The organism is Pseudomonas sp. Pseusp49, assembly GCF_059491875.1.
Genome location: NZ_CP168514.1, coordinates 4,539,087 through 4,596,757, shown reverse-complemented (window position 1 = coordinate 4,596,757; position 57,671 = coordinate 4,539,087). Strand labels below are relative to the sequence as shown.

The 57,671-nt window shown below is 60.4% G+C and carries 46 protein-coding genes and 1 pseudogene (2 of these 47 cut by a window edge); 25 read left to right on the top strand and 22 right to left on the bottom strand.

Annotated features, from left to right (window positions below):
* Positions 1-299, bottom strand: partial view of a 2-aminoethylphosphonate--pyruvate transaminase gene (locus ACEN83_RS20535; RefSeq protein WP_495578248.1) — the 5' end (the start) only. 811 nt of this gene lie to the left of the window's left edge; only the first 299 of its 1,110 coding nucleotides appear in the window; its start codon is at positions 297-299; its stop codon lies off the left edge, out of view.
* Positions 300-408: 109 nt separating this feature from the next.
* Between ACEN83_RS20535 and ACEN83_RS20530 the strand changes: the two genes are divergently transcribed.
* Complete coding sequence (locus ACEN83_RS20530) at positions 409-1,275, top strand: LysR substrate-binding domain-containing protein (RefSeq protein WP_104447822.1); 867 nt, start codon at positions 409-411, stop codon at positions 1,273-1,275.
* Between the two features lie 104 nt (positions 1,276-1,379).
* Here the strand turns inward: ACEN83_RS20530 and ACEN83_RS20525 are convergent, their stop codons facing one another.
* Positions 1,380-2,252, bottom strand: a complete 873-nt coding sequence (locus tag ACEN83_RS20525; RefSeq protein ID WP_116581309.1) for a LysR family transcriptional regulator — start codon at positions 2,250-2,252, stop codon at positions 1,380-1,382.
* A 267-nt stretch (positions 2,253-2,519) separates the two neighbouring features.
* On the opposite strand from ACEN83_RS20525, the gene ACEN83_RS20520 reads away from it, so the two are divergent.
* A complete protein-coding gene (locus ACEN83_RS20520) occupies positions 2,520-3,845 on the top strand; it encodes an MFS transporter (protein WP_007976973.1) in 1,326 nt (441 codons plus the stop codon).
* A gap of 67 nt (positions 3,846-3,912) precedes the next feature.
* Here the strand turns inward: ACEN83_RS20520 and ACEN83_RS20515 are convergent, their stop codons facing one another.
* The gene (locus tag ACEN83_RS20515; RefSeq protein ID WP_495580896.1) at positions 3,913-5,307 is read right to left on the bottom strand and encodes a type VI secretion system Vgr family protein; all 1,395 of its coding nucleotides are present in this window, start codon (positions 5,305-5,307) and stop codon (positions 3,913-3,915) included.
* A gap of 225 nt (positions 5,308-5,532) precedes the next feature.
* On the opposite strand from ACEN83_RS20515, the gene ACEN83_RS20510 reads away from it, so the two are divergent.
* Positions 5,533-6,237 (top strand): YebC/PmpR family DNA-binding transcriptional regulator, encoded by a 705-nt coding sequence (locus tag ACEN83_RS20510; protein ID WP_495578247.1) that lies wholly within the window; start codon positions 5,533-5,535, stop codon positions 6,235-6,237.
* Positions 6,238-6,347: 110 nt separating this feature from the next.
* Here ACEN83_RS20510 and ACEN83_RS20505 read toward each other — a convergent pair whose 3' ends face one another.
* From ACEN83_RS20505 to ACEN83_RS20490, 4 genes are all read right to left on the bottom strand, one after another.
* Entirely contained in the window at positions 6,348-7,667 is a 1,320-nt protein-coding gene (locus ACEN83_RS20505) for a leucine-rich repeat-containing protein kinase family protein (RefSeq protein ID WP_495578246.1), read from the bottom strand.
* Between the two features lie 186 nt (positions 7,668-7,853).
* Positions 7,854-8,996 carry a cell division protein ZapE gene (gene zapE, locus ACEN83_RS20500; protein ID WP_495578245.1) on the bottom strand — a complete coding sequence of 381 codons (1,143 nt, stop codon included), beginning with the start codon at positions 8,994-8,996 and terminating at the stop codon, positions 7,854-7,856.
* Between the two features lie 171 nt (positions 8,997-9,167).
* On the bottom strand, positions 9,168-9,920 hold the full coding sequence (locus ACEN83_RS20495; RefSeq protein WP_495578244.1) for an anti-sigma factor family protein: 753 nt from the start codon (positions 9,918-9,920) through the stop codon (positions 9,168-9,170).
* Positions 9,917-10,423, bottom strand: coding sequence for an RNA polymerase sigma factor (locus tag ACEN83_RS20490; protein WP_095966533.1), 507 nt, complete (start codon positions 10,421-10,423; stop codon positions 9,917-9,919). Before ACEN83_RS20490 ends, ACEN83_RS20495 begins: the two co-directional genes overlap by 4 nt.
* A 163-nt stretch (positions 10,424-10,586) precedes the next feature.
* Here ACEN83_RS20490 and ACEN83_RS20485 point away from each other — a divergent pair, with 163 nt between their 5' ends.
* From ACEN83_RS20485 to ACEN83_RS20470, 4 genes and pseudogenes are all read left to right on the top strand, one after another.
* Complete coding sequence (locus ACEN83_RS20485; RefSeq protein ID WP_495578243.1) at positions 10,587-11,672, top strand: catalase family peroxidase; 1,086 nt, start codon at positions 10,587-10,589, stop codon at positions 11,670-11,672.
* Complete coding sequence (locus tag ACEN83_RS20480) at positions 11,669-12,214, top strand: cytochrome b (RefSeq protein ID WP_495578242.1); 546 nt, start codon at positions 11,669-11,671, stop codon at positions 12,212-12,214. The genes ACEN83_RS20485 and ACEN83_RS20480 overlap by 4 nt, the downstream gene beginning before the upstream one ends.
* Before the next feature lie 176 nt (positions 12,215-12,390).
* A pseudogene (locus ACEN83_RS20475) lies at positions 12,391-12,492 on the top strand (cytochrome b); the annotation flags it as partial.
* Between the two features lie 190 nt (positions 12,493-12,682).
* Positions 12,683-14,020, top strand: coding sequence for a hypothetical protein (locus ACEN83_RS20470; protein ID WP_495578241.1), 1,338 nt, complete (start codon positions 12,683-12,685; stop codon positions 14,018-14,020).
* Between the two features lie 54 nt (positions 14,021-14,074).
* Here the strand turns inward: ACEN83_RS20470 and ACEN83_RS20465 are convergent, their stop codons facing one another.
* Together ACEN83_RS20465 and ACEN83_RS20460 are read right to left on the bottom strand one after the other, a co-directional pair.
* A complete protein-coding gene (locus ACEN83_RS20465; protein WP_104447815.1) occupies positions 14,075-15,226 on the bottom strand; it encodes a M14 family metallopeptidase in 1,152 nt (383 codons plus the stop codon).
* A gap of 486 nt (positions 15,227-15,712) precedes the next feature.
* The gene (locus tag ACEN83_RS20460; RefSeq protein WP_007981011.1) at positions 15,713-16,054 is read right to left on the bottom strand and encodes a DUF6124 family protein; all 342 of its coding nucleotides are present in this window, start codon (positions 16,052-16,054) and stop codon (positions 15,713-15,715) included.
* Between the two features lie 129 nt (positions 16,055-16,183).
* Here ACEN83_RS20460 and ACEN83_RS20455 point away from each other — a divergent pair, with 129 nt between their 5' ends.
* Positions 16,184-16,831, top strand: a complete 648-nt coding sequence (locus ACEN83_RS20455; protein WP_495578240.1) for a LexA family protein — start codon at positions 16,184-16,186, stop codon at positions 16,829-16,831.
* 39 nt (positions 16,832-16,870) lie between these two features.
* On the opposite strand, the gene ACEN83_RS20450 is transcribed toward ACEN83_RS20455, so the two are convergent.
* The 4 genes from ACEN83_RS20450 to ACEN83_RS20435 form a co-directional block, all read right to left on the bottom strand.
* On the bottom strand, positions 16,871-18,826 hold the full coding sequence (locus ACEN83_RS20450) for an acetyl/propionyl/methylcrotonyl-CoA carboxylase subunit alpha (protein WP_495578239.1): 1,956 nt from the start codon (positions 18,824-18,826) through the stop codon (positions 16,871-16,873).
* A complete protein-coding gene (locus tag ACEN83_RS20445) occupies positions 18,826-19,638 on the bottom strand; it encodes a gamma-carboxygeranoyl-CoA hydratase (protein ID WP_495578238.1) in 813 nt (270 codons plus the stop codon). The genes ACEN83_RS20450 and ACEN83_RS20445 overlap by 1 nt, the downstream gene beginning before the upstream one ends.
* Before the next feature lie 114 nt (positions 19,639-19,752).
* Positions 19,753-21,357, bottom strand: a complete 1,605-nt coding sequence (locus ACEN83_RS20440) for a carboxyl transferase domain-containing protein (RefSeq protein ID WP_495578237.1) — start codon at positions 21,355-21,357, stop codon at positions 19,753-19,755.
* A 97-nt stretch (positions 21,358-21,454) separates the two neighbouring features.
* Positions 21,455-22,618 carry an isovaleryl-CoA dehydrogenase gene (locus ACEN83_RS20435; protein ID WP_495578236.1) on the bottom strand — a complete coding sequence of 388 codons (1,164 nt, stop codon included), beginning with the start codon at positions 22,616-22,618 and terminating at the stop codon, positions 21,455-21,457.
* Between the two features lie 342 nt (positions 22,619-22,960).
* Between ACEN83_RS20435 and ACEN83_RS20430 the strand changes: the two genes are divergently transcribed.
* Complete coding sequence (locus ACEN83_RS20430) at positions 22,961-24,655, top strand: AMP-binding protein (RefSeq protein WP_495578235.1); 1,695 nt, start codon at positions 22,961-22,963, stop codon at positions 24,653-24,655.
* A 647-nt stretch (positions 24,656-25,302) separates the two neighbouring features.
* On the opposite strand, the gene ACEN83_RS20425 is transcribed toward ACEN83_RS20430, so the two are convergent.
* The 3 genes from ACEN83_RS20425 to ACEN83_RS20415 all read right to left on the bottom strand — a co-directional run bounded on the left by ACEN83_RS20425 (position 25,303) and on the right by ACEN83_RS20415 (position 27,836).
* Positions 25,303-26,202 (bottom strand): hydroxymethylglutaryl-CoA lyase, encoded by a 900-nt coding sequence (locus ACEN83_RS20425; RefSeq protein WP_116581331.1) that lies wholly within the window; start codon positions 26,200-26,202, stop codon positions 25,303-25,305.
* Between the two features lie 147 nt (positions 26,203-26,349).
* Complete coding sequence (locus ACEN83_RS20420; RefSeq protein WP_007980992.1) at positions 26,350-26,751, bottom strand: MerR family transcriptional regulator; 402 nt, start codon at positions 26,749-26,751, stop codon at positions 26,350-26,352.
* Between the two features lie 149 nt (positions 26,752-26,900).
* Positions 26,901-27,836: a LysR family transcriptional regulator gene (locus tag ACEN83_RS20415; RefSeq protein ID WP_218483481.1), complete on the bottom strand. Its 936-nt coding sequence runs from the start codon at positions 27,834-27,836 to the stop codon at positions 26,901-26,903.
* Between the two features lie 165 nt (positions 27,837-28,001).
* Between ACEN83_RS20415 and ACEN83_RS20410 the strand changes: the two genes are divergently transcribed.
* Positions 28,002-29,231: an acyl-CoA dehydrogenase gene (locus ACEN83_RS20410; protein ID WP_095966522.1), complete on the top strand. Its 1,230-nt coding sequence runs from the start codon at positions 28,002-28,004 to the stop codon at positions 29,229-29,231.
* 113 nt (positions 29,232-29,344) lie between these two features.
* Here the strand turns inward: ACEN83_RS20410 and ACEN83_RS20405 are convergent, their stop codons facing one another.
* Together ACEN83_RS20405 and xthA are read right to left on the bottom strand one after the other, a co-directional pair.
* Positions 29,345-30,685: a substrate-binding domain-containing protein gene (locus ACEN83_RS20405; protein WP_495578234.1), complete on the bottom strand. Its 1,341-nt coding sequence runs from the start codon at positions 30,683-30,685 to the stop codon at positions 29,345-29,347.
* A gap of 141 nt (positions 30,686-30,826) precedes the next feature.
* On the bottom strand, positions 30,827-31,639 hold the full coding sequence (gene xthA, locus ACEN83_RS20400) for an exodeoxyribonuclease III (protein ID WP_007970500.1): 813 nt from the start codon (positions 31,637-31,639) through the stop codon (positions 30,827-30,829).
* A 305-nt stretch (positions 31,640-31,944) separates the two neighbouring features.
* Here xthA and ACEN83_RS20395 point away from each other — a divergent pair, with 305 nt between their 5' ends.
* From ACEN83_RS20395 to ACEN83_RS20365, 7 genes are all read left to right on the top strand, one after another.
* Complete coding sequence (locus tag ACEN83_RS20395; protein WP_095966520.1) at positions 31,945-32,595, top strand: GNAT family N-acetyltransferase; 651 nt, start codon at positions 31,945-31,947, stop codon at positions 32,593-32,595.
* Positions 32,596-32,673: 78 nt separating this feature from the next.
* Complete coding sequence (locus ACEN83_RS20390) at positions 32,674-34,401, top strand: autotransporter assembly complex protein TamA (protein WP_495578233.1); 1,728 nt, start codon at positions 32,674-32,676, stop codon at positions 34,399-34,401.
* The gene (locus ACEN83_RS20385) at positions 34,398-38,069 is read left to right on the top strand and encodes a translocation/assembly module TamB domain-containing protein (RefSeq protein WP_495578232.1); all 3,672 of its coding nucleotides are present in this window, start codon (positions 34,398-34,400) and stop codon (positions 38,067-38,069) included. Before ACEN83_RS20390 ends, ACEN83_RS20385 begins: the two co-directional genes overlap by 4 nt.
* A 212-nt stretch (positions 38,070-38,281) precedes the next feature.
* On the top strand, positions 38,282-38,755 hold the full coding sequence (locus ACEN83_RS20380; RefSeq protein WP_007970494.1) for a MarR family winged helix-turn-helix transcriptional regulator: 474 nt from the start codon (positions 38,282-38,284) through the stop codon (positions 38,753-38,755).
* Positions 38,752-40,221, top strand: a complete 1,470-nt coding sequence (locus ACEN83_RS20375; RefSeq protein WP_495578231.1) for an efflux transporter outer membrane subunit — start codon at positions 38,752-38,754, stop codon at positions 40,219-40,221. Before ACEN83_RS20380 ends, ACEN83_RS20375 begins: the two co-directional genes overlap by 4 nt.
* Positions 40,222-40,236: 15 nt before the next feature.
* Positions 40,237-41,439, top strand: coding sequence for an HlyD family secretion protein (locus ACEN83_RS20370; protein ID WP_258681747.1), 1,203 nt, complete (start codon positions 40,237-40,239; stop codon positions 41,437-41,439).
* Between the two features lie 164 nt (positions 41,440-41,603).
* Positions 41,604-43,136 carry a DHA2 family efflux MFS transporter permease subunit gene (locus tag ACEN83_RS20365; protein ID WP_495578230.1) on the top strand — a complete coding sequence of 511 codons (1,533 nt, stop codon included), beginning with the start codon at positions 41,604-41,606 and terminating at the stop codon, positions 43,134-43,136.
* 83 nt (positions 43,137-43,219) lie between these two features.
* Here ACEN83_RS20365 and lpxH read toward each other — a convergent pair whose 3' ends face one another.
* Entirely contained in the window at positions 43,220-43,948 is a 729-nt protein-coding gene (gene lpxH, locus ACEN83_RS20360) for a UDP-2,3-diacylglucosamine diphosphatase (RefSeq protein WP_495578229.1), read from the bottom strand.
* Positions 43,945-44,448, bottom strand: a complete 504-nt coding sequence (locus ACEN83_RS20355; protein ID WP_007970485.1) for a peptidylprolyl isomerase — start codon at positions 44,446-44,448, stop codon at positions 43,945-43,947. Before ACEN83_RS20355 ends, lpxH begins: the two co-directional genes overlap by 4 nt.
* Before the next feature lie 251 nt (positions 44,449-44,699).
* On the opposite strand from ACEN83_RS20355, the gene ACEN83_RS20350 reads away from it, so the two are divergent.
* Both ACEN83_RS20350 and cysS read left to right on the top strand, forming a co-directional pair.
* Positions 44,700-46,397 carry a glutamine--tRNA ligase/YqeY domain fusion protein gene (locus ACEN83_RS20350; RefSeq protein WP_007970483.1) on the top strand — a complete coding sequence of 566 codons (1,698 nt, stop codon included), beginning with the start codon at positions 44,700-44,702 and terminating at the stop codon, positions 46,395-46,397.
* A gap of 21 nt (positions 46,398-46,418) precedes the next feature.
* On the top strand, positions 46,419-47,801 hold the full coding sequence (gene cysS / locus ACEN83_RS20345) for a cysteine--tRNA ligase (RefSeq protein ID WP_007970481.1): 1,383 nt from the start codon (positions 46,419-46,421) through the stop codon (positions 47,799-47,801).
* Positions 47,802-48,098: 297 nt separating this feature from the next.
* On the opposite strand, the gene ACEN83_RS20340 is transcribed toward cysS, so the two are convergent.
* Complete coding sequence (locus ACEN83_RS20340) at positions 48,099-49,934, bottom strand: sigma-54-dependent Fis family transcriptional regulator (RefSeq protein WP_495578228.1); 1,836 nt, start codon at positions 49,932-49,934, stop codon at positions 48,099-48,101.
* 383 nt (positions 49,935-50,317) lie between these two features.
* Between ACEN83_RS20340 and ACEN83_RS20335 the strand changes: the two genes are divergently transcribed.
* From ACEN83_RS20335 to ACEN83_RS20310, 6 genes are read left to right on the top strand one after another with little or no spacing between them, the layout of a single operon-like run.
* Positions 50,318-51,412, top strand: a complete 1,095-nt coding sequence (locus ACEN83_RS20335) for an ABC transporter ATP-binding protein (RefSeq protein WP_015094365.1) — start codon at positions 50,318-50,320, stop codon at positions 51,410-51,412.
* Positions 51,412-52,527, top strand: a complete 1,116-nt coding sequence (locus tag ACEN83_RS20330) for an ABC transporter ATP-binding protein (RefSeq protein WP_495578227.1) — start codon at positions 51,412-51,414, stop codon at positions 52,525-52,527. Before ACEN83_RS20335 ends, ACEN83_RS20330 begins: the two co-directional genes overlap by 1 nt.
* Entirely contained in the window at positions 52,524-53,390 is an 867-nt protein-coding gene (locus tag ACEN83_RS20325) for a carbohydrate ABC transporter permease (protein ID WP_007970461.1), read from the top strand. The genes ACEN83_RS20330 and ACEN83_RS20325 overlap by 4 nt, the downstream gene beginning before the upstream one ends.
* Positions 53,391-53,400: 10 nt before the next feature.
* On the top strand, positions 53,401-54,201 hold the full coding sequence (locus tag ACEN83_RS20320) for a carbohydrate ABC transporter permease (protein ID WP_007970460.1): 801 nt from the start codon (positions 53,401-53,403) through the stop codon (positions 54,199-54,201).
* A gap of 10 nt (positions 54,202-54,211) precedes the next feature.
* On the top strand, positions 54,212-54,484 hold the full coding sequence (locus tag ACEN83_RS20315; RefSeq protein WP_015094367.1) for a DUF2160 domain-containing protein: 273 nt from the start codon (positions 54,212-54,214) through the stop codon (positions 54,482-54,484).
* Positions 54,485-54,531: 47 nt separating this feature from the next.
* Positions 54,532-56,274, top strand: coding sequence for an ABC transporter substrate-binding protein (locus tag ACEN83_RS20310; RefSeq protein WP_407801170.1), 1,743 nt, complete (start codon positions 54,532-54,534; stop codon positions 56,272-56,274).
* A gap of 147 nt (positions 56,275-56,421) precedes the next feature.
* Here the strand turns inward: ACEN83_RS20310 and ACEN83_RS20305 are convergent, their stop codons facing one another.
* Positions 56,422-57,671: the end of an RHS repeat domain-containing protein gene (locus ACEN83_RS20305; protein ID WP_495578226.1), read on the bottom strand. The gene runs 1,450 nt beyond the window's last position; 1,250 of the gene's 2,700 nt are visible here — the last part of the coding sequence; the start codon falls outside the window, past its right edge; the stop codon is at positions 56,422-56,424.

Here is a 57,671-nt window from a genome sequence, read left to right as displayed (position 1 = left end):
TCGCAGATTTTCGCCAGGCGTTTGCCGTAGGCGCCGTTGATCAGTACCAGGACCTTGCCATCGCGAGGCACCAGGGTGCCGATCGCGGCCTCGACGGCGAAGGTGCCACTGCCTTGCAAGGGTACACAGTGGTGGGTCGCGGCGCCGTTGACGATCGCCAGCAATTGCTCGCAGAGGCTGGCGGTCAGTTGATTGAAGCGGTCATCCCATGAACCCCAGTCGATCATCATCGCCTGACGGGTGCGGGCCGAAGTGGTCAACGGGCCGGGGGTGAGCAGGATGGGTTCGGCAGCACTCATGTTCGTGTCCTCGCATTCGATGGGATGAAGCTACGGGGCTTAAATTGCAATTTGCCGTGCTATCAATCAAATTGTTTGTTGTTATGCCAGCCATCAGTGAGGGTTATTCATGAACCTGTTTCAGCTCCGCGCCTTCGATGCCGTGGCCCGGGAAGGCAGCTTTACCCGGGCGGCGGCGCGGCTGTTCATCAGCCAGCCGGCGGTCACCGGGCACATCAAGGCGCTGGAAGAGCACTACCAGATCACCCTGCTGCGCCGCACCGCCCGACGTGTGGAACTGACGGAGGAGGGCACCAAGCTGGCGGCGATCACCCGGGCGATGTTCGGCCTGGCCGAGGAGGCGCAGGTGATGCTCGAAGCCAACCGGCAGTTGCTGACCGGGCGCCTGGAGGTGGCGGCGGACGGTCCGCACATGGTCATGCCGATGCTTGCCAGCCTGCGCGCGCGCTATCCGGGGATCACGGTGAACCTGCGCCTGGGCAACGCCCAGGAAACCCTGGCGGCGCTGCTGTCCGAACATGCCGACGTCGCGGTGCTGACCGAAGTCGAGCCGCGCAAGGGCTTGCATCTGCAGGCACTGAACGAATCACGGATTTGTGCACTGGTGCCTGACGGGCACCCTTGGGCGCAGAAGACCAATGGCGTGCAGCTCAAGGAACTGGATCAGGTGATCATGGTGCTGCGCGAACCGAGTTCGATTACCCGGCGCACCTTTGATGAGGCTTGCGCCCAGGCCAGGGTCAATCCGCGGGTGTTGCTGGAACTGGACAGCCGCGAAGCGGTGACCGAGGCGGTGGCCGCCGAACTGGGGGTGGGGGTGGTGTCGTCGGTGGAAGTCAGCCACGACCCGCGCGTGGCGGCGGTGCCGATCATTGGCGAGGGGTTGGTGAACCGGCACATGATCGGGTGCATGGAGCGGCGGCGGGATTTGCGGTTGATTCAGGCTTTTTTCGGGTTGGCGCCGAATCTGAATTGACCCATTCCCTTGTAGGAGCTGTCGAGTGAAACGAGGCTGCGATCCTTTGACTTTCAAGATCAAAAGATCGCAGCCTCGTTTCACTCGACAGCTCCTACAGAGGGTTAGTCGAGGCTTTCTCGCACCATCTCGAGAAACGTCGCCACGATTCGCCGCGAACTCTGCTCGCGCAAGCACACCAGGGTTTCCGTCAGGCGGCGTTTACAATCGGTAATCGGCAAGGCGCACACCCGTGAGTCGGCGCCGAACTCGGCCGCCGACACCACGCCGATGCCAATCCCGACCACCACCGCTTCACGAGCGGCTTCCCGACCTTCAACCTGGATCGCCGGACGAATGCGCAGCCCTGCACCGGCCATTTCCTCCTCCAGGGTCTGGCGCGTCACCGAACCGATTTCCCGCAGTACCAGCGGTGTGTCATCGAGGTCGGCGAGGGTGATGGATTCACGGTCGGCCCACGGATGATTGCGCGACACGAACGCCACCATCGGGTCATTGCGCAGGGGCAGGGAAATCAGGCGTTCGTCACTGACATCACGGCCCAGCAACGCCAGGTCGGCCTGATAGTTGAACAGTCGAAACAGCGACTCATCGGTGTTGCCGGTTTCGATCTTCACGCTGATGCCGGGGTAGCGTTCGCAGAATCGGGCAATCTGCGGCAGCACGTGCACCGGCGCATCCACCGCCAGAATCAGGCTGCCGGTCTGCAGGGCCTGGGAATCCTGCAGCAGTTCCTGGGCTTCGGCCTCAATCACAAAAAGCCGCTGGGTAACGCTCAGCAGGCGTTCGCCCAGATCGGTCAGGCGCACCGAACGTTTGTTGCGGTGAAACAGCAAAACACCGTAGCGCTCTTCAAGTTTGCGCACTTGGTCGGAAATCGCCGGCTGCGTCAGAAATAGCCGCTCGGCGGCTTTGGTAAAGCTTCCATGTACCGCAACGGCATGGAACGCTTTGAGTTGGGCGTGGGAAACCGACATCGATATCTCCAGTAACAAGCAAAGCTTATTTTGGAAATACGATAAATCGATTTCACTTATTAAACAGTAATTGTTTTTATCACTCTCAGCCCCGCTGACCGGTCAGTCGAACCGCAGCGGGTGCCATGAGCCTGGGCGTGCAAAACAGGACTCATCTGACCGGTATCCGCCGTAGGGACAGGGCGATATCGCAGTGCTCAACAATAAAAAAACAGGCGTTTGCTTCCAATTCTGCCGGCACACTCACACCCTGAGGTCAGAACCACAATGAACAAGCACATCGGCACCATCAAGCGTTGGCGCGTGCAGATCTTCGCGATCACCTGGCTCGCCTACGCCGCTTTCTACTTCACCCGCAAAGCCTTCTCGGTGGCCAAACTCGGCATCGCCGAAGACCCGACCTTCATGCTCGACAAAATGGCCATGGCCAACCTCGATGCCATCTACCTGACGGCTTACGCCGTGGGGCAGTTCACCTGGGGCATACTGGCCGACCGCTTCGGGCCGCGGGTGGTGGTGCTCGGCGGGTTGCTGATTTCCGCTGGCGCGGCGCTGGTGATGGGCAACTTTGCGACGTTACCGATTTTTGCTACCTGCATGCTGATACAAGGCCTGGCGCAGTCCACCGGCTGGTCGGGATTGTGCAAGAACCTGGGCAGTTTCTTTCCCTCCGAACAGCGCGGGCGGGTTTTGGGCCTGTGGAGTTCCTGCTACGCCTTTGGCGGGCTCGTGGCCTCGCCGTTTGCCGGCTGGTGGGCGTATACGCTCATCGGCACCTGGCATGCGGCGTTTGTTTCCAGTGCGGCGGTGGTTGGGCTGGTCGCCGTGCTGTTTTTTATTTTCCAGCGCAACAAACCTGAAGACGTCGGCTTGCCGGCTGTGGAGCCGGAACCCGAACTGACCGCTGAAGAAGCCCTTGCCCAAAGCAAAATCAGTATCTGGGTGCCACTCAAGGAAATCCTGCGCAACCGCACGGTACTGGTACTGGGGCTGGCGTACTTCATGCTGAAACCGGCGCGCTACGCGATTCTGCTGTGGGGGCCGGTGATTGTCTTCGAACAGATGCCTTCGGTGGGCAAGGTCGGTGCGGCGATCATTCCGACTTCGTTCGAGCTGGCCGGGTTGCTCGGGCCGATCATGATCGGCCTGGCCTCGGACAAACTGTTCGGCGCCCGACGCATGCCGGCTTGCGTACTCAGTCTGTTGGCACTCACCGTGACTCTGGCATTGTTCATGGGCGCCCTGCATACCGGCAGTGTGGTCCTGGTGGTGGCGCTCTTGTTCGTCATGGGGCTGACCCTCTACGGGCCGGACTCGATGATCAGCGGCGCGGCAGCGATCGATTTCGGCACGGCCAAGGCCGGTGCGACGGCGGCCGGGTTCGTCAACGGTTGCGGTTCCGTCGGGGCGGTGCTCGGCGGATTGTTGCCGGGTTACTTCGACTCGGTCACCGTATTCATTGTCTTCGCCGGCTGCGCGATGTTCTCGGCGCTGGTGCTGATCCCGCACTGGAACAGCCGCCCCGGCGGCCTGAAAACCAAGCATCCCTGCGCGCCCGATCGGGCGATGAACATCAAACCCCTGCGAACCTGAGTCCTGTTCCTCGTCGCCGATGTGTACATCGGCGGCGTTTATACCGGGCTGTGGACCGCGATCATGCTCAAGGACGGTGGAGCAGCCAGTCGAACAGCAGGCGGGTATCGCCCCGGGGCTCACGGGGCGGTGGATTCAGAGGTTGTGGCCGAGGGCCCAACGCCGTACAGAGCACCGGGCGATCCGGGTCACTGTCGAGGAAAATCACCTGTACTTCACTGCCGGCCACGGGCAAGCGGGACGGATCGATCCAGTCCTCGGCCGTGGTCAGCGCCAAGGGCAGCCAAAGACCACTGGACAACGACTCTGTGGCTGAATCTGTGGCAGGCCAGAGGATCACTCGAATCCGGCCATCCTCGTCCACAGTCGGCGGCTGTCCGACAGGGCCGCCCACCCGGCCGGGCTGATACCCGGGAATGCTCGGCCGGGGTTGTTTCAGCGCGGGCCTGAACACCGTGGACCAGGGGATGGCGCTGAATTGATTGCGATAACCCAGGGCCATGCCCGCTGAGTCGTCGAGCAGAATCGATGGCTGGCCCCCCTGATGGCTTGTTTCGGTCACCAGCCATTGATCGTTGAAGTTCGCCAGGGGATGGCCGGCCACCTGCACGATCCGGCCGCTGCGTAATGCTCCCAGGTTGCTTTGACCGTGTATTTGCAGGTGCCGGCACCGCAGGCGTTCCAGCTGTCGCCGGCTGAGCTGGTCGCGATGCTGCTGTTCGTGAGTGGTGAACGAGTGATTGGCTGCGCCGTCGCTGATGTCCGCTGCACCGGGATTCCTCGCACCTGGGCGCACAGGGGGGAGCGAGGCATCATGGCGCTGGAACAATTCGCTGATCGCAGGTTGGTGATGATCGTCGAGTGCGTCGCTGCGCAGCGGCATGAGCAGCGGCTCCTGGGGGAAACTCAGGCTGTCATCGGCCAACACCAGTACATGGCCGTCGCGTTGATGCTCGAAGTGGTAGTGGATGCCTTCTTCCTCGCACAGTCGTTGCAACAACGCCAGGTCGGTTTCTTCGTACTGAATGCAAAACGGGCGCAGGGGATAGTGCCCGGTTGCCAGTTCAAAGCGATAACTGCTGGCGGGCAGCCCATGTTCCTCGAGCAACTGGCGCAGGATCATGGGCACGCTGGCGCGCTGGAAAACCCGTCGGCGGCGTTGCTGCTCCAGCGCCTGGAGACGGGACACCAGCACCAGTTTGTAAGCGACCCGGTGTGCGCTTCGATGTTCACACCCGGCGCTGTGCAGCACGCCATGCAGGCCCTGGTCGTGGCCGAATTCGAGGAACGCCGGCTGGTGCAGCAATCGTTCAAGGTTCAAGGCCGGTGCCAGGCCGATAACCTCGATGTCGAATCGATAGGGCTGGTTGAGTGCTTCGTGACCGCTGAACCGGACCACCTGGAAACTCAGGTCGTCATCGAGAAGCGTCAGGGTGGTGGGACTTTCCTTGTCGTTGTGCATCGAACACGCTGCCGCCGTTGAATAGGGTGCAAAGCGTACGAAACCCCGGCGCATTGCGGACAGGCCAAAGCGGCATTTCAGAATCCCCCTACAACCGCTGGTGAAGATGTCGATGCCAGTCGGGATTTTTTGGTCGATTGCCAACTTTAGGCCGTATAAACTTGCGCAAAGCGTCGGCCAATGGTTGTCTCGACGCCACAGATGTCACAGATAAGAGAGTGAGAAATGGGCGCACAGTGGAAGGTTAAACACAAAGAAGCGGCAGCCAATGCCAAGGGCAAGATCTTCGGCAAACTGGTGAAGGAAATCACCATTGCTGCGCGCAACGGCGCTGATGTTGCGACCAACGCGCACTTGCGCCTGGTCGTTGAACAGGCCAAGAAAGCTTCGATGCCCAAGGAAACACTGGATCGCGCCATCAAGAAGGGCGCGGGCCTGTTGGGCGAGACCGTGCAATACCATCGCGTGACCTATGAAGGGTTCGCCCCGCATCAGGTGCCGTTGATCGTCGAGTGCGTGACCGACAACATCAACCGCACCGTGGCCGAAATCCGTGTGGCGTTCCGCAAGGGCCAACTGGGCGCTTCCGGTTCGGTGGCCTGGGACTTCAACCATGTCGGGATGATCGAAGCGTCGCCGGACTCCCCGGACGCCGATCCGGAAATGGCCGCCATCGAAGCCGGTGCACAGGATTTCGAACCGGGTGAAGAGGGTGCAACCCTGTTCCTGACCGAACCGACCGACCTCGACGCAGTACAGAAAGCCCTGCCGGAACAAGGCTTCACCGTGCTGTCGGCCAAACTGGGCTACCAGCCGAAAAACCCGGTCAGCGGCCTGAGCGACGAGCAGATGGCCGAAGTCGAGGCGTTCCTCGAAGGCCTCGATAACCATGACGACGTGCAGGATATGTTTGTCGGCTTGGCGGGTTGATCTGACTTGTGGCGAGGGGGCTTGCCCCCGTTGGACGGCGAAGCCGTCCCAAAAGCGACGGCTGCTTCGCAGCCGAACGGGGGCAAGCCCCCTCGCCACAGGTCCTGTATTTATTTCTTGAGCCCAGCCAATTCCTGAACGATCGCTTCAAACCCCGGCCGCGCCAGCACCTGCGGCTGACAGCAACGCCGCTCCAGATCTTCCAGCCCCCCACGCCGTTCATCGCTCAACCCCGAGTCGATCCGTGCCAGCAACTCCCCCAGCAACACCCCGAACGCCCGCACCTCAATCCGCTGCAAGGCACGGCTTTCCAAAGTGTCGGAAGTCGCATGGAAGGATGCCGCGCCAAAGTCCCCCAGCAAGCAATCTCCCTGTTCATTCCACAGGATATTGTGCCCGTAGAGGTCGCCGTGGGTGATGCCATGGCTGTGCAGGTGTTCGGCCACCGAGGCAATGCCCGAGGCAATGCGCAGCGCCACGGCCGCACTGAAACGCAAGTCGTCGGGGTAGATGTCGCGGCTGCACGACGCCAGGCTCGGCAGTCCGGCGAGGTTGCGGTAACTCGGTGCGATCAGTTGCATCACCAGCCCGGCGGTTTGCTGCGGGTGATCGACAATCCGCCCTTCGACGCGGATCAGGTTCGGGTGCAGGCCGGCGGTGATGCAGGCGTTCATCTCGTGCAGCGGTGAACCATCGCTGGTCATTTCGCCCTTGTAGAGCTTCACCGCAACGGCCATGGGCGGCTGCTCAGCCGGTTGCCAGACCGCCTGATGGATCACCCCGGACGCACCTTCGCCGAGCTTTTTCTCCAGGCGCAATGCCGACCAGTCAATGCGCGGTGTCGCGTCGAGGGCCGCGGCGTCGGCTTCGGTTTCCAGCGGGTTACCGGCGTACGCCAGCCAGGTCAGGCTTGGCAATTCCAGCAACCATTGCGGCAACTCGGTCATCTGGTTGGCGGCGATGCGGATCAGTTCCAGCCGATGGCACTGACGCAAGGATTTCGGCAGCGCGTGCAAACGGTTGCCGGCGAGCATGAGCTTTTGCAGGAATGGCCGCTCTCCCAACTCGCTCGGCAGCGTCTCGATGCAGTTGTCGGTCAGGATCAGCCAGCGCAGCAGCGGTGGCAGTGCCGCAGCGGGTACGTGGGCGATGCGGTTGGCCTTGAAGCCGATCATCGTCAGTGCGGCGCATTGGCCCAGGCAGGCCGGCAACTCGGTGAAACGGTTATCGGAACAGAACAGCACGCGCAAGCGGGTCAGGCGATGCAAGTCCTCGGGCAGGGCGCTCAAGGCATTGCCGCTGAGGTTGAGTACTTCCAGCGAGTCCGCCAGATCGAAAATCTCCCGAGGGAATTCGGTGAGGTCGTCGACCAGATCCAGCCGTGTGATGCCTGACAACTCGCCGGCACGCAATTGAGCAAGGGTATGCATGAACAGATTCGCCATTAGCCAAAGAGAGGACGCGTGGCCCTGGAAATGGGCGACATGATAGCGGGAAAGATGTGGCGACTGTCAGGCCGCCTTCGCGAGCAAGCCCGCTCCCACAGTTGACCGCGTTCCAATGTGGGAGCGGGCTTGCTCGCGAAGAGGCCCTTCAATACAACAAAATAATATCGCTCAGGCCGGCTCGCTGACTTCAACCAGTTGCCCCAGTCGACTGCGGGTGCGTGCCAGATCAATGGCATCACCGTCCAGGCTTTCGCGCAGGGCGTGCTGTGCGAGCAGTGTCAGGTGCTTGTCCTGGTCGTACAGTACGTCGATCAGGTTGATGAAGCGCTGTTGGGCGGCCATCGAACACTCACCGAGCCGCGGCAGGTCATCGATGATCCAGCGATCGAAGCGGCGGCACAGCTCCAGGTAATCCATCACGGCCACAGGCTGCTCGCACAGGTCGGCGAAAGTGAAACCGATGCGGCGCTCATCGCACAAACGTGCCTGGAAATGCCGGGTGCCTACGGGGAGCGAAAGGGGCGGGGCGCTGCGATCCGGCAGATTCAACGAGCGCCGCTGCACCGCGCTGGCCGGCCACACATAATGGCCTTGGGTGAACAGCTGTTGTGCGTGGCTGCGGACCTGGCTGCGATAGTCGTGCGGACCGCCGACTTCCATGACTTGCATGCGCGCATTGATCAAGTCGATCACCGGTTTGAAGCGGGCGTGGTACAGCGGATTGGGCAACAGGCCTGCGGGCGGGTAGTTGGAGGTGACCAGCAACAGGATGCCGCGCTGAAACAGTGCCTTGAACAACCGGGTGATGAGCATCGCATCGCCGATGTCGTGCACATGGAACTCATCGAAACACAGCACCCTGCAATCGCTGAGCAGGGCATCCAGGGTGATCGCCAGGGCGTCGGGCTGTGCGCGATGCTCGAACATGCCCTGGTGCAGTTGGGCAAAAAACTGATGGAAGTGCAGGCGTTGTTTTTGCGCGAGGGGAACGGCCCGGAAAAAACCGTCGAGCAGCCAGCTCTTGCCGCGCCCCACGGCGCCATGCAGGTAAAGGCCGGGAAGGGTTTGTGTCGAAGCGTCCATCAACAGGCAGGCATGCCGGGCCATGCAGTCGATCACGCGTAGCTGGCTGTGACTGAGGGTGTAGCCCCGGGAGTGGGCCTGGTGACGAAAGTAGTCGTGGATAGCCTCGCCTGCCTCGCCTGCCTCGCCTGCCTCGGCGTTGCCGGCAGCCGGTGCCTTGCCGAGAAAACGACGCAACGATTGCCAGCGCGATTTGATTCGCGAACGATTGGGTGGTCGAACGGCCACTGAGATGTCACCTCTGGTGTGCGGGCAGGCTCCCCCGAGCCGGGGCGGCACAGTTTAACCGGATGAGGGAATTTGCCTCCAGCTGTGTCGGCATATTCCAAGCCACCGTCACCGGGTTCTAAAGGAACACCGCGAACCCTGTGGGAGCTCGCTTGCTCCCACAGAGGGGGATCAGAACTGAGTGGTCTGACTCAGCATCTGCGCCGCCGGCGTATCCGCCGGGCTGACCATCGCATAGTTGTAGCCACCACCGGACCAGTACTCGGCCTGCAGGCCTCCATCGCTACGGCTGCCACGGGGCAGCAGGAAGTTTTTCGGTCCTGGCGGGCGCACATAGAAACTGATTTTCTGCCCGCCCTGATTCTCGTAGACCACCATCGCTGCCGGGCCTTGCTCGGTACTCAGCAAGCGCCCGCTGGCCGGCTTGAACCCGGCACCCGAGAGGTCGGGCAGGCGATTGGCCCGGGTGAAGTAGCGGTCGAGCCAACCTTGCATGTCACCATCGTCGCCGGCCTTGTAATCCGCCGGCAGGATGCCTTGCTGGGCAATCAGGCGATACGCCTGCAGGGCATCGGTCATTGGAAGCGGGGGGCTCGCGAGTGTCATCTCCCGCGCTTGCCAACCGCTGAAACCGCCGACGCTGACGGCGATGAGCAGCACCGCGGCACTGGCCAGGTGTCGACGGGATTGGCGTTTGAGGCGTTGGCGTATCACCGCCGGATCCAGGTCCGGGTTCGACGGTTGTTGCAAGGCGCCACTCAAGGCCGCGCGCAGTGTCTGCGCATCCTGCTGCCAGGCGCGCACTTGCGCCGCCACCTGCGGGTTACTGGCCAGAAAAGTCTCCACCAGGCGCCGGTCGGCGTCGCTCAGTTGGTGGTCGACGTAGGCGTGCAGGTCTCGCTCGCTGGGGGGCATGCTGATCATTTGAGTCTCCGCAGGGAGGGGCGGTTGATTTCGCCATCGCTGAGTTGGCGCAGGGCCTGGCGAGCCCGGGACAGGCGGGACATCACGGTGCCGGTGGGGACGTCGAGAATCTCGGCGACCTCTTTGTAACTCAAGCCTTCTACCGAGACCCAGAGCAGCAGCGCACGTTGTTCGGTGGGCAGTTGATCGAAGGCATTGAGGGTCGATTGGGCAATGACGGTGCGCTCCACCGAGGGCTGGGCATCGTCGCGGCCGGTGAAAAAATCGAGCATGCGCGCGTAGCGCCGGGAGCGGCGGTGCGCATCGAGAAACTGTCGATACAGAATCGAGAACAGCCAGGCGCGCAAGTCGCCCTCGGCGCGTTTGCCAGCCCAACTCGACAGTGCCCGCTCCAGGCTCGCCTGCACCAGGTCGTCAGCGCTGCTCGGATTGCGCGTCAGCGACACGGCGAACCGTCGCAATCGGGGAATGATTTCTCTGAGTTGTTCGTCGATATCGTTCATGAAGTCCTGACTAGTCACTACGCTGGACAGTGGACCAGGAAGACGCTCGGTATTCGAGGTTATTCCACGCCTGAAAAAATAAATACCGTGCGTGGGAATAAACCTGTGTGCGGTTCGTCTGCTTGATTCTTCTCACTTGTGGCCGATGGCCCTGGAGTCTTTCATGGTAGATCGATCATCACCGCCCACCCGGCCACCCTTGAGTGCGGCGAGCCTGACGTTGCGTCTGGCGGGTATTGCCGTGGTCGTTGCCGCACTGGCCGGGGCGTTTGCCTACGTCAACGGCACCTTCGACCCACAGCGCCTGACCCCGAAGAAACTGATCAACGTGCTGGAAACCAACAACGGCGTGCATCCGGGTTTCCGCCGCAACCATTCCAAGGGCGTGTGCGTGATCGGGCATTTCGAAAGCAGTGGCGAGGCGCGCAGCTATTCCACCGCTCAGGTGTTCAATGAGGCGCAGACGCCGGTGGTCGGGCGTTTCGCCTTGCCGGCCGGTAACCCCTACGCGCCGGACAGTGCCGTGCCGATCCGCAGCATGGCCTTGCGCTTCACCCAGGCCAACGGCCAGCAGTGGCGCACCGGGATGAACAGCATGCCGGTGTTCCCGGTGGGCACGCCCGAGGCGTTCTATCAATTGCAAAAAGCCCAGTCGCCAGACCCGGCCACCGGCAAGCCGGACCCCAAGGCCGTGCCCGCATTCTTTGCTTCGCACCCGGAAGCGGCACCTTTCCTGGCCTGGATCAAAACCGCCAAGCCGTCGGCCAGTTATGTGACCGAAAACTACAACAGCGTCAATGCGTTCTACCTGGTCAACGCGGCCGGCCAACGCCAGGCTGTGCGCTGGAACATGGTGCCTCTGGCCCAGGACGCACCCGGGGCCACGGCACCGGAGGGCAGTGATTTCCTGGAGAAAGACCTGGTCCAGCGAATCGCCGCAGGCCCGTTGCGCTGGCAACTGAACATCACCCTGGCCAACCCCGGCGATCCGGTGAACGACGCCAGCAAGGCCTGGCCCGAAGGTCGCAAGGTGTTGAATGCTGGCACGCTGGTGCTTGAAAAGACTCAGCCGCAACTCAACGGCGAATGCCGTGATATCAACTACGACCCGCTGGTGTTGCCTGCCGGGATCGAAGGTACCGACGACCCGTTGCTCGCCGCTCGTTCAGCCGGGTACGCCAATTCCTACCTGCGTCGCACAAGCGAAGTCAGCCAGTTGCCCGCCGCCAAGCAGGAGGTCCAGCAATGAGCACTCAACCGAACCATTTCGCGCCGCTGGCGCGCCTGCTGCACTGGCTGATGGCGCTGATGATCATCGCCATGCTGTTTATCGGTGCCGGCATGGTCGCCTCGGTGTCCGAGCGGCATGAATGGCTGATCCATTTGCACAAACCCTTGGGGGTCGCGATTTTGCTGTTGGTGATCGTGCGTCTGGTGGTGCGTTTCTCCACCGCACAGCCTCCGCTGTCAGCGGACCTGCCGGGTTGGCAAGCGCTGGCGGCCAAGGCTTCGCACGTCTTGTTGTATGCACTGATGCTGGTCTTGCCGCTGCTGGGCTGGGCGATGATTTCTGCGTCGGGTGAACCGGTGATGCTCAGCAGCTCGCTACAGTTGCCGTCGATTGTGCCGGCGAACGCGCAGGTGTTTGCGTTTTTGCGCAAGGCGCATGGCTATCTGGCGTACCTGCTGTTTCTGACCGTGTTGCTGCATCTGGCGGCGGCGTTGTTTCACGGTTGGGTGCGGCGTGATGAGGTGCTGGACAGTATGTTGCGGGGTAAGGATCGCGGTTAATCGCCGCCTGAAAAAGATCGCAGCCTGCGGCAGCTCCTACAGAGGTACGCCGATTCCTGTAGGAGCACCGCAGGCTGCGATCTTTTGATTTTGAAGGAACGCCAGTTGCCCGCCGCCACAGAGGAGCCCCGGCAATGAGCACTCAACCGAACCACGTCGTCCCGCTGGCGGCCTAGGCTTCGCACGTCTTGTTGTATGCACTGATGCTGGTCTTGCCGCTGCTGGGCTGGGCGATGATTTCGGCATCGGGCGAACCGGTCATGCTCAGCAGTTCGCTATAGTTGCCGTCGATTGTGTCGGCGAATGCTGGGCTGTGATTTGGCTTTTGTCACAGTGTGATTGTCTGCTTACCTGTCAACTCTGACAGTTTCGCTGATCTGAAAAAGCACGTTCAATGCTCAAAGACTGCGTTGGTTCCGAATGGGGCCCGTCGGACAGCACTGATCGTGCGATTCAGGGAGACGAACCATGTTCAAGACTGCAGGGGTGCGTTTCATACGACGTGCTTTTTCCGGGCTGTCGTTAGTGTGTTTGGCGGTGATACTCGGTGCTTGTGCGCACCCGCCGACGACTGACTCCGGAGAGTCGAAAAGCTGGGTTGTCGAAAATGTTGCGAGTAAATCCACAGCTGAACTGTATGCGGACCTGATCAAACCGGGTGTGTTTGAGCGGTCGAGTTCGAAGGTCATTGATGGTTATACCCTCGAGAGTGGCAAGCTGCGAATGCCAGATAAGTCCGAGGGGTCGCTGGTGACGGTGCGTTCGGCAAATGGAAGTCTTGTCTCGTTAGTCAATATGCCAGGTAAAAGCGGGTTATTTTTAGTCAACAAACAAGGCTTGAGTACGTTTAGTCCAGAGCCAAAATTTGATCCGGCAGTCGAGGACGGCATTCCAAGTCCCGATGAAAAAGTTGCCACGGCGCTGGTAAATTCAGCCAACGAGGATCCCAAAATTGTTGATGTCTTGTTGGGCTATTCTCGTGCGGCGGTTAATCGAGTAGGCGGGGATGTGATGGCCCATGCGTTATCACAAATAGAGTCTGTTAATTTAGCCTTGAGAATCTCAGAGGTCTCCAATGTTTCACTTAGATTGGTCGGGATTCAGGTAGTGGAGCAGAATTACCCAATAACGTCAGAGACCCGGAAGCAATTAACAACGATTTTTTCTGCAGGCATGGCCGAATACGTACCTGACATAATTTTTGGTTTTTTTGATTCGACTCCAGAGGATACGGCCATAGGTTGGGGGAGTATAGGAGGGCGTACGGGTATTGGATTGGCACGTAGCATCAATACGTATAGGCATGAGGTAGGTCACAATGCTGGAAGTATTCATTGCAATCCCAATGGCGGGGCTAATTACCATTATGGGTATAACAATGGGAGGACTTCTACGATTTTGTGTGGACAGTCAACAGGGTACTATTCAACACCTGCTCTGAGCGATGAGTTCGGTTTGCCGCGTGGGGATGCCGTAACGGCAGATACAGCGCGTATATGGCGCGAAAATGCTGAGCGGCTATCCTCTTACGCTCCACCCCAATCCCCACCAATAGCGCCGGAAAATTTTGCCAAAGTTTGGTCAACCCCTAGCACGATTACTTTTAGCTGGGAGGCATCACCCAAAGCAGTTCGATATGAAGTGTACAGTAGGGGAATTACTTCTCCATCAATGAAAATTGGAGACAGTACGGCGCCATCGTTTACCGCAACCAATGTTGTAGGGTCGGCTTATTACTACGTTAAGGCTGTTAGTTTTATTGGGCTGGTTTCAGTCCCGAGCAATTCCGTTCTTGCAAAGCCATAAATGCTCAAGTAAGTGACGTGGCCTGTTGTCAGGCCACGTCACTATGTAGTCGAATCAGCGCAGGGTATCGACCATATCGGCAAGCGTGGTCAGCACATCCTTGCCCAACTGCTTCGAGCGCTTGCCCGACCAGCCCGTCAACGGATTCGGATGATCGTCATGATCCTTGAACGGCATTTCCAGGGTCAACGACAGGCAGTCGTACTTCTGGCCGACGCTGTTGCAGGCCAGCGTCATGTTGGCCTGGCCCGGTTCGTCGCGGGTGTAGCCGTACTTGGTCTGGAAGTCTTTGGTGGTGTGTTTCAGATGGCTGCGGAAGTGCTCCTCCAGCTTTTCGATCCGTGGCGTGTAGCCTGGATTGCCTTCGCAACCGGCGGTGAACACGTGAGGGATTTCCTCGTCACCATGGACGTCGAGGAACATATCGACGCCGTACTTTTCCATCTGCTGCTGAACGAACAGGACCTCCGGGCTGATTTCCTGGCTGGCGCTCTGCCAGGCACGATTGAGGTCCTGGCCCATGGCGTTGGTGCGCAGGTGACCGTGGAAAGCGCCGTCCGGGTTCATGTTCGGCACCAGGTACAGGTCGGCGCTGGCCAGCAGTTTGTTCAGCACAGGGTCGTCGTGTTTTTCCAGGCGTTCGATCACGCCTTCCATGAACCACTCGGCCATGTGTTCGCCCGGATGTTGCTGGGCAATCATCCACACCTTGCGTCGACCTTCGGCCCCGGTGCCTTTGCGCAACAGCTGGATGTCACGGCCTTCGACGCTCTTTCCGGTGGCCAGCAGTTCGGTTCCGGCCTTGCTCAGCGCCTGCTCGATCAGCCAGTCGTGGCGGCCGCGGCTGTAGGGTTCGAAGTAGGCGAACCAGGCGTGGGTCTGTTCGGCTTCGAGGCTGAAACGCAGGCAGTCGCCTTCGAAAATGGTGGGTACGCGGAACCAGTTGACGTGATCGTAGGACGCCACCGCCTGATAGCCGGTCCAGGCCTTGTTATAGGAGGACTGGCTGGCATTGTTCAGGCGAAACCAGTGGTCCTGGCCGACATGCAGGCCGCTGGCCTTGAAGTGGAACCACTGGAAATGGGCACTGCGGGTGTCCGGACGAATGGCCAGAAGCGGTTTGAGCGGATCGCTGATGTCGATGACTTGGATGTTGCCGCTGTCGAAGTTGGCACTGATGTCGAAAGAGGATTTGGCCACGGTCATAATCGGGTCCTGAATATGATTTTTATCGCGGCTACTTTACACGCAAGAGAGGGGTGAAACCGAGGGAAATTGCGGGGTGCAGAGGTGGGGGCGTCCTCCTTGACGCTGACGCAGCTTAGAGATTATGCGATTGATTCTCAAGTGCTATCTGTCGCTGGTTTGAACCCATGATGCCGGGCTTCTCTTGCCAACTGGAATTCTTTTGATATCATCCGCGCCATCGAATTTGCGGCACCCAAAGACTTCATTAGCCTGAAGCCAAAGCCAGAAAAAACTGGCAAAAAAAAGACCCGGCAAAAAGCCGGGTCAAAAACCGTGATTAGCCTGATGAGGAGATAGTCCAGGAGACCGACCTAAGGTCACCTGGTCCATCGACTGATCTCGCGACCAGCTGATGCAATAATAATCATTCTCGTTTGCAAGTCAAACGTTTTCACCTGCGCGACAGAAAAATTCTTTTCTGTCCTCTTGATCTGCCTTCTCACCTCAAGCGTTTTCATACTTTTCCAGCGATCGATCGACCATCGCCTTGGCCATGTCGATCATGTGCACCGTCGAAAACGCCAGGTCACGGTTTACGCCTTGCAGGTGACTGGCTGATTCGTACGCGGTGGCGGCAGCACAGCGCAACAGGTCCAAGGCATGGACCAGTGCCTCTTCGCCGCTGATGTTGCGGTTCACATCAAAAAAACGCGATTCGGCCACTTCCTCCGAAACAGCAGGTTTCAAGTAATAGTCCAGCGCGCGTTGTGCCGCCGCCGAGTCCAGGGATGAGGTGAGGGTGGTGTCGATTTGCACGTCCGGCAGGTCATTGGCGGGTGGGTTCATGGCGATGGCAAGCTCCGTGTTAGATTCAGATCCGTGAGTCGATCCTAATACGAACTGTATTTGTGACGAGGATTTAAATACTACAATTTGTGTTTTGATGGTCGGAGGCGCCCACGTATCGTGCCGCACATGGATAAATGGATTGAATTGGTCAAGGCCAAGATGAGTGAACTCAAAATCACTCAAGAGATACTCGCCGAGCGCCTCGGGATGTCCCAGGGCGGCATTGGCCACTGGCTCAACAAACGTCGTGAACCCGGCATCGATGACATGAACCGGGTGCTGCAGGCGCTGGGCCTCGAGTTTCTCGAGGTGGCGCTGGTGATCCGGGAACCGCAGGCGTCAACCGACGACGAAATCCCCCTGACCCACAAGTACAACCCGTACTTTCGCTATCCGATCAGTGACTGGCATGAGCCTGCCGAAGTGCGCGACGGCGAGGTCCCGGTGTACGGCAAGGAGCGCTATGAGCTGTCCGATTACCACGCCCGGGGGCCGGCATTCTGGTTGAGAGTGGCGGGCGACGCGATGACCGCGCCCAATGGCATCAGCATCCCGGAAGGCATGTTGATTCTGGTGGACCCGGCCGTGGAAGCCGTGCCTGGCAAACTGGTCATCGCCCAGTGGCCGGACAGCGCCGAAGCCACATTCCGCAAGCTGATCGAAGAGGGCGGTCAGCGTTATCTGGTCCCGCTCAATCCCACGTATCCGAAAGCCTTGTACGCCGACGAATGTCGAATCATCGGCGTAGTGGTTCAGGCAATAGCCAGGTTCTGATCGGATCGGTCCTGGCAATGCGCAGGACCGATCTTCATTTCACGCTTCTTCCAGTTCGACCAGCGCACTGCCTTCGCTGACCATCTCGCCTTCCTGGCAGTACAGCGCCTTGATCACCCCGGAATGGGGCGCGCGAATGCTGTGCTCCATCTTCATCGCTTCAAGTACTACCAACTGCGCCCCGGCCTCGACCGATTGCCCGGCCTCCACCAGCACGCGGACGATGCTGCCGTTCATCGGTGCGGTCAATCCGCCCTGATGGCTGTGGCTGGCCTCGACGGCGCTGATCGGGTCGTAGGCCTCGATGCGGTGCAATTCGCCATCCCACTGCAAATACACCTGCTCGCCACGGCGTATCGCGCGGTGTTGACGGCGTACGCCAGCCTGCTCGGTCAACAGATGCTCGCCCTTGAGGCGGGCGCTGTGGGCATTGATGTCGCCCAGCGTCAGCGCACGGTCCTGGCCTTCACAACTCAAGTGCAGAGTGATTTCTCTCGGCAAACCGGCACGCAGGCCATTAGGCGCCGCCCACGGTGAAGCCGGGTCATCGGCACGGGTTGCGTGCGGCTGGCTCTGGGCAAATGCCTGGGCGGCGGCTTGCCAGAATTCATCGCCGAGTTCCGCTGGCGCCGGCAGCAACTGTTCCTGATAGCGCGGAATGAAGCCGGTATCGAGTTCGGCAGCGGCGAACGCCGGGTGACCGATGATGCGCCGCAGGAAATTGATGTTGGTCTTCAATCCGCCGATGGCGAACTCGTCGAGCATGCTCAGCAGGCGCAACCGTGCCTGTTCACGATCCTCGCCCCAGGCAATCAGCTTGCCGAGCATCGGGTCGTAGAACGGCGAGATCTCATCGCCTTCTTCGACGCCGCTGTCCACCCGGCGTCCAGGCCCCGGGGCGGATTCGCGATACAGCTCCAGGCGACCGGTCGCCGGCAGGAAATCATTGCCCGGATCTTCGGCGTACAGCCGCACTTCGATCGCGTGGCCTACCAGCGGCACCTGATCCTGAGTCATCGGCAACACTTCGCCGCGTGCCACGCGAATCTGCCAGGCCACCAGGTCGAGACCGGTGATGGCTTCAGTGACCGGGTGTTCGACTTGCAGGCGGGTGTTCATCTCCATGAAGAAGAATTCGCCGCGGGCATCCAGCAAAAACTCGACGGTGCCAGCACCGACATAGCCGATGGCCTGCGCCGAGCGCACAGCCGCTTCACCCATGGCGCGCCGCAGTTCCGGGCTCAGGCCCGGTGCCGGGGCTTCTTCGACGACTTTCTGGTGCCGGCGCTGAATCGAGCAGTCACGCTCGTTGAGGTACAGGCAGTTGCCGTGCTGGTCGGCGAACACCTGGATTTCCACATGACGTGGCTTGAGCAGGTATTTCTCCACCAGCATCCGCGAATCGCCGAACGACGATTGCGCCTCACGCTGGGCCGAGGCCAGGGCTTCGGCCAGCTGGCTGACGTCCTCGACCACTTTCATGCCTTTGCCGCCGCCGCCCGCAGTAGCCTTGAGCAGCACCGGGTAGCCGATGCGTTCGCAGGCATCGCGGAAGGTTTCCAGGTCCTGGGCTTCGCCGTGATAACCGGGCACCAGTGGCACGCCGGCGGTTTCCATCAAGGCTTTGGCCGCGGACTTGCTGCCCATGGCGTCGATGGCCGAGGCCGGTGGGCCGAGGAAAATCAGGCCGGCGTTTTCGATGGCGCGGGCGAATCCGGCGTTCTCCGACAGAAAGCCATAGCCGGGGTGAATCGCCTGTGCACCGCTGGCCTTGGCGGCGGCGATCAGCTTGTCGATCTGCAGATAGCTGTCGGCGGCTTTGCTGCCACCCAGGTCAACGCGAATGTCGGCTTCGCGGCTGTGCCGGGCGTCACGGTCGGTGGCGCTGTGCACGGCCACGGTTGTCAAGCCCAGGGCCTTGGCGGTGCGCATCACCCGGCAAGCGATTTCGCCACGGTTGGCCACCAACAGGGTGGTGAGGACAGGTGCGCTCATCAACGGGGCTCCTTGGCGGTTTCGGCTTGCCAGCTCGGTGGACGTTTTTGCAGGAAGGCGCGCAGGCCTTCCTGCCCTTCGGGGCTGACGCGGATGCGGGCGATGGCGTTTTCGGTGTAGCGGCGCAATGCCGGGGTCAATGAGCCGTCGCCGACTTCGCGCAAAAGATCCTTGCTGGCGCGCATGGCGGCCGGGCTGTTGAGCAGCAGGTTGTCGATCCACTGTTCGACTTTCTGCTCCAACTCGGCACTGGCATAGCTCTCCGACAACAGGCCGATTTCCCGTGCCCGTTGCCCGCCAAAGCGCTCGGCCGTCAGGGCATAACGCCGGGTCGCGCGCTCGCCGATGGCTTGCACCACGAATGGGCTGATCACCGCCGGTGCCAGGCCGATGCGCACTTCCGACAGGCAGAACTGCGCGTCATCGGCACCGATGGCCATGTCGCAGCAACTGATCAGGCCCAGCGCGCCGCCGAAGGCTGCGCCTTGCACCACGGCCAGGGTCGGCACTTTCAGTTTGGCCAGGTTGTACATCAACTCCGCCAGTTCCCGGGCGTCATCGAGGTTGGTGGCGTAATCGAGTTCGGCCGATTGCTGCATCCAGGCAAGGTCGGCGCCGGCGCTGAAATGCTTGCCACGGCCGCGCACGATCAGGAAGCGCAGGCTGGCATCGCTGGCGACTTTGTCGAGGGCGATGATCAGTTCGCGGATCATTTCGGCGTTGAAGGCGTTGTTCTTTTCTTCACGGCTGAGCCAGAGAGTCGCAAAACCCCTTGGATCGCTCAGCAGTTCGAGGGTGTTGAAGTCGCTCATGTTGTCCGTCTCCACGGTCCTTGTGGGAGCGGGCTTGCTCGCGAAGAACGATAACGCGGTGCAACAGGTGAACCGCGGCGGATCCTTCGCGAGCAAGCCCGCTCCCACAGAAAATCACATCCGGAACACGCCGAAGCGGCTCGGTTCGATTGGCGCGTTCAACGACGCGGACAAGGCCAGGGCCAGTACGTCGCGGGTCTGGGCCGGGTCGATGACACCGTCGTCCCACAGGCGCGCGCTGGAATAGTAGGGGTGACCCTGCTCTTCGTACTGATCGAGGATCGGTTGCTTGATCTCGGCTTCCTGCTCGGCACTGAAACCATGGCCGCTGCGTTCGGCCTGTTCGCGCTTGACCTGCACCAGAACGCCGGCCGCCTGTTCGGCGCCCATCACGCCGATGCGTGCGTTCGGCCACATCCACAAGAAGCGCGGATCGTAGGCGCGACCGCACATGCCGTAGTTGCCGGCACCGAAGCTGCCGCCGATGATCACCGTGAACTTCGGCACCTTGGCGCACGCCACCGCCGTCACCAGTTTCGCGCCGTGCTTGGCAATACCGCCGGCTTCGTATTTCTGGCCGACCATGAAGCCGGTGATGTTTTGCAGGAACAACAACGGAATGCCGCGCTGGCACGCCAGTTCAATGAAGTGCGCGCCTTTCTGCGCCGCTTCAGCGAAAAGAATGCCGTTGTTGGCGAGGATCGCGATCGGGTAACCGTGCAGGTAAGCAAAACCGCAGACCAGCGTTGTCCCGAACAGCGCCTTGAACTCGTCGAACACCGATCCGTCCACCAACCGCGCGATGACTTCGCGCACGTCGAACGGCTGCTTGGCATCGGCCGGCACCACGCCGTACAAATCGTCGCTGCCGTAGAGCGGGGCGATTGGTGTGCGTTGCTGAACCTCGCCTTGCTTGCGCCAGTTGAGGTTGGCCACACTGCGGCGCGCCAGCGCCAAAGCATGCTCATCGCTCTCGGCGTAGTGGTCGGCCACCCCGGAAATCTTGCAGTGCACATCGGCCCCGCCGAGGTCTTCGGCGCTGACCACTTCACCGGTCGCGGCCTTCACCAGCGGCGGGCCGGCGAGGAAGATCGTCGCTTGCTCGCGGACCATGATCGCTTCGTCGGCCATCGCCGGCACGTAGGCGCCGCCAGCGGTGCAGGAGCCCATGACCACGGCAATCTGCGGAATGCCCATGGCGCTCATGTTGGCCTGGTTGAAGAAGATCCGCCCGAAGTGCTCACGGTCGGGGAACACTTCATCCTGGCGCGGCAGGTTGGCGCCGCCGGAATCGACCAGGTAGATGCACGGCAGACGGTTCTGCTGGGCGATGGTCTGGGCGCGCAGGTGTTTTTTCACGGTCAGCGGGTAATACGAGCCACCTTTTACCGTGGCGTCGTTGGCGACGATCATGCACTCGACGCCTTCCACGCGACCGATCCCGGCGATCACGCCCGCAGCGGGGACGTCTTCGCCATACACCTCATACGCCGCCAGTTGGCTGATTTCCAGAAACGGCGAGCCCGGATCGAGCAAACGGTTGATGCGCTCTCGAGGCAGCAGTTTGCCCCGCGAGGTGTGGCGTTCCTGAGCCTTCGGGCCGCCACCCTGCGCCACTTGGGCGAGCAGGGTGTGCAACGCGTCGACCTGCTTGAGCATCGCCGCGCTATTGGTGGCGAACTCCGCTGAACGAGGGTTGAGCTGGGTATGCAGAATCATGGCTTACTCCGTAAGCAGCTTTAAGCGGCAAGCTTCAAGCTGCAAGAGGATCGCTTCTGCTTGTCGCTTGAAGCTTGCCGCTTGCAGCTGACGAAATTCATTTCGTCTCGTTAAACAGTTCGCGACCGATCAGCATGCGACGGATCTCACTGGTACCCGCGCCGATTTCGTACAGCTTGGCGTCACGCAACAGACGGCCGGCCGGGAATTCATTGATGTAGCCGTTGCCACCGAGAATCTGGATCGCGTCGAGGGCCATCTGCGTGGCGCGTTCGGCGCTGTAGAGGATCACGCCGGCGGCGTCCTTGCGCGTGGTTTCACCGCGCTCGCAAGCCTGGGCCACGGCGTACAGGTAGGCGCGGCTGGCGTTGAGCTGGGTGTACATGTCGGCGACCTTGCCCTGGATCAGCTGGAATTCGCCGATGCTTTGGCCGAACTGCTTGCGGTCGTGGATGTACGGCACGATCAGGTCCATGCACGCCTGCATGATCCCGGTCGGGCCACCGGAAAGGACGACACGCTCGTAGTCGAGGCCGCTCATCAGCACTTTCACGCCGCCGTTGAGCACGCCGAGGATGTTTTCTTCCGGCACTTCGACGTCATCGAAGAACAGCTCGCAGGTGTTCGAACCGCGCATGCCGAGCTTGTCGAACTTGTTGCTGCGGCTGAAACCTTTCCAGTCGCGCTCGACGATGAAGGCGGTGATGCCGTGGGGGCCCTTTTCCAGGTCGGTCTTGGCGTAGATCACGTAGGTATTGGCGTCCGGACCGTTGGTGATCCAGGTCTTGCTGCCGTTGAGCACGTAGTGGTCGCCACGCTTGTCGGCGCGCAGTTTCATCGATACCACGTCGGAACCGGCATTCGGCTCACTCATGGCCAGCGCGCCGATGTGCTCGCCGCTGATCAGCTTCGGCAGGTATTTGGATTTCTGTTCGTGGTTGCCGTTGCGGTTGATCTGGTTGACGCAGAGGTTGGAGTGAGCGCCATAGGACAGGGCCACCGAGGCCGAGCCACGACTGATTTCTTCCATCGCAACCACGTGGGCCAGGTAACCCAGGCCAGCACCGCCGTACTCTTCCGGCACGGTAATGCCCAGCAGGCCCATGTCGCCGAACTTGCGCCACAGGTCGGCGGGGAACAGGTTGTCGATGTCGATCTGAGCGGCGCGCGGGGCGATCTCCTTGGCGACGAAGGACCGGACCTGATCGCGCAGCATGTCGATGGTTTCACCGAGGGCAAAGTTCAGGGATGGATAGCTCATGGGTCACCTTTTGGCTTTTTTATGGGGCGGGGGAGGGCCGTGATTGGGTTCTCACCTTTACGTTAACGTAAGCCTGTGACGAATGGCTGTCAATCACCCTTTACGTTAACGTCAACTTGAGCGAGAGTAGAGCCAGTTCAAGATAGAACGCGGACCCATCCTGTGGTGATGGCCTGTGGCGAGGGGGCTTGCCCCCGTTGGGCTGCGCAGCAGCCCCAAAATTTCCGATATGTCGAAGATCTTGTGAGTGCTGCGCACTCAAACGGGGGCAAGCCCCCTCGCCACAGGTTGCTCTCACAGGTAGCCGCGACAAGCCCATAAATAAAGACAATAGGGGTCGTCATGGATCAACCCAGTGCAAGCCCGCAACGCAGTTACACCCGTGGTTCCCAGGACAAAGCCTTGCTGGCGATGACCATCGGCCAGGCGTTCGACAACACGGTCGCGCAGTATCCGGACGGGGAGGCGCTGGTGGTGCGCCATCAACAGCTGCGTTACACCTGGAGGCAGTTGGCCGAGGCCGCGGACCTGCACGCCAGGGCGCTGCTGGCGCTGGGGCTGCAAGCCGGGGACCGCCTTGGTATCTGGGCGCCGAACTGTGCGCAGTGGTGCATCAGCCAGGTTGCCACCGCGAAAATCGGCGTGATCCTGGTCAATATCAATCCGGCGTATCGCAGTTCCGAACTCGAATACGTACTCAAGCAATCCGGCTGCCAATGGCTGGTGTGTGCCGGCGCCTTCAAGACCTCGAACTATCACGCGATGCTGCAGGGCCTGGTGCCGGAGCTGGCCGAGCAATCCATCGGCAAACTGCAAAGCGAGCGGTTGCCGGAGCTGCGTGGCGTTATCAGCCTGGATGCCGAGCCGCCGTCGGGGTTCCTGCCCTGGTCGCAATTGACCGGTCTGGCGGGCAGCGTGACGGTCGAACAACTGCATGAGCGCCAGAACAGCCTGCATTTCGATCAACCGGTGAACATCCAGTACACCTCCGGCACCACCGGTTTTCCCAAGGGCGCGACCCTCAGTCACTACAACATTCTCAACAACGGTTACATGGTCGGTGAAAGCCTGGGCCTGACGGCGGCCGATCGCCTGGTGATCCCGGTGCCCTTGTATCACTGCTTCGGCATGGTCATGGGCAATCTCGGCTGCATCACCCATGGCAGCACGATGATTTACCCGAACGACGCGTTCGATCCGTTACTGACCCTCGGCACTGTGGCTGACGAAAAAGCCACGGCGCTGTATGGGGTGCCGACCATGTTCATCGCCATGCTCGATCAACCGAAACGCGCCGAATTCGATCTGTCGAGCCTGCGCACGGGGATCATGGCAGGCGCAACCTGTCCTATCGAAGTGATGCGCCGGGTCATCAGCGAAATGCACATGAGCGAAGTGCAGATTGCCTATGGCATGACGGAAACCAGTCCGGTGTCATTGCAGACCGGTCCTGCAGACGACCTGGAATTGCGCGTGACCACCGTCGGCCGCACCCAACCGCAGCTTGAAAGCAAGATCATCGACGAAGCGGGCAACCTGGTGCCGCGGGGCACCATCGGTGAGCTGTGCACTCGCGGTTACAGCGTGATGCTGGGTTACTGGAACAACCCCGAAGGCACCGCGGAAGCCATCGATCAGGCAGGCTGGATGCACACCGGTGATCTGGCAAGCATGAACGATGAGGGCTACGTGTGTATTGCCGGGCGCAACAAGGACATGATCATCCGTGGCGGTGAGAATATTTACCCGCGGGAGCTGGAAGAGTTTTTCTTCACGCATCCGGCTGTTGCGGATGTTCAGGTGATCGGCATTCCATGCTCGCGCTACGGCGAAGAGATCGTCGCCTGGATCAAGTTCCACCCCGGTCACAGTGCTACCGAACAAGAACTGCAAGCTTGGTGCAAGGAGCGCATCGCGCACTTCAAGACACCTCGTTACTTCAAGTTCGTGGAAGAGTTTCCAATGACCGTGACCGGCAAGATCCAGAAATTCCGGATGCGCGAGATAAGCGTCGCGGAGCTCAAAGCGAAGCTGTAGGAGCTGCCGAAGGCTGCGATCTTTTGATTTTCAAGGGCAGGATCAAAAGATCGCAGGCTGCGCCAGCTCCTACAGATGTATGTGGGAAACCTGAATGCCAGACAGCACAAAGGGGAGCCGAAGCTCCCCTTTAATTTGTCGTTGCGCGTGCTCTTTTTTTATTATTGAGGGTCGGTCTGTTTTTGTTTTTGGCAACCGTTGCCCTTTACCGCTGTTTTTGGCGATCCCCATCCGGGATCAAGAGCAAACGTATTTTTTTGAGCGCTGATCTGCTTTTTCGCTGAGCGATCCAACCAGTACGGGAGCTACCTGAAGGTAGTTTTATTATTCTCTGTCTGGCCGCGGGTCACTTCGAAAAGCACCCTGAAAAGCACATCTTCTCCAAAAAAATCTGTTAGCTGCGTCTCTGCCGTGTTGTTTTTGTTATGTCAGAGTCGTTACGTCTTGTTTTTATTAGGGTTGCCGCAATTTTTTTATTCTTGTTATGCGATAGATATAGCAGGAGCCGTGCCAACTTTTTAAAAGCCTTTAAAATCAACGCTTTGCGGTTTTGTAGGGTTTTTCGCCTCAGGCAAAACCCTACATTTTGTTTCCGTGTTACTCGCTTGTGCCCACGTTTGAGTCTGTGCGGTAACACCCGGACACACTCACTGTGCGCTGCGGGCCCTGGCCACGCGGGAACCGGTAGGGCGACCCAACACGGTGCAAATCTGTTGACCGGCGAGCATCAGGGCGTCGAGGTCGATTCCGGTGTCGATACCCAGGCCGTTCAGCAGGTAAACCACATCCTCGGTTGCGACGTTGCCGCTGGCGCCCTTGGCATAGGGGCAGCCGCCGAGACCGGCGATGGAGCTGTCGAACACCGAGATACCTTCCAGCAGGCTGGCGTAGATGTTGGCCACAGCCTGGCCGTAGGTGTCGTGGAAGTGCCCGGCGAGCTTTTCACGGGGTACATCCTTTGCTACCACTTCGAACATTTTCCGGGTCGCGCCAGCGGTGCCGGTACCGATGGTGTCCCCCAGCGAGACCTCGTAGCAGCCCATGGCATAGAGCTCGCGAGCGACCAAAGCGACTTGCTCCGGGGGGACGTGACCTTCATAGGGGCACCCCAGCACGCAGGACACGTACCCGCGCACGGTCACCCCCTGTTGTCTGGCGGCCTCCATGATCGGCGCGAAACGCTCCAGGCTTTCGCTGATCGAGCAATTGATATTGCGCTGGGAAAACGCCTCGGACGCTGCGGCGAACACCGCCACTTCCTTGACCCCGGCGGCGAGGGCATCTTCGAAACCGCGCAGGTTGGGAGCGAGCGCGCCATAGACCACACCCGGTTTGCGCTGGATCTGCGCGAAAACCTCGGCGGAGCCGGCCATCTGCGGCACCCACTTGGGCGACACGAAACTGCCGACTTCTATATAGCCGAGCCCGGCTGCGGTCAGTGCATCGACCAGTTGCACCTTGTCGGCAACACTGATGGGTTGGGCTTCGTTTTGCAGGCCGTCGCGCGGGCCGACTTCGACAATGCGTACGTGGGAGGGGAGGGACATGGGCTTCGACCTGTTCTAATTGTCATAAGGCTACAAAGAACCTGTGGGAGCGGGCTTGCCCGCGATGGCGGAGGATCAGTCGGCATCAATGTTGAATGTCATGCCCTCATCGCGGGCAAGCCCGCTCCCACAGGGAATTGTGGCGGGTTATTGAATCGATTCCTGGCTTTTGAGCGTCTGCTCCAGCGCCTGTACGCAGCGCTCTTCGGCAGTATCGAGCTCCAGTTTCATCTGCTCGATGTCCAGCAACTGCTGTTCAAGCTGCTCACGGCGCTCGCTGATCTTCGCCAGCATGCTGTGCAACTGTTTGGTGTTACCGCTGGACGGGTCGTAGAGCTCGATCAGCTCGCGGCATTCAGCCAGCGAGAAACCGATGCGTTTACCCCGCAGGATCAGCTTCAGGCTGACTTTGTCCCGGGGCGAGTAAATGCGTTCCTGGCCACGGCGCTCGGGGCTGAGCAGGCCTTGTTCCTCATAAAAGCGAATGGCGCGGGTGGTGATGTCGAGCTCGCGGGCGAGGTCGGAAATGCTGTAGGTCTGGCTGCTCATGGAAGCGCTCGCAAAAGGTCATGGCGCTAAGCTAATGGCAGGTTGACGTTTACGTCAAGGGAGAAAAGATCGCAGCCTGCGGCAGCTCCTACAGGGTGAATACAATTCCCATGTAGGAGCTGCCGCAGGCTGCGATCTTTTGATTTTTCTCAAGCCGGCTGCTTATCCAGCTTTTTCTCCTGCGCCGTCACCTGCTGGCACAGCTCGATCATCTGCTCGCGCATCCAGCGGTTCGCCGGGTCCTGGTCAGTGCTTTCGTGCCAGTAAAGGTGGGTTTCCACCGGCGGCACATCGTTGACCGGCAGATAAAAGGCGTGCAGGTCGTTGCGGCGGGCGAAGCGTTCCGGCACGGTCATGACCATGTCCGTCTGCTGCAATACCTGCGAGGCCATCAGGTAATGTTGGGAACGCAGGGCGATCTTGCGCTGGATGCCCATCTTGCCCAGCGCCAGGTCGACATAGCCGAGGCCGCTGCGGCGACTGGAAATATGGATGTGGGTCAGGCTCAGGTAATCATCCAGCGTGAGTTTTTCCTTGCCCGCCAGCGGATGCCCTTTGCGCATGGCGCACACGTAGCGGTCTTCCATCAACTTGACGTGACGCACCTGCGGGTCGGTGTTGAGCGGCGCATCGACGGCAAAGTCCAGGCGGCCGGCCGCCAGTTCCTTGGTGGTCTCGCGGCGTTTGGACAGAAAACTCTCGATGATCACCGTCGGTGCCAGGCGGCGCAGACGCTGGAACAGCGGTGGCAGGATTACCGCTTCGGTGAGGTCGGTCATGCTGATGCGATAGGTCTTGACCGCTTGCTGCGGGTTGAAAATGCGGCTTTCCTGCACCGACACCCGCAGCAGCGAGAGCGCATTGCGCACCGGGCCGATGATGTTCTGCGCCATGGGCGTCGGCACCATGCCCTGGGCCGTGCGTACGAACAGCGGGTCGTTGAAGGTCTCGCGCAGGCGGGCCAGAGCGTTCGACACCGCCGGTTGAGTGATGCCGACAATCTGCCCGGCGCGGGTCAGGTTGGCTTCGGTATAGATCGCGTCGAAGACGATGAAAAGGTTGAGATCGACCTTGCTCAGATTCATTACGCGGCTCTCTTATTGTGTGGGCGGGCTGACCTTGACGATCAGCCGATCATATATCGGTGATGAATGTTTATACACGCCGAGAATAGGCTAGGTAAATTTTCATGGCTGTTCTAGCATCGATTGCATGATCTAAACAACCTCCCCCAAGAAGGTATCTCGCTCATGGATTTCGCTTATTCGCCCAAGGTTCAGGAATTGCGTGAGCGCGTAACAGCGTTCATGGACACCTACGTTTATCCCGCCGAAGCCGTGTTCGAGCGCCAGGTCGCCGAGGGCGACCGTTGGCAGCCGACCGCGATCATGGAAGAACTCAAACTCAAGGCCAAGGCTGAAGGGCTGTGGAATTTGTTTCTGCCTGAGTCTGAACTCGGTGCCGGTCTGACCAACCTCGAGTACGCGCCGCTGGCGGAAATCATGGGCCGCTCATTGCTGGGGCCAGAGCCGTTCAACTGTTCGGCTCCGGATACCGGCAACATGGAAGTGCTGGTGCGTTACGCCAACGAAGAGCAGAAGCAACGCTGGCTCGAACCCTTGCTGCGCGGAGAGATCCGCTCGGCATTCGCCATGACCGAACCGGACGTGGCGTCCTCCGATGCCACCAACATGGCCGCCCGTGCGGTGCGCGATGGCGACGAGTGGGTGATCAACGGCAAGAAATGGTGGACCTCGGGTGCTTGCGACCCACGCTGCAAAATCCTGATTTTCATGGGGCTGAGCAATCCGGACGCGCCACGCCACGCCCAGCACTCGATGATTCTGGTGCCTGTCGATACCCCCGGCGTGAAGATTGTGCGCCCGCTGCCGGTATTCGGTTACGACGATGCGCCTCATGGTCACGCCGAAGTGCTGTTTGAAAACGTCCGGGTGCCGTACGAAAACGTCCTGCTGGGCGAAGGACGCGGTTTCGAAATCGCTCAAGGTCGCCTTGGCCCGGGCCGGATTCACCACTGCATGCGTTCGATCGGCATGGCCGAGCGTGCACTGGAACTGATGTGCAAGCGCTCGGTGAGCCGTACGGCATTCGGCAAGCCCCTGGCGCGCCTGGGCGGTAACGTCGACAAGATCGCCGATTCGCGGATGGAGATCGACATGGCACGCCTGCTGACACTGAAGGCGGCGTACATGATGGACACCGTTGGCAACAAAGTGGCCCGCAGCGAGATCGCTCAGATCAAGGTCGTCGCGCCGAACGTTGCATTGCGGGTGATCGACCGGGCGATCCAGATCCATGGCGGGGCAGGGGTTTCCAACGATTTCCCGCTGGCCTACATGTACGCGATGCAACGCACCCTGCGCCTGGCCGACGGCCCGGACGAAGTGCACCGTGCGGCGATCGGCAAATTCGAAATCGGCAAATATGTGCCGAAAGAGATGATGCGTAGCGGACAGTAATACCGCGTCATCGTTCTTCGCGAGCAAGCCCGCTCCCACAGGCTCAGTGTGATCCCTGTGGGAGCGGGCTTGCTCGCGAAGGCGTCATTCCATTCAATGCAGCAACATCAGATTCAATACACCCAAACCTCAACCCGCCGATTCTTGATCCTTCCCTCATCGGCGCTATTGGTCGCCACCGGCATCTGCGCTCCAAACCCGCGAATCTCGCGAAGCACCACACCGCTTTTAACCAACTCCCGCCGTACCGCCATGGCTCGCAGCTTCGACAACAGATCGGCGCGCGCCGGGTCGCTCTTGGCATCGCCAAAGCCCACCAGTGCTACCTGGCCATTGGTTTTGTCGTGCTGCTTTATATAGTCGAGCACCCGGGACAAGTCTTGTTGCGCCTTGTTGTCCAGCGTTGCGCTGCCTTCTTCGAAACGAAAGTTGACCGACAAACGCTGCGCATGCCGGCTGAGGGCCTGATAACCCTCGGGCATCAACGCATTGGGTGTCACGCTCATGGCCTGGACGGTCTGGGCGATGAAACCGTTGGCGGCGACAATCGCTTGCCCTTTACTGCTTTGGGCGAACGCCACCAGTGCATCGGCCCAAGGGTTCTTTGCGCTCGGCGGCAGATAGAAAAACAGTCGGCGGGACAGCGGATAGTCTTCCGTGGCAATCAGGTTGTTCAGTGGCGGCATGGCCTGTGATTGCCCATCGACAATCGCCACGGTTTTGGTCTGACGTACGTAGGGCAGGCCGATAAAACCAATGCCTTGTGGGTCTGCACTCACGGCGTCGGACAGTTGTTCACTGGATTCGAAGCGTTTCGCCGTGCTGCTGAGACTTTTCCCTCGATCACTCAGAACCAGTTCCTTGAAGGTGTCGTAGGTACCGGACTGATCATCCCGCGCATACAGATGAATCGGCCCGCCGCGGCCGCCGATGTCTTCCCAGGTTTTGACTTCGCCACTGAAAATGCGCGCCAGTTGCTCGGTGCCGAGTTGAGTCAGCGGATTGTCCGGGTGAAGGATGATCGCCAGGCCGTCGATGGCGATGACTTGTTCGGCACCCGGGCTTTTCAGATCGCCCAGGGATGCAAGGCTCACCCGTTCGCTGTCCTTGATCGGGCGTGATGAGGCGGCGAGGTCTGCATTGGCGGCTTTCAGGGCGGCAAAACCAGTGCTCGAACCATGGGCTGCGACTTCAACGACAACCCGGCTGCCCTGATCGGTTTCACCCACGATGCGCAGTTCGTTGGCGTTAGCCAGGGTTTCGCGGTGAATCCTGCGCAGGCCCTGTTCGCCCAGCAGGCCCTCGACCAGCGCCGGTCCCAGGGCCGCGCCGATGGTGTTGGAGCCCTGAATGCGCAGCACCGGGCCTTGTCCGGATGTCGGCAAATTGCCGGCAGCCGCCAGGTGTGGCAAGCCGAGGCATAGCATCAACAGGAACAACACGCGCAGCATCATGCCGGCACCTTATATAGCCAAAGGAGGTGTCGGGAGATTAAGTCAGTAAGGTTTCCGAAAAATGACAGTCAAAAGATCGCAGCCTGCGGCAGCTCCTAAAGGTCTAGGTAGGAGCTGCCGCAGGCTGCGATCTTTTGCTTTTCAGCTCAACTCAAGCCAGATCGGCGCATGGTCCGAAGGTTTTTCCATGCCGCGCAGTTCGTAGTCCACACCGGCGGCCTTCACCCGCGGCAGCAAGCCGTGGGAGGCGAGGATCAGGTCGATGCGCAGGCCTCGCTTGGGTTCGTCTTCGAAGCCACGGCTGCGGTAGTCGAACCAGCTGAAGGTGTCGGTCACGTCCGGGTTCAGGTGACGGAAACTGTCGACCAGGCCCCAGTTCTTCAGGCGCGCCATCCACTCGCGCTCTTCAGGCAGGAAGCTGCATTTGCCGGTCTTCAGCCAGCGCTTCATGTTGTCCGGGCCGATGCCGATGTCGCAGTCTTCCGGGGAAATGTTCACATCGCCCATCACCACCAGCGGCTGGTCGTTCTTGAACTGGCTTTCCAGCAATTGCTGCAAGTCGCCGTAGAAACGCTCCTTGGCCGGGAATTTGGTCGGGTGGTCGCGGCTTTCGCCCTGTGGGAAGTAGCCGTTCATGATGGTGACCGGTACACCGTTGGCGTCGGCGAAGGTGCCCCAGATGAAACGCCGCTGAGCATCTTCTTCGTCGGTGGCAAAACCTTTATGCAGGGCCAGCGGTTCCTGGCGCGAGAGCAGGGCGACGCCGTAATGGCCTTTTTGCCCGTGGAAATACACGTGGTAGCCCAGCGCCTGCACCTCGGCCAGCGGGAATTGCTCGTCGTGGACCTTGGTTTCCTGCAGGCCGATCACATCGGGCTGGTGCTTTTCGATCAGCGCCGCCAGCTGATGGGGACGGGCGCGCAGCCCGTTGATGTTGAAGGAGACGATCTTCATGGTCGGCAGTCCTGGCAAAAGGGCGATGCTAGCTGACATGTGGGAATCGGGCCAGTGTGGGGTGAGGGGATTGGGTTTTGCCTGTCAGTCTTGTGTGGGCAGTGATGGCCCTTTCGCGAGCAAGCCCGCTCCCACAGGTTATGCGCCGGCCTTTGCCTTTGTGGGAGCGGGCTTGCTCGCGAAGGCTATTTCATTGCCTACACTGATTGCGGATCTGTAAGGAACTGTGTCAGCGCCGATCAGCTCGTAACAACAGTAACAACAAGAGCGCAGCCATCCGAGCTGTGCCGGGGAGATCAACCGTCATGCCCGAAACCTCGACCGCCATCGCCGATATTCACATGCTCGACAGCGGCTACGCCCGTGAAGCCCGTTCGCTGCTGTACCAGGCTTATCGACACGAACCGACCTTCGGCTATCTGTTCGAAGCCGAACGCCCCGGATACGAACAGCGGGTGCGCGCCACGGTGCGTGAACTGGTGACCCAGCATTTTCTCCAGGACCTGCCGGCCATCGGTCTGCTGGTCAACGACCGCCTGATCGGCATCGCCCTGATCGCGCCGCCGCAACGTCGCCTTGGGGTCACCGAAAGTTGGGCGTGGCGCCTGCGCATGGTGCTCAGCACGGGATTTCGCTGCACCCGTCGCTACCTCGAATATCACGCTGCCGTGGAGGCCTGCGTGCCGAACGACTCGGTGCACGTCTTGCCGTTGCTGGGGGTTCACCCGCAGTTCCAGGGGCAGCATTTCGGCGAGCAACTGTTGCAAGCCGTGCACAACTGGTGCGCGGTGGATGAACACTCACAGGGCGTGATCCTCGACACCGGGAATCCTCGTTATCTGGAGTTCTATAAGCGTCAGGGCTATGAGGAAATCGGTGAAGTCGCCGTAGGGCCGGTTCGTGAGCACGTGTTTTTTCACCCCAATCCCCAGGTGTTACAAACAGCAACGGCTTAGACCACGAACTTTCCGGGCATGTCAGGCTCTATCACGCTTCCATGTTCATGAACCATGCTCGTGATAGCATCCGCGCCTATGAAGTTTCCAGGAAGATTTACCAGTGGCGTGCTCATGCTGTTATCCAGCTGCACGGCGCTGGCGCAAAGTGAATTGGATGTGCGGATCAAACCGTCCAACGATGAACTGAAGGCCAATATAGAGGGCTATATCGGCAGCCTCGGCGATCGTGACGAAGAAGCCTTGCAGCGCTTCAGTCGTGGCGCCGAGGAGCAGGCGCGCAAGGCCGCCCAGGCCTTGGGTTATTACCAGCCGCACATCGACAGTGAAGTGAAGGGCGGCGAAAAGCCGCGCCTGGTGTTGAAGGTCGACCCCGGCGAGCCGGTGCACCTGCGCAATGTCACGGTGCGAGTCGAAGGACCCGCAGCGTCCCTCAAATCCTTTCGAATCCCCAAAAGCGACGCGCTCAAGCCCGGTGCCGTGCTCAACCATGGGCATTACGAGGACGCCAAGCGCCTGATCCAGAACCAGGCTTCGCGGTATGGCTTTTTCAGCGGCCACTTCACCCGTTCGAAACTGTCGGTCGACCCGCGGGCCGGCGTTGCCGATATCGAACTGATCTATGAGAGCGGTCCGCGCTATACCTTGGGCAAGGTCAGTTTCGAGGGCGATACGCCGTTCGATGACGACCTGCTGCAACGCATGGTGCCATTCAAGGCCGGTACACCCTATGACTCGGAGCTGATTGCCGAACTCAATCAGAACCTGCAATCGAGTGGCTACTTCGAAGGCGTGCGCGTGGACGCGGCACCTGCGGCGTCAAAAGAGAATGCGATCCCGGTGGACGTCAAGCTCGAAACCCGCAAGCCACGGACCATGGGCCTGGGCCTGGGTTTCTCCACCGACGTCGGCCCACGGGCCAAGGCCAACTGGACCCGGCACTGGGTCAATGCGCAAGGGCACAGTTACGGCTGGGAGGCCGAAGTCTCGGCGCCTCGGCAGAACGTCGGGTTGTTCTACGACATTCCACTGGATCCGCCGCTGACGGACAAACTGCGTTTTGCCGGCGGCTATCAGAATGAAGACATCGCCGGCACCGACACCCATAGCAAACTCTTGACCCTCGGCCCCGAATGGCACAGCAAACTGCCCAGCGGCTGGCAACGGGTGGTATCGCTGAAGTGGCAGCGCGAGGATTACCAACTGGGCGATGACTCGGGACTCAGTACCTTGCTGATGCCCGGTGTGAGCTATTCGTACCTCAAAAGCGACAACCGCATCGACCCGCACAACGGCTATCGCCTGCAATTCGAATCCAAGGTGGCCAAGGAAGGTCTGGGTTCCGACAGCAACCTGCTCTACGGCACGGCGTTGGTCAAAGGCCTGACCACGGTGTTCGATAAACACCGCTTCCTCGGGCGGGTGCAGGTCGGCGGCAGTGCCACCAACGGCTTCAAATCGGTGCCGCCATCGCTGCGCTTCTTCGCCGGTGGCGATCAGAGCGTGCGCGGCTACGACTATCAGAGCCTGTCGCCGGAAAACTCCGACGGCGACCGTATCGGTGGCCGCTACATGGTGGCCGCCAGCGCGGAGTATCAGTATTCGGTCGCCGAAAAATGGCGAATCGCGACCTTTGTCGATCAGGGCAACGCCTTCAACACCCTCGAGCTGCCGAGCCTCAAGACCGGGGTCGGTATCGGCGTGCGCTGGGTCTCGCCGGTGGGGCCGCTCCGCCTCGACCTGGCCCATGCGCTGGACGACGATGGCGGCATTCGACTGCACTTTTCCATGGGGCCTGAGCTGTGAAGCGTGGTTTGAAAGTAACGCTGCTGGCAATAGCCGCACTGTTGATGCTGTTTGTCCTGACCCTGGCCACGGTGCTCGGCACGGCGACGGGCAGCCGCTGGGCCTTGGGCTTCGTACCGGGTTTGACCCTGGACAACTTCCAGGGGCGGCTGGGCGGGCAGTGGAGTGCCGACCGGTTGCTGTGGCAGCAGGACACCAGCCGGGTTGAACTGAACCAGGTGATTTTCGCCTGGTCGCCGTTGTGCCTGACCCGCATGACCTTGTGCATCGAGCAATTGCAGGCCGAGCAGGTCAGCCTGACGTTTCCGCCGGGTGGCGAAGAGCCGGACAGCGGCCCGATCACGCTCCCGGAGCTCAAGTTACCCTTGGCTATCGAACTGGGGGAAATCAAGGTCGGCAGCCTGTTGTTCAACGGCAGTGAAGAGCTCAAGGGTTTGCAACTGGCGGCGCACTGGACCGCGGCCGGTTTGAAGCTCGATTCGGTATCGTTACAGCGTGAGGACCTGACCCTGAACCTGTCCGGGCTGCTGCAACCCAGCGGCAACTGGCCGCTCGGCGCCGAAGGCAAACTGACCCTGTTGTCGACGCCTGAACCCTTGGTGCTGGCGTTGAAGGTCGACGGCGACCTGCTCAAGACCCTGAACCTGAAAGCTGACAGCAGCGGTTACCTCAACGGGCAACTGACCGGCGAGCTGCAACCCCTGGTGGACAATCTGCCGGCCAAGGTGCGGATCACCGCCGATGGTTTCAAACCCGCTGCCGATCTGCCGGACACCCTGCAACTCAATCAGCTTGAGCTAACCGGCGCTGGCGACTTGAAGAGCGGCTACGCGCTGCTCGGCAAAGCCACGTTGCCCGCCGAGCAAGGGCCGGTCGCCCTGGCGCTGCAAGGCAAGGTCGACGCCAACGGCGCGCAGATCGCCGCGTTGGACCTGACCGCCAACGACAAGCAAAGCCTCAAGCTCACAGGGCTTGTGGATTGGAGCAAAGGCCTGAGCGCCGAAGCGAAAATCGACTGGCTGGACTTCCCCTGGCACCGTCTCTATCCATTGATCGACGAGCCGGAGGTGGTGTTGCACCGCTTCACCGGTGAGGTGTCCTACACCGACGGCAAGTACCTCGGTCATTTTGAAGCCGCGGCGGATGGTCCGGCCGGCGCTTTCACCCTGGCCAGTCCGTTCGCCGGCGACCTGACGAAAATCTACCTGCAACAGATTCAACTCCAGGCCGGGCAGGGCAAGGCTGAAGGGCACCTGAACCTGCAGTTCGCCGACGGTATTGCCTGGGACACCGCGCTGGATCTGTCGGCGATCAACCCGGCGTACTGGGTCGCGGAGCTGCCGGGCACGCTGGCGGGGCCGTTGCGCAGCACGGGCGAACTGAAAAACGAAGTGCTCAGTCTCAATGCCGACCTGGACCTCAAGGGCAAACTGCGCGGCCAGCCGGCGGTGATCCAGGCCAAGGCCGATGGCCGTGGTGAGCAATGGAACCTCAACGCCCTGCAGGTTCGCCTGGGCGAGAACAGCATCAGCGGCAAGGGCAGCCTGCAACAGAAACTCGCCGGGCAGATCGATCTCAAGCTGCCGCGCCTGGCGCAGCTCTGGCCAGAGCTGCGCGGCCAACTCAATGGCCGCGTGGATGTCGCCGGCACGCTCAAGGCGCCCCAAGGCAAGCTTGACCTGCAAGGCTCGCAATTGGTTTTCCAGGACAATCGCCTGCAAAGCCTGAACCTGGACGCCACGCTGGACAGTGCGCAACGGGCGAAAGTCGATCTCAAGGGCAGCGGAATCCAGGCCGGCGACACCTCGCTGGGAACGCTGACCGCCAGCGGCCAGGGCGACATCAAGAACCAGAAGTTGAGCCTCGATCTGCAAGGGCCGAAGCTGAAACTGGCGCTGGGCCTGGACGGCGCGCTGGATAAAGGCAATTGGCGCGGACGCCTGGCCAGCGGTGATATCCAGGCCGGTGGCCAGGACTGGAAGCTGCAAGGGCCGGCGAAACTCGAACGCCTGGCGGACGGCAAAATCAACTTCGGTGCCCATTGCTGGGCATCCGGCCAGGCCAGCCTGTGCGGGGAAGACTCGCGCCTGATGCCCGAGCCGAAGCTGCGTTATCACCTCAAGCAGTTCCCGATCGACAGCCTCGCGCAGTGGTTGCCGAAGGATTTTGCCTGGCAGGGCCGGCTCAATGCCGACCTGCAACTGGACCTGCCGGCCAGTGGCCCCAACGGCCAGGTCAGTGTCGATGCCGGCGGCGGCACGTTGCGCATCAAGGAAAAGGACCAGTGGCTGGACTTCCCGTACCAGACCCTGAAACTCACCAGCAAACTCACGCCCAAACGTATCGACACCGACCTCAATTTCGTTGGCGGCAAACTCGGCGAACTGATGGTGCAGGCGCAGCTCAATCCGTTGCCGAAGAACAAACCGTTGAGCGGCTCGTTCCGCTTGAGCGGGCTGGACCTGTCGGTGGCGCGACCGTTCGTGCCGATGGTCGAGAAGCTGGCCGGGCGCCTGAATGGCAGCGGTACGATTTCCGGCGGGCTTTTGGCGCCGCAGGTCAATGGCAGCCTGCAACTCAGTGACGGCGTGGTGGCCGGGCCTGAATTGCCGATGGAGCTGCAAAACCTGCACGTTCAGGCGCTCATCGCCGGTGAAAGCGTGCAACTGAACGGTGGCTGGAACAGCGGCAAGGCCGGGCAGGGCAGCTTGAACGGCAACATTGCCTGGGGTCAGGCGCTGGTGGTGGATTTGGCACTCAAGGGCTCGCAGTTGCCGGTCACCGTCGAGCCTTACGCCAAGCTTGAAGTCGCACCGGACCTGAAGATTTCGATGAAGGGCGATGAGCTGGCCATCGCCGGTAAAGTGCTGGTGCCCAGGGGTGAAATCACCATTCGTGAATTGCCGCCGTCGACGGTCAAGGTCTCCGATGACACGGTGATCGTCGGTCAGCAGACCGAGGAGGGCAAGCCACCGCTGGCGATGAAGATGGACATCGAAGTGCTGGTCGGCGAGGACAAGCTGAGCTTTGCCGGGTTTGGCCTGACGGCGAATGTGCAGGGGCATGTGCACATCGGCGACAACATGGACACCCGTGGCGAGCTCTGGCTCAACGACGGGCGTTACCGCGCCTACGGCCAGCGGCTTTCGGTGCGCCGGGCACGTTTGCTGTTCGCCGGGCCCATCGATCAGCCGTACCTGGACATCGAAGCCATTCGCAAGACCGACGACATCATCGCCGGCATTCGTTTGAGTGGCAGCGCCGAACAACCGACCACGCAAATCTTTTCGGAACCGGCGATGAGCCAGGAGCAGGCCTTGTCCTATCTGGTGCTCGGGCGTCCACTGAGCAGCAATGGCGAAGACAACAACATGCTCGCCCAGGCGGCCCTCGGGTTGGGCTTGATGGGCAGTTCCGGTGTGACCAGCGGCATCGCCAAGAACCTGGGCATCCAGGACTTCCAGCTCGACACCCAGGGCAGCGGCAACACCACCAGCGTGGTGGCCAGCGGCAATATTTCCGAGAAGCTCAGCCTGCGCTATGGCGTCGGCGTGTTCGAACCGGCCAACACCATTGCCTTGCGCTACAAGCTGAGCAAAAAGGTCTACCTCGAAGCCGCCGGCGGCGTGGCCAGTTCACTGGACATCTTCTACAAGCGGGATTTCTAGGCCCGCCTGAATCAAAAGATCGCAGCCTGCGGCAGCTCCTACAGGGTTTTGTGTACACCTGTAGGTGCTGCCGAAGGCTGCGATCTTTTCGCTTTATCCGACACCATTTATCAACTAATTACCAAGCATGCTAACTATTGCGTTGACATTCGCTGCCTAGGCAGTAACATCTCGACATACATTCACTGCCTAGGCAGCTAACCGGTGGTCAGATGAAACATTTCTCTCCAGACGATTTCCACAATTGCCATCTTGGCCTGCTGCTCGGACGCGCCGCGCTGCTCAAGGACCGGATCATCGACACCCACATGGAACCCCACGGCATCACCGCCGCGCAGTTCAAGGTGTTGATCATCATGGCCCAGTACGGCGTCGATTCGCCGGGCGAGTTGTGCCGTCACCTGTCCCTGGACAGCGGCTCGATGACTCGCATGCTCGATCGTCTGGAACAGAAGGGCTTCCTCGCCCGCCAACGCTCCGAGGCGGATCGCCGTCAGGTGCAGCTGGTACTCACGGACGACGGCCAGAAGCTCGCCGGGCTGTTGCCGCACATCGGTGCCGAAGCCATGAATGAACTGGCCGGTGCCATCACTCCAGATGAGCTGAAAACCCTGGAGATGATTCTGAAGAAGATTTTGGTAGCAGCCGGTGACTCGATCACCCTGCTGCGAGTAGGTGACAAATGAGCAGTAAACCCTTGCGTGCCGGCCTGAGCCTGGTTTTGTTGGCCATGAGCCTGGCCGGTTGCGCCAGTTACAGCGGCCTGAAAACCGAAGGTGTCAGCCTCGACGCGAAAAACTTCAAGGCCGGGCAATCCCTCGGCGGCGTGACCCTGTCGCCGGCCGCCTGGCCGAAAAGCGACTGGTGGAAAAGCCTCGGCGACCCGCAACTCGACGGCCTGATCCGCGAGGCCCTGCGCGACAGCCCGGACATGCAGATCGCCGACGCCCGTGCCCACCAGGCCAGCGCCGCCGCCTACGCTGCCGACGCTGCGCGGATGCCGACCCTGGATGCCAGCGCCGGTATCAGCCGCTCGCGCCTGGCCCGGGACCAGGACCCGCTCGGGCAGGGCGACGCGTACGCCACCATTCGTAATATCAGCACCAGCTTCAACTACAACTTCGACCTGTGGGGCGGCCAGCGCGATGCCTGGGAAGCGGCCCTCGGCCAGGCCCGTGCCGCCGAAGTCGACCAGCAGGCCGCGCAACTGACATTGGCCGCCGACGTCGCCCGGGCCTACAGCGATCTCGGTCAGGCGCACATCGTGTATGACCTGTCCAGCGAAGACCTCAAGCGCACCCGGCAAATGCTCGAACTGAGCCAGCGGCGCCTGACGGCCGGGATCGACAGCCAGTACCAGTTCCAGCAGACCGAAAGCCTCGAAGCCACCTCCCAGGCCAATTTGATCGACGCTGAAAAGCGCCTGAACAGCGCGAAGATCGCTCTTGCGGTGCTGCTCGGCAAAGGTCCGGACCGCGGTAATGAAATTGCCCGGCCGAACATTCTTCAGCCGAGTGCGGTAGCGCTACCTTCGGTGTTGCCGGCCGAGCTGCTCGGGCGTCGCCCGGACCTGGTCGCCGCGCGCTGGCGGGTCGAGGCGGCGAGCAAAAGCATCGATGCCGGCAAGACCCGGTTCTACCCCAACCTGAACCTCAGCGCCGCTGCCGGTGCCGAGTCCTTGTTGGGCGATGCGATGTTTGGATCGGCCAGCCGCTTCTTCAGCATTGCTCCGACGATTTCTGTGCCGATTTTCGACGGTGGCCGCTTGCGCGCCGACCTCGATTCCCGCGACGCCGACTACGACCTCGCAGTGGCGCAGTACAACAAAAGCCTGGTGAAGGCGCTGGGGGATGTCAGTGACAGCATCAACCAGCTGCGCGATATCGGCCGGCAGATCGCTGCCCAGCAGCACGCCACCGACATCGCCCAGGAGTCCTACAACACCGTGGTCCAGCGTTACGGTTCCGGCATCGGCAACTACCTGGACGTGCTCAGCATCGAGCAGCAATTGCTCCAGGCCCAGCGTCAGCTGGCCAACCTGAATGCCGAGCAGATCGACCTGTCGATCCAACTGATGCAGGCGCTGGGCGGCGGTTTCCAGCCTGAGGCCATCGCCTCGGCCAATGCCACGCCAGCCACGCTGACCCACTAATTCAAGGTACTTGTCATGGCCACTGCCGATACAACTCAACCTCCGGAAAACACCCAAGGCAACCCCAACTCGGGCAAGCGCAAGTTCATGTTGTTGATCCTCGCTGTCGCCGTCGTGCTGAGTGGCGCGGGCGTCTGGGCTTATCACGAGTTCTACGGACGCTGGAGCGAAAGCACCGACGACGCCTATGTGAACGGCAATGTGGTGGAAATCACCCCGCTGGTCACGGGCACTGTGGTCAGCATCGGCGCCGACGATGGCGATCTGGTGCATGAAGGCCAGGTGCTGGTGAACTTCGACCCGAACGACGCCGAAATCGGGCTGCAAAACGCTCAGGCCAATCTGGCGCGAACCGTGCGTCAGGTGCGCGGCCTGTACAGCGATGTGGATGGCATGAAAGCCCAGGTCAACGCGCAGAAAGCCGAAGTGCAAAAGGCCCAGGACAACTTCAGCCGCCGCAAGAACCTCGCCGCCGGCGGGGCGATTTCCCAGGAAGAGCTGTCCCACGCCCGCGACGACCTGACCTCGGCGCAAAACGCCCTGGCCAATGCCGAACAAAAGCTCAAGACCACCAGCGCGCTGGTCGATGACACCGTGGTTTCTTCGCACCCCGATGTGATGGCCGCCGCCGCACAACTGCGTCAGGCCTACCTGAACAACTCACGCAGCGTCCTGATTGCACCGGTCACCGGTTACGTGGCCAAGCGCTCGGTGCAACTGGGCCAGCGCGTGCAACCGGGTACCGCGCTGATGGCGGTGATTCCGCTGGATCAACTGTGGATCGACGCCAACTTCAAGGAAACCCAATTGCGTGACATGCGCATTGGCCAACCGGTGGAGATCGAGACGGACCTGTACGGCAGCAGCGTCAAATACAGCGGCACCATCGACAGCCTCGGCGCCGGGACCGGCAGCGCCTTTGCCCTGCTGCCGGCGCAGAACGCCACCGGCAACTGGATCAAGATCGTGCAGCGCGTACCGGTGCGAGTCCACGTCAACGCCGAGGAACTGGCCAAACATCCGCTGCGGGTCGGCCTGTCGACCATGGTCGACGTGGACCTGCACGACCAGAGCGGACCGGTGTTGGCGCAACAACCGCCGCAGAAGGCTTCGTTCAGCACCAATGTCTACGATCGTCAGTTGGCCGAGGCCGACGCGATGATCACCCAGTTGATCCACGACAACAGCGCGGCGGTCAGCAAAACCGCGCAACGCTGATTCGCCACTACACCGCCCCTGTGGGAGCGGGCTTGCTCGCGAAGGCGGAGCGTCAGGCGACATCCATGTTGAATGTGCCGACCTCTTCGCGGGCAAGCCCGCTCCCACAGGGTTGGCTGCGTCCGTAACGGACGCAGCACCAATCAGGCTTCCAAGGATTCGCGATGAGCAATAACGCCTCTTTCACGCCCCCCAGCCTGCTGCTCAGCACCATCGGCCTGTCGCTGGCGACCTTCATGCAGGTGCTCGACACCACCATCGCCAACGTGGCGTTGCCGACGATTTCCGGCAACCTGGGCGTGAGTTCGGAGCAGGGCACCTGGGTCATCACCTCGTTTGCGGTGAGCAATGCCATCGCCTTGCCGCTGACCGGTTGGCTCAGTCGGCGTTTTGGTGAGGTGAAGCTGTTTGTCTGGGCTACGCTGCTGTTCGTGCTGGCCTCGTTCCTGTGCGGGATATCCACCTCGATGCCCGAGCTGGTGGGCTTCCGGGTGCTGCAAGGGGTGGTGGCGGGGCCGTTGTACCCGATGACCCAGACATTGCTGATCGCGGTCTATCCGCCGGCGAAACGGGGGCTGGCCCTGGCGTTGCTGGCGATGGTCACGGTGGTCGCGCCGATTGCCGGGCCGATCCTTGGCGGCTGGATCACCGACAGCTACAGCTGGCCGTGGATTTTCTTCATCAACGTGCCGATCGGCCTGTTCGCGGCATGGGTGGTCACCCAGCAGATGAAAAAGCGCCCGGTGGCCACCAGCCGCCAGCCAATGGATTACGTCGGTCTGATCGCGCTGATTATCGGTGTCGGCGCGCTGCAAATTGTGCTCGACAAGGGCAACGATGCCGACTGGTTCGAATCCAGCTTCATCGTGATCGGCAGTGTGATTTCAGTGGTAGCCCTGGCCTTCTTCATCATCTGGGAAATGACCGACGAACACCCGGTGGTCAACCTGCGCCTGTTCGCCCACCGCAACTTCCGCTACGGCACCATCGTGCTGATCCTGGGCTATGCCGGGTTCTTCGGGATCAACCTGATCCTGCCGCAGTGGCTGCAAACGCGACTGGGCTACACCGCGACCTGGGCCGGTTTTGCCGTGGCACCGCTGGGGATCCTGCCGGTGTTGCTGGCACCCTTTGTTGGCAAATATGCACCGAAATTCGACATGCGGTTACTGGCGGGCGGGGCGTTCCTGGCCATCGGCCTCAGTTGCTTCATGCGCGCCGGGTTCACCAATGAAGTGGACTTCCAGCACATCGCCATGGTGCAGCTGTTCATGGGGATCGGCGTGGCGTTGTTCTTCATGCCGACCCTGACCATCCTGCTTTCGGACCTGCCGCCGAGCCAGATTGCCGACGGCTCCGGGTTGGCGACGTTCCTGCGGACCCTGGGCGGTAGTTTCGCGGCGTCGCTGACCACCTGGATCTGGATTCGCCGTGCCGACCAGCACCATGCCTACCTGACCGAAAGCATCACCCCGTTCGACCCGGCGACCCGCGAAGCACTGAGCAACCTGGGCGGGGCGGGGGCCAAGGCCTACACGCAACTGGATCAGATGGTGATCAGCCAGGCGTACATCATGTCCACGGTGGATTACTTCACCTTGCTGGGCTGGATGTTCATGGGGCTGATCCTGATCGTGTGGCTGGCCAAGCCGCCGTTTACGGCCAAGGCCGGGCCTGCGGCCTCCGCCGGGCATTGATTAAAAGATCGCAGCCTTCGGCAGCTCCTACACAGGCATGTGTACGCCTGTAGGAGCTGCCGAAGGCTGCGATCTCTTGATCTTCAAGACGCTGCGAAGTCAAACGGCGCCAGCGCAAACCCTTGCTCATCCACCTGCAACGCCCACCCTTGGCGATCCCAATCCCCCAGCACAATGCGCCGGGCGGCCTGGTCGCCCAACTGCAGCTTGTGGATGGCCGGACGATGGGTATGCCCATGGATCAAGGTCTTCACCCCGTACTCCTGCATGATCCGCGGAATCTCTTCGGGCGTGACGTCGACGATGTCATTGGCCTTCATCCGCACCTGGGCACGGCTTTCATTGCGCAGTTTGCGCGCCAGCTTGTGCCGGGTGCGCAAGGGCAGGTTGCGCAGGATGAACAGGGTGATCGGGTTGCGCAGGTAGCGGCGCAGCTTCATATAGCCTTCGTCGCGGGTGCACAGGCTGTCACCGTGCATCAGCAGCACCGGCTCGCCGTTGAATTGCACGACACTCGGGTCCTTCAGCAGGGTGCAGCCGGCCTGCTTGCAGAAGGCCTTGCCGAGCATGAAATCGCGATTGCCGTGCATCAGGAAAATGGCCGTGCCGCTGTCGCTGAGGGCGCGCAGGGCCTGGCAGATGGAACGCTGGAAGGGCGTCATGGCGTCGTCGCCAATCCACACCTCGAAAAAGTCGCCCAGGATGTACAACGCACTCGCCGAGCGGGCGCGTCCGGCGAGCAAATCCAGAAACGCCCGGGTAATGTCCGGGCGCTCCTCTTCCAGATGTAAATCTGAAATCAGCAATATCACTCAATGATCTCGGCTTTCTCGATGATCACGTCGTCTGCCGGTACGTCCTGGTGACCGGCCTTGGAAGTGGTGGCCACGCCTTTGATCTTGTCGACAACGTCGGTGCCGGCGGTCACTTTACCGAATACCGCGTAGCCCCAGCCTTGAACGTTCTTGCCGCTGTGGTTGAGGAAGCTGTTGTCCGCCACGTTGATGAAGAACTGTGCGGAAGCCGAATGCGGCTCCATGGTGCGGGCCATGGCGATGGTGTACTTGTCGTTGGAAAGACCGTTGTCGGCTTCGTTCTGGATGCTTGGACGCTTGTCTTTCTTTTCTTTCATGCCTGGCTCGAAACCGCCGCCCTGGATCATGAAGTTACCGATGACACGGTGGAAAACGGTGTTTTCGTAGTGACCGGCTTTAACGTACTCGACGAAGTTGGCCACGGTGATCGGGGCTTTGTCGGCGTTCAGTTCGATGACGATGTCGCCGAAATTGGTAGTCAGTTTGACTTGGGTCATGATCGTTACTCACTAAGGGAATTCGTGGTTTTGGGACATTCCATCCCGTAACCGGTTCAGCCTGTCTCGGCCAAGGTGCGCAGTTTAGCGTGACAGGCACGAATTTCGAGGCAGTTTTTTCATTTGCGGCCCATTAAATGCGACGGTTTACAGAGTGCGCTCTGTCAGGTACTTGACGGCATCGGCTATGATAGCGGCTTTGTTTTGTCCGGCCTTCATTACGGCCACGCACTTGTACGTTCAAGGATCCTATGAGCAAGCCCACTGTCGACCCTACCTCGAATGCCAAGACCGGCCCAGCCGTGCCGGTCAACTTCCTGCGGCCGATCATCCAGGCAGACCTGGACTCGGGCAAGCACACGCAGATCGTCACCCGTTTCCCGCCTGAGCCCAACGGCTACCTGCACATCGGCCATGCCAAGTCGATCTGTGTGAACTTCGGCCTGGCCCAGGAGTTCGGCGGCGTCACGCACTTGCGTTTCGACGACACCAACCCGGCCAAGGAAGACCAGGAATACATCGACGCGATCGAAAGCGACGTCAAATGGCTGGGCTTCGAGTGGTCCGGTGAAGTGCGCTACGCCTCGCAGTATTTCGACCAGTTGCACGACTGGGCGGTGGAGCTGATCAAATCCGGCAATGCCTACGTCGATGACCTGACTCCGGAGCAAGCCAAGGAATACCGTGGCAGCCTGACCGAACCTGGCAAGAACAGCCCGTTCCGCGACCGCAGCGTCGAAGAGAACCTGGACCTGTTCGCCCGCATGAAGGCTGGCGAGTTCCCGGACGGCGCACGCGTGCTGCGGGCCAAGATCGACATGGCCTCGCCGAACATGAACCTGCGTGACCCGATCATGTATCGCATCCGTCACGCTCACCACCACCAGACCGGTGACAAGTGGTGCATCTACCCGAACTACGACTTCACCCACGGTCAGTCGGACGCCATCGAAGGCATCACCCACTCGATCTGCACCCTGGAGTTCGAAAGCCACCGTCCGCTGTACGAGTGGTTCCTCGAGCATCTGCCGGTACCGGCCAACCCGCGCCAGTACGAGTTCAGCCGCCTGAACCTGAACTACACCATCACCAGCAAGCGCAAGCTCAAGCAGTTGGTCGATGAAAAGCACGTCAACGGCTGGGACGACCCGCGCATGTCCACGCTGTCGGGTTTCCGCCGCCGTGGCTACACGCCGAAATCGATCCGCAACTTCTGCGAAATGATCGGCACCAACCGTTCCGACGGCGTGGTCGACTTCGGCATGCTCGAGTTCAGCATCCGTGACGACCTCGACCAGAGCGCCCCGCGTGCCATGTGCGTGCTGCGTCCGCTGAAAGTCGTGATCACCAACTACCCGGAAGGCCAGGTCGAAAACCTCGAACTGCCGCGTCATCCGAAGGAAGACATGGGCGTGCGAGCTTTGCCGTTCGCCCGTGAAATCTACATCGACCGTGAAGACTTCATGGAAGAGCCGCCGAAGGGCTACAAGCGCCTGGAACCGGCCGGTGAAGTGCGTCTGCGTGGCAGCTACGTGATCCGGGCCGACGAAGCGATCAAGGACGCCGATGGCAACATCGTCGAACTGCGCTGCTCGTACGATCCGGACACCCTGGGCAAGAACCCGGAAGGCCGCAAGGTCAAAGGCGTGATCCACTGGGTGCCGGCCGCGGCCAGCGTCGAGTGCGAAGTGCGTCTGTACGATCGTCTGTTCCGTTCTCCGAACCCGGAGAAGGCCGAAGACAGCGCCAGTTTCCTGGACAACATCAACCCTGATTCGCTGCAGGTACTCACCGGTTGTCGTGCTGAGCCTTCGCTGGGCAATGCACAGCCGGAAGACCGTTTCCAGTTCGAGCGCGAAGGTTACTTCGTTGCCGATTTGAAGGACTCGAAACCAGGTCAGCCGGTATTCAACCGTACCGTGACCCTGCGTGATTCGTGGGGCCAGTGATTCAGCGTCAAGGGAAATAACGTGCTTACGATCTACAACACGCTCACCAAGAGCAAAGAAGTCTTCAAGCCGCTCGATGGCAACAAGGTGCGCATGTACGTGTGCGGCATGACCGTGTACGACTACTGCCACCTGGGCCACGGCCGCAGCATGGTTGCGTTCGACCTGGTAACCCGCTGGTTGCGTTTCAGCGGCTACGACCTGACTTATGTGCGCAACATCACCGACATTGACGACAAGATCATCAACCGGGCCAACGAGAACGGCGAGTCGTTCGAAGCCTTGACCGAGCGCATGATCGCGGCGATGCACGAAGACGAAGCGCGCCTGAACATCAAGAAGCCGGACATGGAGCCGCGTGCCACCGATCACATCCCGGGCATGCACGCGATGATCCAGACCCTGATCGACAAGGGCTACGCCTATGCCCCGGGCAATGGTGACGTGTACTACCGCGTCGGCAAGTTCATGGGCTACGGCAAGCTGTCGCGCAAGAAGATCGAAGACCTGCGCATCGGCGCGCGCATCGAAGTCGACGAGTCCAAGCAGGATCCGCTGGACTTCGTGCTGTGGAAAGCCGCCAAGCCGGGCGAACCGAGCTGGGAATCGCCGTGGGGCGCCGGGCGTCCGGGCTGGCACATCGAATGCTCGGTGATGTCGACCTGCTGCCTGGGCGAGACCTTCGACATTCATGGCGGCGGCAGCGATCTCGAGTTCCCGCACCACGAAAACGAAATCGCCCAGAGCGAAGCGGCCACCGGCAAGACCTACGCCAACGCGTGGATGCATTGCGGCATGATCCGTATCAATGGCGAGAAGATGTCCAAGTCCTTGAACAACTTCTTCACCATCCGCGACGTGCTCGACAAGTACCACCCGGAAGTCGTGCGTTACCTGCTGGTGTCGAGCCACTACCGCAGCGCGATCAACTATTCGGAAGACAACCTCAAGGACGCCAAGGGCGCCCTGGAGCGTTTCTACCACGCGCTGAAAGGCCTGCCGAACGTGGCACCTGCCGGCGGCGAAGCCTTCGTCGAGCGTTTCACCCAGGTGATGAACGACGACTTCGGCACGCCGGAAGCCTGCGCGGTGCTGTTCGAGATGGTCCGCGAGATCAACCGTCTGCGCGAGAGCGATCTCAATGCAGCGGCCGGCCTGGCGGCGCGTCTGAAAGAACTGGCCAGCGTGCTGGGTGTGTTGCAGCTCGAAGCCGATGACTTCCTGCAGGCCGGTGCCGAAGGGCGCGTGGATGCAGCCGAAGTCGAGGCGCTGATTGCCGCTCGCCTGGCGGCACGTGCCGGCAAGGACTGGGCCGAATCCGACCGCATCCGCGACCAGCTCACCGCCATGGGCGTGGTGCTGGAAGACGGCAAGGGCGGCACGACCTGGCGTCTGGCTGACTGATTGCTGCTTGCGCTACAGACAAAACCCGCCTTGTGCGGGTTTTTGTTTTTTAGAATCAAAAGATCGCAGCCTGCGGCAGCTCCTACATATGGATTGCGTACACCTTGTAGGAGCTGCCGCAGGCTGCGATCTTTTGATCTTCGCTTTCGTCTGGCTGACTGATTGCTGCTTGAGTTACAGACAAAACCCGCCTTGTGCGGGTTTTTGTTTTTTAGAATCAAAAGATCGCAGCCTTCGGCAGCTCCTACATATGGATTGCGTACACCTTGTAGGAGCTGCCGAAGGCTGCGATCTTTTTCAACCGTCCAACTGCCGCAACCGCTTGTAAAGTGTATTGCGGCTAACCCCCAACAACCGCGCCAGATACGAAATATTCCCGCCGACCGCCTGCAACTGCCGATTCAGTGCTTCCACATCATTCAAGTCGATGCCCAGCGGCTCCGGCGTCTCCACGGGTTCCATCTCCAGGTCGACAAAAAAATCATCCGGCAAGTGCTCTGCCCGCACCGGTTGTTCCTCGGCCATGGCCAGGGCCACCTGGATCACGCTGCTGACCTGGCGCAAGTTGCCCGGCCACGGGTGGCGGCTGAATAACGTCATCACTTCCTGGCTCAAACCAGCCCATTGCGCCGGTTCGCGGTGCTGCTCCCACAGGCGTTTGAACAGTGCCTCCTTATCGCTGCGCTCACGCAGGGGCGGCAGTTCCAGGGTCAGGCCGCCGATGCGGTAGTACAAGTCTTCACGAAACCGCCCCAGTTGTACTTGTTCGCGCAGCGAGCGATTGGTCGCTGAAATGATGCGCAAGTCCACAGGGAACAATTCGCTGCTGCCCACTGGCTGCACGCAACGCTCCTGCAACACCCGCAACAGTCGCGCCTGAGTCGGCAGCGGCATGTCACCGATTTCGTCGAGAAACAGCGTGCCTTTGTCAGCCTTGCGGATCAGCCCGATGCTGCCTTTCTGGTTGGCCCCGGTGAACGCGCCTTTCTCATAGCCGAACAGCTCGGATTCTACCAGTTCGGCGGGGATCGCCGCACAGTTGACGGCGATGAGCGCTTGTTTGCTGCGCGAACTGGCCTGGTGCAGGGCTTTGACGAACACTTCCTTGCCGACCCCGGTTTCACCGTGGATCAGCAGTGGAATGTCTTTTTCCAGCAAGCGTTCGGCCTGGCGCACGGCTTTTTCCACGCGGCTGTCGCCGAAATGCAGGGTGTTGAGGCTGATGGCCGCGGGTGTAGCGACAACCGGCTCGGTGAACACTCGGGGTTGAATGGATGCCTGTTTCGGCCGCTTCAGCAGGCACTGGAAGCGGTTGCGTCCTGAGGTTTGCAAGGCGAAGGGCAGGCCTTCGGGCTGATTGAGCAGTTCCAGCAGCGAGACCTTGAACAGGCTCTCGACACTGACCCGCGACAGGCTGATGCCCAGCAGATTGTCGGCCCGGCGATTGGCCGACAGCACCTGGCCACTTTCATCGAAAATCAGCAAGCCGGCCCATTGGCTGTCGAGGTTGTTCAGCCCGGTATTGAACGTCAACTGGAAATGCTGGCCATGGAACAGGTTGAGGATCAGCCGGTTTTCCACGGTCTGGCTCATCATCTTGACCATGCCCAGGGTGTGCGATGGTGGCAGGTAGCTGTCGCTGGACACATCCAGCACCGCGATCACCTTGCGCTCGGCATCGAAAATCGGCGCGGCGGAACCGGTCATGAAGCGGTTGGCCTTGAGGAAATGCTCGTCGTGCTCGATGTGCACGGCTTGCTCACAGGCCAGGGCGGTACCAATGGCGTTGGTGCCGGTGCAACGTTCCATCCAGCTGGCGCCGGCGCTGAAGCCCCGGGCCAGCTTCGGCTCGATAAAGCGCTGGGTGCCCCAGGACGTAAGCACCTGGCCCTGATGGTCGGCGAGCATGATCAGGCAATTGGAATTGCTCAGGATGTTTTCGTAGTAGGGCAGCACTTCCTGATGGGTGGTTTGCACCAGTGAATGCTGGCTCTCCAGCAGTTGCGCGATGCCTGCGGCCGGCAATTGATCGAATGTCGGCGCGCTCTGATGACTGAGGCCGAACGCGCGGCAACGCGACCAGGAGTCCTGGATGATGGCGTCGTGGGACAGCGGCGATGCGGGTGCGGGCATGGCAGTCAGTCTCTGAATCAGCATTTTATTGTTGTTATGGGGTAGTGCACACCACGTCGGATCTCGCACGTGATGTTCTGAACATGCCGCGAACCTGTAGGAGTCCGGCTTGCCGGCGATAGCGTTTTTGAAGACGCCATCGCCGGCAAGCCGGGCTCCTACAGGTCTGCGTGAACAGTCCATAGAGTGTTGTTCACTATTGTTCACTGTCAATGGGTGAACTGTTCAATTGTTCATTTCAGATTGTTCATTTGTGTTCAGCAACGAACGTCGACGGGCTGTGGTTTCCACTCATTTCTAGCTGAATCAATGGTTTGGGATTTTTGGCACGGATGTCGCTTTATCGCTCCGGTCGCTTGACTCCAATAATAAAAGGCCGAGCCATGTCACTCACCCTGGAGCACGTCAGCCGCACCGTCGAGGGCCAGACCTGGATCGACGATGCCAACCTGAGTTTTGAACCCGGTTCCTTCAACGTTTTGCTGGGGCGCACCCTGTCCGGCAAAACCAGCCTGATGCGCCTGATGGCCGGTCTGGACAAGCCCGACAGCGGCCGCATCCTGATGAACGGCGTCGACGTTACCCAACGGCCGGTGCGCTTGCGCAATGTGTCGATGGTCTATCAGCAGTTCATCAATTACCCGACCATGACGGTGTTCGACAACATCGCCTCGCCGCTGCGCCAGGCCGGTGTATCCAGCGAGCTGATCCAGAGCAAGGTGCTGGAAACTGCGAAGATGCTGCGCATCGAAAAGTTTCTGAAGCGTTATCCGCTGGAGCTTTCCGGTGGCCAGCAACAACGCACGGCCATGGCCCGGGCGCTGGTCAAGGATGCCGAGTTGATCCTGTTCGACGAGCCGCTGGTCAACCTCGATTACAAGTTGCGCGAAGAGCTGCGCCAGGAAATGCGCGAGCTGTTCAAGGCGCGCCATACCATCGCGATCTATGCCACCACCGAACCCAACGAAGCCCTTGCCCTGGGCGGTACCACCACCATTCTTCACGAAGGCCGGGTAATCCAGAGCGGCCAGTCGTCTTCGGTCTATCACCAGCCGCAAACCGTGCTGGCGGCGGAGCTGTTCTCCGAGCCGCCGATCAACCTGATGCCGGGGCGCATTGCCGGCAACGAAGTGAGTTTCGCCAACTTCGTGCACTTTCCGCTGAACGTCGATTTGCGCCCGGTGGGCGAGGGCGAGTTCCGTTTCGGCGTGCGACCCAGCCATATCTCGCTGGTGCCGAGCAATGACGATGACCTTGAACTGGCGGTGACCGTCGAGGTGGCGGAGATCAGTGGCTCGGAAACTTTCCTGCACGTGCGCAACGAGCATTTCCTGCTGGTGCTGCACTTGCCGGGTGTTCACGAGTACGACGTCGACGCGCCGATCCGTATCTACATCCCGACCCATAAACTGTTTGTGTTCGATACGCAGGGCCGGCTGGTGCAGGCGCCGGGCCAGCGTGTCGCGAGGGTAGCCTGATGGCCGAAATTCGTTTGCAGAACCTCGCCCACAGCTACACCAAAACCCCGGTGGGACCCGAGGACTACGCGATCCGCGAGATGGACCACATCTGGGAGCAGGGCGGCGCCTATGCGTTGCTCGGTCCGTCGGGCTGTGGCAAATCAACCTTGCTCAACATTATTTCCGGGCTGCTCAGCCCGTCCCAGGGGCATGTCTTGTTCGACGGCAAAGCGGTCAACGACCTGACGCCGGAGAAGCGCAACATTGCTCAGGTTTTTCAGTTCCCGGTGGTCTACGACACCATGACGGTGTTCGACAACCTGGCCTTCCCCCTGCGCAACCAGGGCATGGCCGAGGCAAGAATCCATACCAAGGTCCAGGAAATCGCCGAAGTCCTCGACCTGCAGAACCTGCTGAACAAAAAGGCGCGCAACCTCACCGCCGACGAAAAACAGAAAGTCTCCATGGGCCGCGGGCTGGTGCGCGACGATGTGTCGGCGATCCTGTTCGACGAGCCGCTGACGGTGATCGACCCGCACCTGAAGTGGAAGCTGCGACGCAAGCTCAAGCAGATCCACGAACAGTTCAACATCACCATGGTCTACGTCACCCACGATCAACTGGAGGCCTCGACCTTCGCCGACAAGATTGCGGTGATGTACGGCGGGCAGATCGTGCAATTCGGCACACCACGGGAACTGTTCGAGCGCCCGAGCCACACCTTTGTCGGCTACTTCATCGGCAGCCCGGGGATGAACCTGATCGAGGTGCAGCCACAACCGGGGGGCGTCGGGTTCGCCTCGACCCACCTGCCGCTGTCCGAGGCCATGCAGCAACGCATCGCCGAATCCGAATGGAAAACCCTGAAGGTCGGCATTCGCCCGGAGTTCGTCCATGTCTGGGACGAAGCCTTTGATGACGCGCTGCGGGCACAGGTCGTACACGTCGAGGACCTGGGCACCTACAAGATCATGACCCTCAACCTCGACGGCGCGCCCCTGAAAGTGCGCCTGGCCGAAGACAAACCGGTGCCGCAAGGCACGGCCTACATCAGCTTTCCGGCGCAGTGGTTGATGGTGTATGCCGATGATTTCCTGCTCGAAGCCCATGCCAACCAGGAGGCGCAGCCATGAACAAGGTGCAGAACAACAAGGCCTGGTGGCTGGTGTTGCCGGTGTTCCTGCTGGTGGCGTTCAGTGCGGTGATCCCGATGATGACTGTGGTCAACTATTCGGTGCAGGACATTTTCGACCAGTCCAGCCGCTATTTCGTCGGTGCCGATTGGTACAAACAGGTACTGCTCGACCCTCGGCTGCACGACTCGCTGCTGCGCCAGTTCATCTATTCCGCTTGCGTGCTGCTGATCGAAATTCCGCTGGGCATCGCCATCGCCCTGACCATGCCGACCAAGGGCCGCTGGTCTTCGGTGGTACTGATCGTGCTGGCCATCCCGCTACTGATCCCGTGGAACGTGGTCGGCACCATCTGGCAGATCTTCGGCCGCGCCGACATCGGCCTGCTCGGTTCGAGCCTCAATGCCATGGGCATCAGCTACAACTATGCGGCGAACACCGCGGACGCCTGGGTCACCGTGCTGGTGATGGACGTCTGGCACTGGACCTCGCTGGTGGCGCTGTTGTGTTTCTCCGGGTTGCGGGCGATTCCGGATGTGTATTACCAGGCGGCGCGAATCGATCGTGCCTCGGCCTGGGCGGTGTTCCGGCATATCCAGTTGCCCAAGCTCAAGAGCGTGCTGCTGATCGCCGTGATGCTGCGTTTCATGGACAGTTTCATGATCTACACCGAGCCGTTCGTGCTGACCGGCGGCGGTCCGGGCAATGCCACGACATTCCTCAGCCAGACCCTGACGCAGATGGCCGTAGGGCAATTCGACCTGGGGCCGGCCGCGGCGTTCTCGCTGGTGTACTTCCTGATCATCCTGTTGGTGTCCTGGCTGTTCTACACCGCCATGACTCACTCTGACGCCAACCGTTGAGGCCCGCGCCATGAGCAAAAGAAAGCTTATCCCTTTGCTGCTCTACATCCTGTTCCTGCTGGTGCCGATCTACTGGCTGCTGAACATGTCCTTCAAGAGCAACAGCGAAATCCTCGGCGGCCTGACGCTGTTTCCGCAGGATTTCACCCTGGCCAACTACAAGGTGATCTTCACCGACCCGAGCTGGTATACCGGCTACATCAACTCGGCGTATTACGTGAGCCTGAACACGATCATTTCCCTGACCGTGGCACTGCCGGCGGCCTATGCCTTCTCGCGCTATCGCTTCCTGGGCGACAAGCACCTGTTCTTCTGGCTGCTGACCAACCGCATGGCGCCGCCGGCGGTGTTCCTGTTGCCGTTCTTCCAGCTGTATTCGTCGATCGGGTTGTTCGACACCCATATTGCCGTGGCCCTGGCTCACTGCCTGTTCAATGTGCCGCTGGCGGTGTGGATTCTCGAAGGGTTCATGTCCGGCGTACCCAAGGAAATCGACGAAACCGCCTACATCGATGGCTACAGTTTCCCCAAGTTCTTCGTGAAGATTTTCATTCCGCTGATCGGCTCCGGCATCGGCGTAACGGCGTTCTTCTGCTTCATGTTTTCCTGGGTCGAACTGCTGCTGGCACGAACCCTCACCTCGGTGAACGCCAAACCCATCGCAGCGGTGATGACCCGCACCGTTTCGGCATCCGGTATCGACTGGGGTGTACTGGCGGCGGCGGGGGTGTTGACCATCCTGCCGGGCATGCTGGTGATCTGGTTTGTTCGCAACCACGTGGCCAAGGGCTTTGCCCTGGGCCGGGTATGAGGAGCTGATGATGGAATGGATGAGTTGGACCGCCCCCACGGCGGCGTTCTTCGGCGTCATTGCCTTGATCCTGGTGGGCATGACCACCTGGGAGTTGCGTTCGCCGAGCGTGCTTCGGCGAGGTTTGCTACCGATTGCCACCACCCGTGGCGATCGTTTGTTCATCGGTCTTCTCGGCAGCGCCTACCTGCATTTGCTGGTAATCGGCGTCACCGACTGGAGCATCTGGGTGGCGTTCGCGTTGTCCCTGGTGTGGCTGTTGGCTGTGATGCGTTGGGGCTAGTCGAATTGCTCGGCACTGTTGCTCCGAAACTCAATAAGGAGGTCTCTATGTTCGACAAAAACAATAAGCTGCGACATAGCATTTCATTGGCAGCCATGCTGGCACTCAGCGGTTTGAGCGCTTCGGCCTGGGCCGATGCCTACGAAGATGCCGCAAAAAAATGGATCGGCAGTGAATTCAAGCCATCCACACTGACGGCCGATCAGCAGCTGGAAGAGTTGAAGTGGTTCATCAAGGCGGCGGAACCCTTTCGCGGAATGAACATCAAGGTGGTGTCGGAAACCATCGCCACCCACGAGTACGAGTCCAAGGTGCTGGCCAAGGCCTTTACCGAGATCACCGGGATCAAGCTGACCCACGACCTGCTGCAGGAAGGCGACGTGGTGGAAAAGCTGCAGACCGTGATGCAATCGGACAAGAGCATCTATGACGGCTGGGTCAACGACTCGGACTTGATCGGTACGCACTTTCGGTACGGCAAGACCGAATCGATCACCGACCTGATGGCGAACGAAGGCAAGGACTTCACCTCGCCGACCCTCGACCTCAAGGACTTCATCGGCATTTCCTTCACCACTGCGCCGGACGGCAAGATCTACCAGTTGCCTGACCAGCAGTTCGCCAACCTGTACTGGTTCCGCGCCGACTGGTTCGAACGCGCGGACCTCAAGGCCAAGTTCAAGGAAAAGTACGGTTACGAGCTGGGCGTCCCGGTGAACTGGTCCGCCTATGAAGACATTGCCAAGTTCTTCAGCGAAGACGTCAAGGAAATCGATGGCAAACGCGTCTACGGGCACATGGACTACGGCAAGAAGGACCCGTCCCTGGGCTGGCGTTTCACCGATGCCTGGTTCTCCATGGCCGGTGGCGGCGACAAGGGCATCCCCAATGGCTTGCCGGTGGACGAGTGGGGCATTCGTGTCGAGGACTGCCACCCGGTGGGTTCCAGCGTGACCCGCGGCGGCGACACCAACGGCCCGGCGGCGGTGTTCGCCACCACCAAGTACGTCGACTGGCTGAAAAAGTACGCGCCTCCGGAAGCGGCGGGCATGACCTTCTCCGAGTCCGGCCCGGTGCCGTCCCAGGGCAGCATCGCCCAGCAGATTTTCTGGTACACCGCCTTCACCGCCGACATGACCAAGCCAGGCCTGGCGGTGATGAACGCCGATGGCACGCCGAAATGGCGCATGGCGCCGTCACCACGGGGACCGTACTGGGAAGAGGGCATGAAGCTGGGCTATCAGGACGTGGGGTCCTGGACCTTCATGAAGTCCACGCCTGAGAAGCAGAAACTGGCGGCCTGGCTCTATGCGCAGTTCGTGACCTCGAAAACCGTGTCGCTGAAGAAAACCATCGTCGGCCTGACGCCTATCCGCGAATCGGATATCAATTCGCAGGCGATGACCGACCTGGCACCGAAACTCGGCGGCCTGGTGGAGTTCTACCGCAGCCCGGCCCGCGTGCAATGGACCCCGACCGGGACCAACGTGCCTGATTATCCTCGCCTCGCGCAGTTGTGGTGGAGCCACATCGCCGAAGCGGCCAGCGGCGACAAAACTCCGCAACAGGCACTCGACGGCCTGGCCAAGGATCAGGACGCGATCATGACCCGTCTGGAGCGTTCGAAGGCACAAGCCACCTGCGCACCGAAAATGAACCCCGAGCGCGATGCTCAGTACTGGTTCGACCAGCCGGGTGCACCGAAGCCGAAACTTGAAAACGAGAAACCGAAAGGCGAAACCGTGAGCTACAGCGAGCTGCTGAAATCGTGGGCGGATGCGCGTAAGTAAGTGTTTGGGAGTGTGAAAGGCGAACGGCACCGAAAGGTGCCGTTTACTTTTGTACTTGATCTGCCGTCTTCGCGGGCAAGCCCGCTCTCGCAGTTTCACGGTATGTCTGCTGATTTTCGCGAACATCATCAAACTCAGAGGTAAAAATCAGCGTTGTACGTTACTTGCAAATTCTGTAAGCAGTTTTATTTTATTCCTGTCGTATACGTCGATTGAGTACTGGGCTAGCTCGTACGGATCCGCCGCCATGTCCACGGGATAAACTTTATAGTCCCTCTTGGAATAAAGAAAATTTATGCCTTGCACATCCTTGTGGAACAGATCTTTTTCCTCCATTTCATCGAACATATCTAGCAAAGCCCTGGCGGCGTGCTGCGGTATAGAACCTTTTTGAATCTCGTTGAGGGGGATGCCATCCAGTTTGATCATCTTGAGATACACCTGATTGTCCTCCAGGAGTGCTGTTGCGGATCCGGCTCCGTAATAAGCGTTAAAACTCTTTGCTTCGGACTCGATAGAACGGGGAATGCTGGTTTCCTGATTCATGCCCTTGAACTTCTTGTAAACATGTTTTCCATCAGAACTCTCGTAGATTTCCCCTTCGCCGCCTCCCGCTATACGGGTACGACCACCAATATCCTCTGCAACAGAAATGAATCTACTCCCGGTTTTTTCAGGTGCCAGATGAAGCTTTTCCATTAATTCGTCAAAAGGATCCGTATTGCTGGTGCTTTCTGGAGGGCTAGGAGGCGTATCAGGGGAATTGAGTTGTTGGCTGTCGGTACTAACAATGTTTGCTGAAGACGGTGTTCCTGATAACGACGGAGGCAAGTACTCAAAGGCCTCTTCTTTCAGATGCTCTCTATTAACCCCCTCGCGTACTCGCCCATCAACATCGAAGTAAGTGATCGGATTGTTTTTCACGATAGCAAACAAATTCAATCCATCCTCCGTCCCCGCCGGATCCGGATTGAGCCAACGCTGCAACCACGCCACGTAATACCTGCAACCAAAGTAATAAAGCCCCGTTGCATCCCGCTCTTTCCCCGAATACCGCACTGTTTTATGACTCGCCTCGACGTCCCCGCATCCGGCGAACCACGCAGTTGTGCCAAAGGGGTGATACCGCTCCTGGCTGATCACGTAACCTGAACTGTCGAGCTCCAAGGCGCAGGAACCCAGATGATCATTGAGGCTGTAACGATATTGATCGTTGGGAGTATCTTTGGGTGGCTCGGATTCCCAGTGCAGGACCCGCACGGTGCTGCGTCCGGCCTGAACGCTGATCACCTGCAACACGTCCCCCGTACCGCTATGGGTGCGGATTTCCAGATTTGGAAGATAACGGACTTCAGAGAACAGCGTTCGGGTATTGGTTTGCATCTGCCGGACTTTAC

Coding starts and splice junctions, on each gene's coding strand:
- ACEN83_RS20530 (WP_104447822.1), top strand. CDS start 409: ATGAACCTGTTTCAGCTCCGCGCCTTCGATGCCGTGGCCCGGGAAGGC.
- ACEN83_RS20525 (WP_116581309.1), bottom strand. CDS start 2,252: ATGTCGGTTTCCCACGCCCAACTCAAAGCGTTCCATGCCGTTGCGGTA.
- ACEN83_RS20520 (WP_007976973.1), top strand. CDS start 2,520: ATGAACAAGCACATCGGCACCATCAAGCGTTGGCGCGTGCAGATCTTC.
- ACEN83_RS20515 (WP_495580896.1), bottom strand. CDS start 5,307: ATGCACAACGACAAGGAAAGTCCCACCACCCTGACGCTTCTCGATGAC.
- ACEN83_RS20510 (WP_495578247.1), top strand. CDS start 5,533: ATGGGCGCACAGTGGAAGGTTAAACACAAAGAAGCGGCAGCCAATGCC.
- ACEN83_RS20505 (WP_495578246.1), bottom strand. CDS start 7,667: ATGCATACCCTTGCTCAATTGCGTGCCGGCGAGTTGTCAGGCATCACA.
- ACEN83_RS20495 (WP_495578244.1), bottom strand. CDS start 9,920: ATGATCAGCATGCCCCCCAGCGAGCGAGACCTGCACGCCTACGTCGAC.
- ACEN83_RS20490 (WP_095966533.1), bottom strand. CDS start 10,423: ATGAACGATATCGACGAACAACTCAGAGAAATCATTCCCCGATTGCGA.
- ACEN83_RS20485 (WP_495578243.1), top strand. CDS start 10,587: ATGGTAGATCGATCATCACCGCCCACCCGGCCACCCTTGAGTGCGGCG.
- ACEN83_RS20480 (WP_495578242.1), top strand. CDS start 11,669: ATGAGCACTCAACCGAACCATTTCGCGCCGCTGGCGCGCCTGCTGCAC.
- ACEN83_RS20470 (WP_495578241.1), top strand. CDS start 12,683: ATGTTCAAGACTGCAGGGGTGCGTTTCATACGACGTGCTTTTTCCGGG.
- ACEN83_RS20465 (WP_104447815.1), bottom strand. CDS start 15,226: ATGACCGTGGCCAAATCCTCTTTCGACATCAGTGCCAACTTCGACAGC.
- ACEN83_RS20460 (WP_007981011.1), bottom strand. CDS start 16,054: ATGAACCCACCCGCCAATGACCTGCCGGACGTGCAAATCGACACCACC.
- ACEN83_RS20455 (WP_495578240.1), top strand. CDS start 16,184: ATGGATAAATGGATTGAATTGGTCAAGGCCAAGATGAGTGAACTCAAA.
- ACEN83_RS20450 (WP_495578239.1), bottom strand. CDS start 18,826: ATGAGCGCACCTGTCCTCACCACCCTGTTGGTGGCCAACCGTGGCGAA.
- ACEN83_RS20445 (WP_495578238.1), bottom strand. CDS start 19,638: ATGAGCGACTTCAACACCCTCGAACTGCTGAGCGATCCAAGGGGTTTT.
- ACEN83_RS20440 (WP_495578237.1), bottom strand. CDS start 21,357: ATGATTCTGCATACCCAGCTCAACCCTCGTTCAGCGGAGTTCGCCACC.
- ACEN83_RS20435 (WP_495578236.1), bottom strand. CDS start 22,618: ATGAGCTATCCATCCCTGAACTTTGCCCTCGGTGAAACCATCGACATG.
- ACEN83_RS20430 (WP_495578235.1), top strand. CDS start 22,961: ATGGATCAACCCAGTGCAAGCCCGCAACGCAGTTACACCCGTGGTTCC.
- ACEN83_RS20425 (WP_116581331.1), bottom strand. CDS start 26,202: ATGTCCCTCCCCTCCCACGTACGCATTGTCGAAGTCGGCCCGCGCGAC.
- ACEN83_RS20420 (WP_007980992.1), bottom strand. CDS start 26,751: ATGAGCAGCCAGACCTACAGCATTTCCGACCTCGCCCGCGAGCTCGAC.
- ACEN83_RS20415 (WP_218483481.1), bottom strand. CDS start 27,836: ATGAATCTGAGCAAGGTCGATCTCAACCTTTTCATCGTCTTCGACGCG.
- ACEN83_RS20410 (WP_095966522.1), top strand. CDS start 28,002: ATGGATTTCGCTTATTCGCCCAAGGTTCAGGAATTGCGTGAGCGCGTA.
- ACEN83_RS20405 (WP_495578234.1), bottom strand. CDS start 30,685: ATGATGCTGCGCGTGTTGTTCCTGTTGATGCTATGCCTCGGCTTGCCA.
- xthA (WP_007970500.1), bottom strand. CDS start 31,639: ATGAAGATCGTCTCCTTCAACATCAACGGGCTGCGCGCCCGTCCCCAT.
- ACEN83_RS20395 (WP_095966520.1), top strand. CDS start 31,945: ATGCCCGAAACCTCGACCGCCATCGCCGATATTCACATGCTCGACAGC.
- ACEN83_RS20390 (WP_495578233.1), top strand. CDS start 32,674: ATGAAGTTTCCAGGAAGATTTACCAGTGGCGTGCTCATGCTGTTATCC.
- ACEN83_RS20380 (WP_007970494.1), top strand. CDS start 38,282: ATGAAACATTTCTCTCCAGACGATTTCCACAATTGCCATCTTGGCCTG.
- ACEN83_RS20375 (WP_495578231.1), top strand. CDS start 38,752: ATGAGCAGTAAACCCTTGCGTGCCGGCCTGAGCCTGGTTTTGTTGGCC.
- ACEN83_RS20370 (WP_258681747.1), top strand. CDS start 40,237: ATGGCCACTGCCGATACAACTCAACCTCCGGAAAACACCCAAGGCAAC.
- ACEN83_RS20365 (WP_495578230.1), top strand. CDS start 41,604: ATGAGCAATAACGCCTCTTTCACGCCCCCCAGCCTGCTGCTCAGCACC.
- ACEN83_RS20355 (WP_007970485.1), bottom strand. CDS start 44,448: ATGACCCAAGTCAAACTGACTACCAATTTCGGCGACATCGTCATCGAA.
- ACEN83_RS20350 (WP_007970483.1), top strand. CDS start 44,700: ATGAGCAAGCCCACTGTCGACCCTACCTCGAATGCCAAGACCGGCCCA.
- ACEN83_RS20340 (WP_495578228.1), bottom strand. CDS start 49,934: ATGCCCGCACCCGCATCGCCGCTGTCCCACGACGCCATCATCCAGGAC.
- ACEN83_RS20335 (WP_015094365.1), top strand. CDS start 50,318: ATGTCACTCACCCTGGAGCACGTCAGCCGCACCGTCGAGGGCCAGACC.
- ACEN83_RS20330 (WP_495578227.1), top strand. CDS start 51,412: ATGGCCGAAATTCGTTTGCAGAACCTCGCCCACAGCTACACCAAAACC.
- ACEN83_RS20325 (WP_007970461.1), top strand. CDS start 52,524: ATGAACAAGGTGCAGAACAACAAGGCCTGGTGGCTGGTGTTGCCGGTG.
- ACEN83_RS20320 (WP_007970460.1), top strand. CDS start 53,401: ATGAGCAAAAGAAAGCTTATCCCTTTGCTGCTCTACATCCTGTTCCTG.
- ACEN83_RS20315 (WP_015094367.1), top strand. CDS start 54,212: ATGGAATGGATGAGTTGGACCGCCCCCACGGCGGCGTTCTTCGGCGTC.
- ACEN83_RS20310 (WP_407801170.1), top strand. CDS start 54,532: ATGTTCGACAAAAACAATAAGCTGCGACATAGCATTTCATTGGCAGCC.